General features: G+C 72.7%; 59 protein-coding genes, 4 pseudogenes and 1 other annotated feature (1 of these 64 running past the window's edge). Of the genes and pseudogenes, 33 read left to right on the forward strand and 30 right to left on the reverse strand.

Translation table 11 applies throughout. From position 1 onward, the window contains the following. Positions 1-55: 55 nt before the first annotated feature. Positions 56-1314 (forward strand): annotated as a pseudogene (locus ACYVOF_RS00120) (IS3 family transposase). Next, positions 343-456 (forward strand) — a sequence feature (AL1L pseudoknot). Its footprint overlaps the pseudogene before it by 114 nt. A gap of 583 nt (positions 1315-1897) precedes the next feature. Here ACYVOF_RS00120 and ACYVOF_RS00125 read toward each other — a convergent pair. Then, positions 1898-3010: an ArdC-like ssDNA-binding domain-containing protein gene (locus tag ACYVOF_RS00125; protein WP_460863149.1), complete on the reverse strand. Its 1113-nt coding sequence runs from the start codon at positions 3008-3010 to the stop codon at positions 1898-1900. A 570-nt stretch (positions 3011-3580) separates the two neighbouring features. Between ACYVOF_RS00125 and ACYVOF_RS00130 the strand changes: the two genes are divergently transcribed. From ACYVOF_RS00130 to ACYVOF_RS00145, 4 genes are all read left to right on the forward strand, one after another. Further along, positions 3581-4537 carry a cytochrome c oxidase assembly protein gene (locus tag ACYVOF_RS00130; RefSeq protein WP_460863151.1) on the forward strand — a complete coding sequence of 319 codons (957 nt, stop codon included), beginning with the start codon at positions 3581-3583 and terminating at the stop codon, positions 4535-4537. Between the two features lie 532 nt (positions 4538-5069). Beyond that, the gene (locus ACYVOF_RS00135; protein ID WP_460863473.1) at positions 5070-5840 is read left to right on the forward strand and encodes a ZIP family metal transporter; all 771 of its coding nucleotides are present in this window, start codon (positions 5070-5072) and stop codon (positions 5838-5840) included. A gap of 514 nt (positions 5841-6354) precedes the next feature. Then, positions 6355-6972, forward strand: coding sequence for an aa3-type cytochrome oxidase subunit III (gene ctaE / locus ACYVOF_RS00140; RefSeq protein ID WP_460863152.1), 618 nt, complete (start codon positions 6355-6357; stop codon positions 6970-6972). Between the two features lie 133 nt (positions 6973-7105). Beyond that, positions 7106-7477, forward strand: coding sequence for an integrase core domain-containing protein (locus ACYVOF_RS00145; RefSeq protein ID WP_460863154.1), 372 nt, complete (start codon positions 7106-7108; stop codon positions 7475-7477). A 147-nt stretch (positions 7478-7624) separates the two neighbouring features. Here ACYVOF_RS00145 and ACYVOF_RS00150 read toward each other — a convergent pair whose 3' ends face one another. After that, positions 7625-8617, reverse strand: a complete 993-nt coding sequence (locus ACYVOF_RS00150) for a M23 family metallopeptidase (protein WP_460863155.1) — start codon at positions 8615-8617, stop codon at positions 7625-7627. A 268-nt stretch (positions 8618-8885) separates the two neighbouring features. Here ACYVOF_RS00150 and ACYVOF_RS00155 point away from each other — a divergent pair, with 268 nt between their 5' ends. The 12 genes from ACYVOF_RS00155 to ACYVOF_RS00210 all read left to right on the forward strand — a co-directional run bounded on the left by ACYVOF_RS00155 (position 8886) and on the right by ACYVOF_RS00210 (position 21215). Then, entirely contained in the window at positions 8886-10982 is a 2097-nt protein-coding gene (locus ACYVOF_RS00155; protein WP_460863157.1) for a cytochrome c oxidase assembly protein, read from the forward strand. Continuing rightward, positions 10979-11341, forward strand: coding sequence for a BlaI/MecI/CopY family transcriptional regulator (locus tag ACYVOF_RS00160; RefSeq protein WP_460863159.1), 363 nt, complete (start codon positions 10979-10981; stop codon positions 11339-11341). The genes ACYVOF_RS00155 and ACYVOF_RS00160 overlap by 4 nt, the downstream gene beginning before the upstream one ends. Beyond that, the gene (locus ACYVOF_RS00165; protein ID WP_460863161.1) at positions 11338-12309 is read left to right on the forward strand and encodes a M56 family metallopeptidase; all 972 of its coding nucleotides are present in this window, start codon (positions 11338-11340) and stop codon (positions 12307-12309) included. Before ACYVOF_RS00160 ends, ACYVOF_RS00165 begins: the two co-directional genes overlap by 4 nt. Before the next feature lie 74 nt (positions 12310-12383). After that, positions 12384-14150, forward strand: a complete 1767-nt coding sequence (gene ctaD / locus ACYVOF_RS00170; RefSeq protein ID WP_460863163.1) for an aa3-type cytochrome oxidase subunit I — start codon at positions 12384-12386, stop codon at positions 14148-14150. Continuing rightward, positions 14140-14586, forward strand: a complete 447-nt coding sequence (locus ACYVOF_RS00175; RefSeq protein WP_460863165.1) for a DUF4307 domain-containing protein — start codon at positions 14140-14142, stop codon at positions 14584-14586. The genes ctaD and ACYVOF_RS00175 overlap by 11 nt, the downstream gene beginning before the upstream one ends. A gap of 203 nt (positions 14587-14789) precedes the next feature. Further along, positions 14790-15593, forward strand: a complete 804-nt coding sequence (locus ACYVOF_RS00180; RefSeq protein WP_460863167.1) for a YncE family protein — start codon at positions 14790-14792, stop codon at positions 15591-15593. Positions 15594-15652: 59 nt separating this feature from the next. Continuing rightward, on the forward strand, positions 15653-16204 hold the full coding sequence (locus ACYVOF_RS00185; protein ID WP_460863169.1) for a copper resistance CopC family protein: 552 nt from the start codon (positions 15653-15655) through the stop codon (positions 16202-16204). Between the two features lie 2 nt (positions 16205-16206). Continuing rightward, complete coding sequence (locus ACYVOF_RS00190) at positions 16207-16818, forward strand: TlpA disulfide reductase family protein (RefSeq protein ID WP_460863476.1); 612 nt, start codon at positions 16207-16209, stop codon at positions 16816-16818. Then, positions 16815-17621, forward strand: coding sequence for a cytochrome c biogenesis CcdA family protein (locus ACYVOF_RS00195; RefSeq protein WP_460863172.1), 807 nt, complete (start codon positions 16815-16817; stop codon positions 17619-17621). Before ACYVOF_RS00190 ends, ACYVOF_RS00195 begins: the two co-directional genes overlap by 4 nt. Then, positions 17618-19231 (forward strand): apolipoprotein N-acyltransferase, encoded by a 1614-nt coding sequence (lnt, locus tag ACYVOF_RS00200; protein ID WP_460863175.1) that lies wholly within the window; start codon positions 17618-17620, stop codon positions 19229-19231. The genes ACYVOF_RS00195 and lnt overlap by 4 nt, the downstream gene beginning before the upstream one ends. Positions 19232-19251: 20 nt before the next feature. Beyond that, on the forward strand, positions 19252-20235 hold the full coding sequence (gene ccsB, locus ACYVOF_RS00205; protein ID WP_460863177.1) for a c-type cytochrome biogenesis protein CcsB: 984 nt from the start codon (positions 19252-19254) through the stop codon (positions 20233-20235). 29 nt (positions 20236-20264) lie between these two features. Next, positions 20265-21215 carry a cation diffusion facilitator family transporter gene (locus tag ACYVOF_RS00210; RefSeq protein WP_460863478.1) on the forward strand — a complete coding sequence of 317 codons (951 nt, stop codon included), beginning with the start codon at positions 20265-20267 and terminating at the stop codon, positions 21213-21215. Positions 21216-21233: 18 nt separating this feature from the next. On the opposite strand, the gene ACYVOF_RS00215 is transcribed toward ACYVOF_RS00210, so the two are convergent. From ACYVOF_RS00215 to ACYVOF_RS00230, 4 genes are read right to left on the reverse strand one after another with little or no spacing between them, the layout of a single operon-like run. Further along, complete coding sequence (locus tag ACYVOF_RS00215; RefSeq protein ID WP_460863179.1) at positions 21234-21860, reverse strand: vitamin K epoxide reductase family protein; 627 nt, start codon at positions 21858-21860, stop codon at positions 21234-21236. After that, the gene (locus ACYVOF_RS00220; protein ID WP_460863181.1) at positions 21857-22525 is read right to left on the reverse strand and encodes a DsbA family protein; all 669 of its coding nucleotides are present in this window, start codon (positions 22523-22525) and stop codon (positions 21857-21859) included. Before ACYVOF_RS00220 ends, ACYVOF_RS00215 begins: the two co-directional genes overlap by 4 nt. Continuing rightward, positions 22522-23043 carry a signal peptidase II gene (locus ACYVOF_RS00225; protein ID WP_460863183.1) on the reverse strand — a complete coding sequence of 174 codons (522 nt, stop codon included), beginning with the start codon at positions 23041-23043 and terminating at the stop codon, positions 22522-22524. Before ACYVOF_RS00225 ends, ACYVOF_RS00220 begins: the two co-directional genes overlap by 4 nt. Continuing rightward, entirely contained in the window at positions 23040-23234 is a 195-nt protein-coding gene (locus tag ACYVOF_RS00230) for a hypothetical protein (protein ID WP_460863185.1), read from the reverse strand. The genes ACYVOF_RS00225 and ACYVOF_RS00230 overlap by 4 nt, the downstream gene beginning before the upstream one ends. A 229-nt stretch (positions 23235-23463) precedes the next feature. On the opposite strand from ACYVOF_RS00230, the gene ACYVOF_RS00235 reads away from it, so the two are divergent. The 4 genes from ACYVOF_RS00235 (at position 23464) to ACYVOF_RS00250 (ending at position 27571) form a co-directional block, all read left to right on the forward strand. Beyond that, positions 23464-23988 carry a TlpA family protein disulfide reductase gene (locus ACYVOF_RS00235; RefSeq protein WP_460863187.1) on the forward strand — a complete coding sequence of 175 codons (525 nt, stop codon included), beginning with the start codon at positions 23464-23466 and terminating at the stop codon, positions 23986-23988. A gap of 368 nt (positions 23989-24356) precedes the next feature. Beyond that, a complete protein-coding gene (locus ACYVOF_RS00240) occupies positions 24357-24863 on the forward strand; it encodes a hypothetical protein (protein WP_460863189.1) in 507 nt (168 codons plus the stop codon). A 139-nt stretch (positions 24864-25002) separates the two neighbouring features. Beyond that, complete coding sequence (locus ACYVOF_RS00245) at positions 25003-25380, forward strand: ArsR/SmtB family transcription factor (RefSeq protein ID WP_460863191.1); 378 nt, start codon at positions 25003-25005, stop codon at positions 25378-25380. Beyond that, positions 25373-27571: a heavy metal translocating P-type ATPase gene (locus tag ACYVOF_RS00250; protein WP_460863192.1), complete on the forward strand. Its 2199-nt coding sequence runs from the start codon at positions 25373-25375 to the stop codon at positions 27569-27571. Before ACYVOF_RS00245 ends, ACYVOF_RS00250 begins: the two co-directional genes overlap by 8 nt. 55 nt (positions 27572-27626) lie before the next feature. Here ACYVOF_RS00250 and ACYVOF_RS00255 read toward each other — a convergent pair whose 3' ends face one another. The 3 genes from ACYVOF_RS00255 to ACYVOF_RS00265 are packed head-to-tail and all read right to left on the reverse strand — an operon-like array spanning position 27627 to position 29159. Beyond that, positions 27627-28205: a histidine phosphatase family protein gene (locus ACYVOF_RS00255; RefSeq protein ID WP_460863194.1), complete on the reverse strand. Its 579-nt coding sequence runs from the start codon at positions 28203-28205 to the stop codon at positions 27627-27629. Beyond that, positions 28202-28933, reverse strand: a complete 732-nt coding sequence (locus ACYVOF_RS00260; protein WP_460863195.1) for a CbtA family protein — start codon at positions 28931-28933, stop codon at positions 28202-28204. Before ACYVOF_RS00260 ends, ACYVOF_RS00255 begins: the two co-directional genes overlap by 4 nt. Before the next feature lie 16 nt (positions 28934-28949). Further along, positions 28950-29159 (reverse strand): CbtB domain-containing protein, encoded by a 210-nt coding sequence (locus ACYVOF_RS00265; protein WP_460863197.1) that lies wholly within the window; start codon positions 29157-29159, stop codon positions 28950-28952. A 1122-nt stretch (positions 29160-30281) separates the two neighbouring features. Between ACYVOF_RS00265 and ACYVOF_RS00270 the strand changes: the two genes are divergently transcribed. Continuing rightward, complete coding sequence (locus ACYVOF_RS00270) at positions 30282-30944, forward strand: DUF4396 domain-containing protein (RefSeq protein ID WP_460863199.1); 663 nt, start codon at positions 30282-30284, stop codon at positions 30942-30944. A gap of 52 nt (positions 30945-30996) precedes the next feature. Here the strand turns inward: ACYVOF_RS00270 and ACYVOF_RS00275 are convergent, their stop codons facing one another. Together ACYVOF_RS00275 and ACYVOF_RS00280 are read right to left on the reverse strand one after the other, a co-directional pair. Next, a complete protein-coding gene (locus tag ACYVOF_RS00275) occupies positions 30997-31455 on the reverse strand; it encodes a hypothetical protein (protein ID WP_460863201.1) in 459 nt (152 codons plus the stop codon). A gap of 353 nt (positions 31456-31808) precedes the next feature. Continuing rightward, positions 31809-33053: pseudogene (locus ACYVOF_RS00280) on the reverse strand (IS3 family transposase). Between the two features lie 70 nt (positions 33054-33123). Here ACYVOF_RS00280 and ACYVOF_RS00285 point away from each other — a divergent pair. Continuing rightward, positions 33124-33351, forward strand: coding sequence for a hypothetical protein (locus tag ACYVOF_RS00285; RefSeq protein ID WP_460863203.1), 228 nt, complete (start codon positions 33124-33126; stop codon positions 33349-33351). Positions 33352-33614: 263 nt separating this feature from the next. Continuing rightward, a protein-coding gene (locus tag ACYVOF_RS00290) for an IS3 family transposase (protein WP_460863204.1) occupies positions 33615-34894 on the forward strand; the annotation gives its coding sequence in 2 pieces (ribosomal slippage) (positions 33615-33903 and positions 33903-34894; 1281 coding nt in all). A gap of 120 nt (positions 34895-35014) precedes the next feature. On the opposite strand, the gene ACYVOF_RS00295 is transcribed toward ACYVOF_RS00290, so the two are convergent. Further along, a complete protein-coding gene (locus tag ACYVOF_RS00295; RefSeq protein ID WP_460863207.1) occupies positions 35015-36127 on the reverse strand; it encodes a tyrosine-type recombinase/integrase in 1113 nt (370 codons plus the stop codon). 422 nt (positions 36128-36549) lie between these two features. Between ACYVOF_RS00295 and ACYVOF_RS00300 the strand changes: the two are divergent. Both ACYVOF_RS00300 and ACYVOF_RS00305 read left to right on the forward strand, forming a co-directional pair. After that, positions 36550-36912: pseudogene (locus ACYVOF_RS00300) on the forward strand (hypothetical protein); the annotation flags it as partial. Between the two features lie 31 nt (positions 36913-36943). After that, positions 36944-37078 (forward strand): hypothetical protein, encoded by a 135-nt coding sequence (locus ACYVOF_RS00305; RefSeq protein WP_460863208.1) that lies wholly within the window; start codon positions 36944-36946, stop codon positions 37076-37078. A 7-nt stretch (positions 37079-37085) separates the two neighbouring features. Here ACYVOF_RS00305 and ACYVOF_RS00310 read toward each other — a convergent pair whose 3' ends face one another. The 5 genes and pseudogenes from ACYVOF_RS00310 to ACYVOF_RS00330 all read right to left on the reverse strand — a co-directional run bounded on the left by ACYVOF_RS00310 (position 37086) and on the right by ACYVOF_RS00330 (position 40056). After that, complete coding sequence (locus ACYVOF_RS00310; RefSeq protein WP_460863209.1) at positions 37086-37694, reverse strand: hypothetical protein; 609 nt, start codon at positions 37692-37694, stop codon at positions 37086-37088. Between the two features lie 3 nt (positions 37695-37697). After that, positions 37698-38228 carry a hypothetical protein gene (locus ACYVOF_RS00315; RefSeq protein WP_460863211.1) on the reverse strand — a complete coding sequence of 177 codons (531 nt, stop codon included), beginning with the start codon at positions 38226-38228 and terminating at the stop codon, positions 37698-37700. Positions 38229-38434: 206 nt separating this feature from the next. Next, on the reverse strand, positions 38435-38749 hold the full coding sequence (locus ACYVOF_RS00320; RefSeq protein ID WP_460863212.1) for a phage major capsid family protein: 315 nt from the start codon (positions 38747-38749) through the stop codon (positions 38435-38437). Positions 38750-38819: 70 nt separating this feature from the next. Continuing rightward, positions 38820-39596 (reverse strand): annotated as a pseudogene (locus ACYVOF_RS00325) (phage major capsid protein); the annotation flags it as partial. Positions 39597-39858: 262 nt separating this feature from the next. Next, on the reverse strand, positions 39859-40056 hold the full coding sequence (locus ACYVOF_RS00330) for a hypothetical protein (RefSeq protein ID WP_460863214.1): 198 nt from the start codon (positions 40054-40056) through the stop codon (positions 39859-39861). Between the two features lie 275 nt (positions 40057-40331). On the opposite strand from ACYVOF_RS00330, the gene ACYVOF_RS00335 reads away from it, so the two are divergent. Then, on the forward strand, positions 40332-40814 hold the full coding sequence (locus tag ACYVOF_RS00335; protein ID WP_460863215.1) for a hypothetical protein: 483 nt from the start codon (positions 40332-40334) through the stop codon (positions 40812-40814). A 525-nt stretch (positions 40815-41339) separates the two neighbouring features. On the opposite strand, the gene ACYVOF_RS00340 is transcribed toward ACYVOF_RS00335, so the two are convergent. Then, positions 41340-41786, reverse strand: coding sequence for an excalibur calcium-binding domain-containing protein (locus ACYVOF_RS00340; protein ID WP_460863217.1), 447 nt, complete (start codon positions 41784-41786; stop codon positions 41340-41342). Positions 41787-42345: 559 nt separating this feature from the next. Beyond that, on the reverse strand, positions 42346-43128 hold the full coding sequence (locus ACYVOF_RS00345) for an alpha/beta fold hydrolase (protein ID WP_460863218.1): 783 nt from the start codon (positions 43126-43128) through the stop codon (positions 42346-42348). 195 nt (positions 43129-43323) lie between these two features. Between ACYVOF_RS00345 and ACYVOF_RS00350 the strand changes: the two genes are divergently transcribed. Together ACYVOF_RS00350 and ACYVOF_RS00355 are read left to right on the forward strand one after the other, a co-directional pair. Further along, positions 43324-43875, forward strand: a complete 552-nt coding sequence (locus tag ACYVOF_RS00350) for a hypothetical protein (protein WP_460863221.1) — start codon at positions 43324-43326, stop codon at positions 43873-43875. Positions 43876-43944: 69 nt separating this feature from the next. Beyond that, entirely contained in the window at positions 43945-44376 is a 432-nt protein-coding gene (locus tag ACYVOF_RS00355) for a cytidine deaminase family protein (protein ID WP_460863223.1), read from the forward strand. A 25-nt stretch (positions 44377-44401) separates the two neighbouring features. Here ACYVOF_RS00355 and ACYVOF_RS00360 read toward each other — a convergent pair whose 3' ends face one another. From ACYVOF_RS00360 to ACYVOF_RS00380, 5 genes are all read right to left on the reverse strand, one after another. Beyond that, positions 44402-44755 (reverse strand): MGMT family protein, encoded by a 354-nt coding sequence (locus tag ACYVOF_RS00360; protein ID WP_460863225.1) that lies wholly within the window; start codon positions 44753-44755, stop codon positions 44402-44404. Positions 44756-44813: 58 nt separating this feature from the next. Beyond that, positions 44814-45473 (reverse strand): TetR/AcrR family transcriptional regulator, encoded by a 660-nt coding sequence (locus ACYVOF_RS00365; RefSeq protein ID WP_460863226.1) that lies wholly within the window; start codon positions 45471-45473, stop codon positions 44814-44816. Positions 45474-45483: 10 nt separating this feature from the next. After that, the gene (locus tag ACYVOF_RS00370; protein ID WP_460863229.1) at positions 45484-46272 is read right to left on the reverse strand and encodes a nitroreductase; all 789 of its coding nucleotides are present in this window, start codon (positions 46270-46272) and stop codon (positions 45484-45486) included. A gap of 2 nt (positions 46273-46274) precedes the next feature. Further along, positions 46275-46790, reverse strand: coding sequence for a 4-hydroxylaminobenzoate lyase (locus ACYVOF_RS00375; RefSeq protein ID WP_460863231.1), 516 nt, complete (start codon positions 46788-46790; stop codon positions 46275-46277). A gap of 164 nt (positions 46791-46954) precedes the next feature. After that, positions 46955-47713 (reverse strand): SDR family NAD(P)-dependent oxidoreductase, encoded by a 759-nt coding sequence (locus ACYVOF_RS00380; protein WP_460863233.1) that lies wholly within the window; start codon positions 47711-47713, stop codon positions 46955-46957. Positions 47714-47807: 94 nt separating this feature from the next. Between ACYVOF_RS00380 and ACYVOF_RS00385 the strand changes: the two genes are divergently transcribed. Next, positions 47808-48698: a helix-turn-helix transcriptional regulator gene (locus tag ACYVOF_RS00385; protein WP_460863235.1), complete on the forward strand. Its 891-nt coding sequence runs from the start codon at positions 47808-47810 to the stop codon at positions 48696-48698. Positions 48699-48720: 22 nt separating this feature from the next. Then, positions 48721-49365: a TetR/AcrR family transcriptional regulator gene (locus tag ACYVOF_RS00390; protein WP_460863236.1), complete on the forward strand. Its 645-nt coding sequence runs from the start codon at positions 48721-48723 to the stop codon at positions 49363-49365. A 15-nt stretch (positions 49366-49380) separates the two neighbouring features. On the opposite strand, the gene paaE is transcribed toward ACYVOF_RS00390, so the two are convergent. The 5 genes from paaE to paaA all read right to left on the reverse strand — a co-directional run bounded on the left by paaE (position 49381) and on the right by paaA (position 53257). Further along, a complete protein-coding gene (gene paaE / locus ACYVOF_RS00395; protein WP_460863238.1) occupies positions 49381-50439 on the reverse strand; it encodes a 1,2-phenylacetyl-CoA epoxidase subunit PaaE in 1059 nt (352 codons plus the stop codon). Between the two features lie 2 nt (positions 50440-50441). Further along, complete coding sequence (gene paaD, locus ACYVOF_RS00400; protein ID WP_460863241.1) at positions 50442-50945, reverse strand: 1,2-phenylacetyl-CoA epoxidase subunit PaaD; 504 nt, start codon at positions 50943-50945, stop codon at positions 50442-50444. A gap of 11 nt (positions 50946-50956) precedes the next feature. Continuing rightward, positions 50957-51898 (reverse strand): 1,2-phenylacetyl-CoA epoxidase subunit PaaC, encoded by a 942-nt coding sequence (paaC, locus tag ACYVOF_RS00405; RefSeq protein WP_460863242.1) that lies wholly within the window; start codon positions 51896-51898, stop codon positions 50957-50959. Positions 51899-51908: 10 nt separating this feature from the next. Beyond that, positions 51909-52205, reverse strand: coding sequence for a 1,2-phenylacetyl-CoA epoxidase subunit PaaB (gene paaB, locus ACYVOF_RS00410; protein ID WP_460863481.1), 297 nt, complete (start codon positions 52203-52205; stop codon positions 51909-51911). Between the two features lie 92 nt (positions 52206-52297). After that, positions 52298-53257, reverse strand: coding sequence for a 1,2-phenylacetyl-CoA epoxidase subunit PaaA (gene paaA / locus ACYVOF_RS00415; protein ID WP_460863245.1), 960 nt, complete (start codon positions 53255-53257; stop codon positions 52298-52300). Between the two features lie 167 nt (positions 53258-53424). Between paaA and ACYVOF_RS00420 the strand changes: the two genes are divergently transcribed. Next, the gene (locus ACYVOF_RS00420; protein ID WP_460863246.1) at positions 53425-54090 is read left to right on the forward strand and encodes a maleylpyruvate isomerase N-terminal domain-containing protein; all 666 of its coding nucleotides are present in this window, start codon (positions 53425-53427) and stop codon (positions 54088-54090) included. Positions 54091-54126: 36 nt separating this feature from the next. On the opposite strand, the gene ACYVOF_RS00425 is transcribed toward ACYVOF_RS00420, so the two are convergent. After that, positions 54127-55347: an MFS transporter gene (locus tag ACYVOF_RS00425; RefSeq protein WP_460863248.1), complete on the reverse strand. Its 1221-nt coding sequence runs from the start codon at positions 55345-55347 to the stop codon at positions 54127-54129. A 228-nt stretch (positions 55348-55575) separates the two neighbouring features. Here ACYVOF_RS00425 and ACYVOF_RS00430 point away from each other — a divergent pair, with 228 nt between their 5' ends. Then, on the forward strand, positions 55576-55899 hold the start of the coding sequence (locus ACYVOF_RS00430) for a diguanylate cyclase domain-containing protein (protein ID WP_460863251.1). Its footprint extends 675 nt past the window's final position; the window shows 324 of its 999 coding nt (coding positions 1-324); the start codon lies at positions 55576-55578; its stop codon lies beyond the right edge, outside the window.

A 55899-nucleotide genomic window follows, 5' to 3' on the forward strand; every position in this document is an offset into this window, starting at 1 on the left:
GGGGCGAGACAGGTGTCTCGCCCCGGGATTGATGGAGGCTCTCAATCCACGGAGGATGAGAGTTGTGGCAGCACCGAGGAAGTACCCGGACGAGCTGCGTGAGCGGTCGATCCGGTTGGTCCTGGAGGCGAAGTCGGACCCGGCGACGAGGACGGGGGCGGCGCAGCGGGTCGCGGCGCAGCTGGGGATCAACGTCGACACGTTGCGTGGCTGGGTCAAGCAGGCCGAGATCGACAGCGGAGGCAGTCCCGGGACGACGAGCAGCGACGCGGAGCGGGTGGCGGGTTTGGAGCGGGAGGTCCGGGAGCTGCGGCGGGCAAATGCGATCTTGCGGTCGGCGTCGGCTTTCTTCGCGGCGGAGCTCGACCGCCCACAGCGATGACCAGCGAGTTCATCGACGCCCACCGCGCCGAGTTCGGGGTCGAGCCGATCTGCGAGGTCCTGCAGATCGCCCCGAGCACCTACTACGCGGCCAAGGCCCGTCCGCCGTCGGCGCGGTCGGTCACCGACGCTGCCACGACCCAGGTGATCCGGGCGGTGCACGCGGAGAACTACGGGGTCTACGGGGCCCGCAAGGTCCACGCCGCGCTGCGCCGGGCCGGTCACCGGGTAGGTGACCGGCCGGTGGCGAGGTGCACCGTGGAGCGGCTGATGCGCGGCGCCGGGCTGCGCGGGGTCACCCGGGCGAAGGGGCCGCGGACCACCGTGGCGGGCAGCGGTCCGGACACCCGCCCGGACCTCGTGGACCGCCAGTTCACCGCGACCGCCCCCGGGCAGCTGTGGGTCGCTGACATCACCTACTGCCGCACCTTCGCCGGCTGGGTCTACGCGGCGTTCGTGATCGACGTGTTCTCCCGGCGGGTGGTGGGCTGGCAGCTTTCACGCAGCTTGCGCACCGACCTCGCCCTCGACGCCCTCGAGATGGGGTTGTGGACCCGCCGCCGGCAGGGCCACCACACCCGGAACTTGGTGCACCACAGCGACAAGGGAGTGCAGTACGTCGCGGTGCGGTACACCGAGCGGCTCGCCGAGGCCGGCGCCGTCGCCTCGGTCGGGTCGACCGGCGACTCCTACGACAACGCCCTCGCGGAGGCATTCAACTCGTTGTTCAAGGCCGAGCTGGTCCGCAACCAGGGACCCTGGAGGGGCATGGACGACCTCGAGATCGCCGTCGCCGAGTACGTCGACTGGTTCAACCACCGACGCCTGCACGGGGAGATCGGGCTCATCACACCCATCGAGCACGAGGCCGAGCACTACCGTCAGAACCCCACCCCGGCAGACGCCGAGGCGGCACTAGTAAGCCTCCACTGAACCCGGGGCGAGACAGGGAGTGGCAGGTGGGTCCTGCCAACCAATCCCCCGGGCCGCCCGAGCACGCAGTGCTCAAGGGGCCGCCCCAGGGGCGGCCGGAGCGCAGCGGAGGCCGAGGTGCGGGGGTTCCGGGTCACCCGATCCGGTGGGCTGCCGCAGGCACCGAGCGCAGCGAGGCACGGCCCGGCAGATCGGGTGGCCCGGGTTCATCGGGCCCTTGCCCTGGGGTGGCGCCCACCCTGGGCGAAGCCGGGCGGCCGGGGGATCAGAAGCCGGGGCCCGGGAGCGAGGCACGAGCGGGAGGGACCCGGTCCCCAGCACCGGGGCGGCCACGGGTCTCGGCCGCCCCGGTTCCGATCAGGGGTGCGCTCGCGCGCCCGTCCCGGGCACCTGCCCGGCCGGCGGCGGGCTGCGCGGTCTGCCACCCGGTGCAGCTGGTCCCCCCGTCAGGGGGTCGCAGCGAGGAACGAGCGGAGGGCCCCAGGTCACGAGCACCGGGGCGGCCACGGGGTTGGGCCCCCCGGTTCCGCGCCCTGCGGCGGTGACGCCGGCCCCCGGCCCGGGGTCCGGCGTCACTGGGCACTCACTCCTGCCCGGCCTCCTCGGTGTCGGTGTCCTCGTCGGTGGCGTCGAGGGCGTCCAGGATGGTGCGGGCCGCCCGAAGCACGGTCTCCGCGGCGCCCCGGACCTGCTCGGGGTGGCCGTGGGCCCACCCGGCGACGTAGCCGAACGACCCGCCCGAGGTGTCCAGGCCCCGGGCCCCGGTGACGACGTAGGCGACGGACTCGGCCTCGATCTCGCAGCGGCCCCGGCAGGTCGCGTAGGTGGGCAGGTCCTCCACGTGCCCGCACACGATGTGCCCCAGCTCGTGGGCCAGCACCGAGACGGCGGCGGCGTCGATGGTGTCGCCGCTGATCCGCACCACCCGGGTGCGCGGGTTGGTCCACCCCTGCGCGGTGCCGCAGTCCCCGCGCTCGAGGGTGTAGCCGTGGGCGGTCACCTGCGCGGTGAGCCCGTCCCACAGCCCGGCCGGGGCGTCCCCGGTCGGCATCGTGACCAGGTCGGCGGCGGTCACCACCTCGTCACCCTCGGTCTGGGAAATGTCGAACACGGTGGCGGCCTTCCACCGCATCCGGGGCTTCGGGGCCTCCCGCGGGGCCCAGGCCGCCGGGGCGGGGGTGCCGTCCTCGCGGGGGCGGATGGGGCAGGGGGCCAGGACTCCGATCCCGCGCTCGCCCTTGCGGACCTGGCGACCGAGGGCCTTCCAGGTGGTGAACCCGGCGACCTGGGTCGCGTCCGGGCGCTGCACCATGATCAGGAGCTGGTTACCGAGGCTGTAGCGCGGTGGAACCGCTTGGTGGCGTTGAGCATCGCCTGCCACGCCCCGCCCTCGACGAGGGCGGCGACCCCGGTCGCGACCTGCTCGTGGAGCTCGGTCAGGCGGGCGTCTCGGGCGGCGGCCCACTCGGCGCGCTGCTCCGGGGGACCGCGCGGGCTTGGCCTTGCGGCGGCGGGACGTGGTGGTGGTCATGGCGTTGACGTAGCCGAGCAGGCGTCGCACGTCGGTCTGCGCGAAGGCGGCGAGGTTGCCTAGCGTCATGCTGACGGCGGCGAAGACCGCGACCAGCAGCGCCCAGCTGGTCGTGGTGGCGCCAAGATAGACGGCGATCAGCCGGAACAGGGCCACCGCGGACACCAGGGTAAGGAACTAGAACTCCGTCTCCCGCGCCAGCCCCGAGATCGCGTCCCCGGCGAGCAGCAGGGTCAACGCGGTCGTGGTTAGCACCACCTGCCGCGTCCCCAGCGCGGGTGTCCACGGCGTAGGTGTCGCTGAACACCATCTGCCCCGGGCCGGTGAACCCGACGGCGGCGAGAACGAACGCCACGGCGCAGGTCACCGTCCTACTGGCCCGGACCAGGTGTTGGCGGGGGCGGGCAGCCTGGCCCCGACAAGCGGCCCGCCACTGCACCGATTGCCTGTACACCGAATGGTTCCCGACCTTGAACCAGGCCGACGTGTGGCTCACCGGTGGCGCCCGCGCTGCTCGTCGCGGCCAAGCTGCGATCGCCGAGGGAGACGGGACGGCAGTCGTTGTGGGCCGACGACGGCCGGATTTGTGGGCAGCGCCCGAGTGCACACCTTCGATCGGTGTCACCCCGTCCTGTCGGCGAACCCGCGTCGGCGGTCTTGGTGCAGGGCTGGGATAGTGGACGAGTGTCGGAGCTGAGCTGGTCGAGCCCCGTCACCGAGTGGGCGTGGCACCCGGTGCCGCTGCTGCTGGTGGCCGGGTTGGGCGCCTGGTACACCCACCGTGTCCGGAAGCTGCGCCGCGGGGGCGGGGCCTGGCCCAAGACCCGGATCTGGTGGTACGCGGCCGGTCTGACTAGCTGGTTGCTGGTGACCGTCGGAGTGATCGGGGTGTACGCCCCAGTGCTGTTCAGCGCCAGGGCGGTGCAGGTGGTCACCCTGCTGATGATCACCCCGCAGCTCCTGGCACACGCGATGCCGTTCTCGTTGGCCCGCGACACCGCGACCGTGGGCGGCCGGGCGTGGTGCTCGTCGGTCCTGCACTCTGCGCCGCTGCGCGCGATCACACATCCTCTGGTCGGTGTGCTGGTGCTGCTGGGGATGCCGATCGTGCTGTACGGCACCGATTGGTTCGAGGCGGGCCTGCGCAACCACGCGACAGGCGAGCTCACGCAGCTAGCCTTGTTCCTCGCGGGCGCGCACTACTTCTGGACCCGGCTGCAGCGCGACCCCGTCCCGAGGCTCTACCCGCAGTACGTGACCGTGGCGCTGACCTTCGCCGAGGTCGGCGCGGACATCGCCGTGCCGCTAGCCGTGCTGAACTCGCGCTCGCTCATCGCCGGGGACTACTACCTGGGCCTCGACGGGCTCGAGTGGGTGGACCGCACAACCGACCAGGCGGTGGGGGGCGGTGTGCTGTGGGTGCTCGGGGACCTCGCCCTCATACCGTTCCTGATCCTCTCGGTGCGCCAGGCACGCCGCCGCGACGGGGAGGACGCCGCGCGCATCGACGCCGAGCTCGACGCCGCGCAGCGCACCGCGACTACCGCCTCCGCCGGGCGGCGAGACCACGCAGCGAGAGCTGGCGAGGACGACGCGCCGCCGGCGACGATGCGCCCCTGGTGGGAGGACGACCCGGAGGTGACGACCCACTTCCGATGGTCTTCGCAGCAGCAGGACGAACACCGACCATGACCAGCCGAGCCGCGTCCTCACCGGTGTGATCGGCGCCCGTGCGGGCACTCCTACTGGTAGCCGGACCGATGCTAGGGCGGCCGAGGCGCCGTATTGGCCCCTCCTATGCGTCTGCGGGGTGGTCGTCGTCGTGGCGTCCGTGGGGGGGCGGTGGTCCCGTAGAGGGGCCACGGCGCCAGGTCGAGGCCCGACCAGGAGTGTTGATTGCCCTGCCACCCCGGGAAGGCGGCCTACTCACCCCGATGGGTGCCAATGTTGATCTCGGGTGGGGCAGACCGCGCGAGCATGCGCAGCGCCTGCCCAACCAGGCGCCCGGTTCGCGGCGGAATGAACTGTAGCGCCGATGACGGTGTCGGTCGCCGTGTGGGCACCGTCGGGGAGCAGATGCCAACGAACAAAGGACCAAGCCCGCCCACCATCTCGGTCGCCATCTCGGTCGCCACCAACCCGGAGGCGACGAGGAGTGGGGTGCAAGGCTCGCCCGCCGTCGGCGCCGCACGACCCCCCATCACAAAACTATAAAAGAACACGCATGTTAACGTGCTCGCGTGAGGTCGGGGTGAGTGGAGTCGTGGCCCAGGCGGCCGGGCTGGTCGCCTTCCCGGTCGGGGCGGCGGCGATCGGAGCCACCGCGGCGGCGTTCCGCAGACCCGGAGCCCGGGTCACCAGCGGCGTGCAGCACTTCGCCGCCGGCGTCGTGCTCGCTGCCGTCGCGGGTGAGCTGCTGCCCGAGCTGCGCCTCGAGGGCAGGCTCGGTGCCGTCGTGGTGGGGTTCGTCGCCGGCGTCGGGGTCCTGCTCGCGCTCGGCGCCCTGAGCCGCCGACAGGAGGCAGCCGCCCGGCGGCGGGCCGGAGGCGGTGCGGGTCGGCTCCCCCTCGGGTTGCTCGTCGCCGTTGGCATCGACCTGTTGATCGACGGGCTGCTCGTCGGCCTCGGTGTCACCCTCGGCTCAAACCAAGGACTCATTCTCACCGTCGCGCTGACCACCGAAATCCTGTTCCTCGCCGTTGCTGTGTGCATCCAACTGCAAGAGCTCGGGGTCCCCCGGGTCCGGTCCGCCACGGTCGCGGGGTCCCTGGGGCTTGCCACCGCTGTCGGCGCGGTCGGCGGTGCCGATCTGCTCGGGGGTGCGAGCAGGACCGTGCTGGCGGCCGTCCTGGCGTTCAGTGCCGCGGCGCTGCTCTACCTCGTCGTCGAGGAGCTCTTGGTCGAGGCCCACGAGCAGGCCCGGACCGCGCTGGTGGATTCGACGTTCTTCCTCGGCTTCCTCGCGCTCTACATCCTGGCCACCCTCGGCGGGTGAACGGAACGGAGGACACAGTGCCTCGTCCGGCGCCTCAGCATCTCCATACGCATCCGACGCAGCACCACCGCGGGGCCGGACCCCGGCCACCGTGGCGCCCGCCACGGCAGGTGATGTACGGCTCTGCGCGGGGCGTGGTGGCAACGACCCGCGCCACGAACCGCCACCTACCGCCAGTGCGAGCAAGCACCGCGTCGGGGTCCCAGGTCTGCTGCAGACGGCCGGCCAATCGGTCGTCGTCGGCCGGGGCGAGTAGCACCACGTGTCCTGCCCGACCCGGCCGCCCGGTAGGTGACCAGCACCGCCACCGGGGTGGCGGCGGTGACCATGATCAGCCGCTGCTGGGGTCCCAGCCGCTCGGCTACGGCCGGGACCCGCCGCGCGAGCTCGCGGTAGGACAGCTGCTCCCCGCTCGGTGATACCACCGCGAGCCGGTCACCGAACCGGTCGAGGTCTCCGACGAGCAGGTCGCCTGTCGGCGCCCTCAGGCCCCTCACAGGTCATACTCGACACCGTGACGACCGCAGCAGCGAACTCGGGTACGGCGATCACCCAGCGGGTCCACTCGCTGAACAGGCCGAACATGGTGTCCGTGGGCACCATCGTGTGGCTGTCCAGCGAGCTGATGTTCTTCGCCGGGCTGTTCGCCATGTACTTCGTGGCCCGGGCCCAGATCGCCCCCGTCGAGGGGTGGCCGACCGAGCCCACCGAGCTCGACCTGCCCTACTCGCTCGTCTTCACCGTGATCCTCGTCGCATCGTCCTTCACCTGCCAGCTCGGGGTGTTCGCCGCCGAGCGGGGCGACGTGTTCGGGCTGCGCCGCTGGTACCTCATCACCCTGGGCATGGGCCTGGTGTTCGTGCTGGGGCAGGCGAACGAGTATCGCAACCTTGTCACCCACGGGACCACCATCTCCTCGAGCGCCTACGGCACCGTCTACTACATGACGACCGGGTTCCACGGGCTGCACGTCGTCGGCGGACTCGTCGCCTTCGTCTTCCTCATCACGCGCACGCGGCTGAGCAAGTTCACCCCGGCCCAGGCGACCGCCGCGATCGTCGTGTCCTACTACTGGCACTTCGTCGACATCGTCTGGATCGCCCTGTTCGCCACCATCTACTTCGTCCGCTGACCGGCACCACCCCCTTCACCGGCTGGGTCTACGCAGCGTTCGTGATCGACGTGTCCGCCCGAAAGGTGGTGGGCTGACAGCTCTCACGCAGTCTCCGCCCCGACCTCGCCCTCGACGCCCTCGAGATGGGGTTGTGGACACCCCGCCGGCATGGCCACCACGCACCGAACTTTGTTCACCACAGAGACAAGGGCGTTCAGTACGTCGCCGTGCGGTACGTCGAGCGGCTCGCCGAGGCCGGCGCCGTCGCTCTGTCGGGTCCACCGGCGACTCCTACGACAACGCCCTCGCGGAGGCATTCAACTCGTTGCTCAAGGCCGAGCTGGTCCGCAACCAGGGGCCCTGGAGGGGCACTGACGACCTCGAGATCGCCGTCACCGAGTACGTCGACTGGTTCAACCACCGACGCCCGCACGGCGAGATCGGGTTCTTCCCACCCATCGTGCACTTACCGTCAGAACCCGACCCGGCAGATGCCGAGATGGCACTAGCCAGCCTCCACTGAACCCGGGGCGACAATCCCGCGGTCACTACGACCCTCCGCACCGGGTCGGCGATGAAGTCCGCCACGCAGCCCACCACGAGCACGGCCACGACCACGACCACCGTTGGGCCGCGCAACGGTTGCGTCGTCAGGTACGACGGGTCTGGGTTACATCGAGATGCCGCGCTCGGCCAACCAGCTCCTTGGGTCGGCCTTGCCGCCGCCCGGGGTGAGGACCTCGATGTGGAGGTGCGGTCCGGTGGACTGCCCGCGGTTACCCATGCGGGCGATCTGCTCGCCCGCGGCGACACGCTGTCCCACGGACACCGAGTACGAGTCGATGTGCCCGTAGACGGTGATCGTGCCGTCGTCGTGCCTGACGCGGACCCACAACCCGAAACCGTCGGCGGGTCCAGCGTCGATGACGACGCCATCCGCGACGGAGTAGACCGGCGTGCCGATGGCATTGGCGATGTCGAGCCCACCGTGGGAGCCCCCACCGCGGGCGCCGTAGGACGAGGTGACCTGCCCCGTGGTGGGTTGGGCGTAGAGAGCGTTGCGGACAGCGGTGGCCCGCGACGCCCGCGAAACGTCTGCTCGGGTGCTGGCCTCGACCGCTGCGACGATGCCCGGGGCGGGCTGCGGGTCTGAGCGCAGCGTGGTCAGCAGCGCCTGCGCGGCGGCCGTCTGGCTCTCGAGCGTCCTGCGTTGAGCGACCAGGCCTTCCTGCTCCCGCAGAGCGGTCGCCTCAGCGGCGCCCGCGGCGTCCGCCGCGGCCCGGGCACTGGCATCTGCCCGGTCGGCGGCAACCTGGGCGGCGGTCGACTGCGCGAGGCGGGCCGCGCTGTCGCGGCCGAGGACGTCGAGGACGGTCATCTGGTCGAGCAGCTCCTGCGGGCTCCGCGCGGTCAGCACGGCACTGAGCCGGCTGGTGCGGGACCCGGCCAGCGCGGCGGCGACGAGGTCGTCGACCTGGTTGCGCAGCACGGCGGCACGCATTTCCTCGACTCCCGCGGCGCGCTCCGCGGCGCCCGCGGCGGCGCGGGCGGTGGCGAGCTCGCCGCGGCGGGTGGTCAACGTGGTCTGCGCCTCCTCGACCGCGCGTCCCAGGGCGTCGGTGCTCGCGTCGAGCTCCGCCAGCCGCGCCGCAGCGGTCGCCACGTCGTCCGGTGGCGAGGTCTGGGCAGCGGCGAGCGGCGCTGCTGTAACGACCGCGCCACAGGTGAGCAGGACCGTGAGCCCGTGACGCAACGAGCGGGTGACGCTGGGAGTCATGACAACCTTTGCGAGGCAGGAGGCGCGGCGCCCAATTGCGGTGGCGGGGCCCGCGCGCGGGAATGCGGAGCGATCCGACGTAAGATAACAAACCGGTCACGGGACCGGTCGACCGCCTACTACAAAACATAGTAGAAGCGGCTAGGCTGGCCCGGTGGCACGCCTGCTCGAGCTCCCTGACCGTCCCCCGGCTACGACCCCGGTCATCGGTGCGGCGCTGGCCGTGTCGGGAACGGTGGCGGCCGCGGTCGCCGCGCTGTCGACGACCTCAGCCCTGTCCCTGCTGGGTCTTCCCGACCCTGGTGCTCTCACCACCGTCGGCCTGCCCCTCATCCGAGGCGTGGGTGAGGTCGCCGCAGTGCTGGCCATCGGCTTCGTTCTGCTCGCCGCCTTCCTCGTCCCTCCGCAGCGCAGCGGGGTGGTCGGGGTCGATGGCTACCGGGCGCTGCGGTGGACGTCCACCGCTGCCGTGGTGTGGGCGGGGTGCGCTGCGGCCCTGGTCCCGTTGACCGTGTCCGACGCGACGGGCCGCAGGGTGGCGGCGACCCTGGACCCGACGGTGCTCCTCTCGGGGGTCGCCCAGCTGGACACGGCCCAGGCGTGGGCGTGGACGGCGGGCCTGGCACTCGTGCTGGCGGTCGGCTGCCGGATGACGTTGCGGTGGGCGTGGACGCCGCCCCTGCTGGTCCTCGGGCTGCTGGGGCTGGTCCCCCTAGGGGTGACGGGCCATTCCTCGGCCGGTGGGGCGCACGACATCGCCACCAACAGCTTGATGATCCACCTCGTCGCAGCCTCGCTGTGGGCGGGCGGCCTGGGCGCGGTGCTGCTGCACGCCCGGGCCGGCGGTGGGTCGCTTCCCCTGGCGGCACGTCGGTTCTCGGCACTGGCCACCGTGGCCTTCGCCGCGGTCGGGGTCACCGGGGTGGTGAACGCGCTGGTGCGAGTCAGTCCTGCGGATCTGCTGAGCTCCACCTACGGCCTGCTCGTGGTGAGCAAGGCTGCGGCCCTGGTGGTCCTCGGGGCACTGGGCTACCTGCAGCGTCGCCGTACTGTCACCGCCCTAGACCGCGACCCGCAGGACCGCCAGCCGTTCGTGCGACTGGCCCTGGTCGAGCTGCTGGTGCTGGCGGCGACGGTGGGTCTGGCGGTCGGGCTGGGTCGCACTCCCCCGCCCCGCGGTGAGGTGGAGCTGCCGAGCCGGGTGGCCGAGGAACTGGGTTACGAGCTGGCCGGCCCGCCGACGTTCGCGCGGCTCGCACTCGACTGGCGGTTCGACCTGATCTTCGGAACAGCGGCGATCGTCCTCGCGGTCCTCTACCTCCTCGGAGTGCGTCGGCTGCACCGCCGTGGTGACACCTGGGCCCGAGGCCGCACCGTCAGCTGGGTCGCGGGGTGCGTGGTGCTGCTGGTGACGACGTCGTCCGGGGTGGGCCGCTACTCCACCGCCGTGTTCAGCGTCCACATGGGGAGCCACATGGCGCTGGCCATGCTGACTCCGGTCCTGCTCGTCCTCGGCGGGCCGGCCACCCTCGCGCTGCGGGCACTCCCAGCCGCAGGCCGTGAGTCACCGCCCGGTCCGCGGGAGTGGCTCCTCGCCGCCCTGCACTCGAGGGTCTCCAGCGCGTTGACCCACCCGGCGGTGGCCCTGGCGCTCTTTGTGGGGAGCTTCTACGCCCTCTACCTCGGGGGCATCTTCGACGAGGTGCTCGGCTCCCACGTCGCGCACGTCGTGATGAACGGCCACTTCCTGCTCACCGGGTACCTCTTCTACTGGGTCGTCATCGGGGTGGACCCCACGCCGAGGCGGATCCCGGCGCTGGGCAAGCTGGCCCTGGTGTTCGTCGCCCTGCCGTTCCACGCCTTTTTCCTCGTCGCGCTGATCGGGTCCAAGGCGATCCTCGGGGAGACCTTCTACCGAGGTCTGGGCCTGGCATGGAACACCGACCTCGCGGCCGACCAGCGACTCGGCGGCAGCCTCGCCTGGGCGGCCGGTGAGCTCCCGCTCATCATCGTGATCACCGCGGTCGCCGCACAGTGGTCCCGCGACGACGAGCGGACCGCGCGGCGCCGCGACCGGGCCGCCGACCGGGATGGTGACGCCGAGCTCATGGCCTACAACCGGTACCTCGGCTCGATGTCGGGTGGCCACGGCCACGGCCACGGCTGGCACGATGACACGGTGCCGGCGACACCGGAGGGCCCGCAGGAACGGGGGTCCGACGCAAAACAGGGAGAGGTGAGGTCCGGGTGACCGGTCTGGGCGAGCTCGAAGCGAGCGTGATGGACGTCCTGTGGTCCTCCCGCGACCCGCAGACCGTGCGGGCCGTGCTGGACAGCCTGAACCAGCAGCGGTCCCTGGCCTACACGACGATCCTCACGGTGCTGGACAACCTGCACCGCAAGGGTTTCGTGCAGCGGGAGAAGGTCGGGCGCGCGTTCGCCTACCAGGCCTCCGAGTCCCGGGAGGCGGCCACGGCCCGCGCGGTCCGTGACCTGCTCGACGCCACGGGCGACCCCGCGGCGGTACTGCTGCACTTCGCCAGGACGGTGTCGGCGAGCGAGTCCCAGGCCCTGCGGGCCGCGCTCGACGCGGACGGGGACCGGTCGTGACGGTGGCCATCACCCTCGCGGTGAGCGCAGCCCTGGTCGGCGTCCTCAGCCCGCGGGCACTGCGGTCCCGCTGGGTCCGCTCGTGGTCACCGACCGCCCAGCTGACGAGCTGGTTCTCCAGCATGGCGTCGATGGTGTTCTTCGCGCTGTCCGCCGTCGTCGTGCTGGCATGGCCCCGCCACGCGCCAGCAGAAGGCGTCGTGGAGAGGTTGTTGCGCTGCCTCGCCACCGCGACCCACCTCGTGACTCCGTGGGTCGACGAGAGCGTCTCCGTGATCGCCGGTACCGCCCTGACGGTCGTGCTCGCCCGGACCGTGCTGCTCGTCACGCGCCAGCTGCGTTCCCACGCCCGCACCAGCCGCACCGTCACCGAGACGATGCGCCTGCTCGGCCGACACGACGCGACCTCCACCGACACGGTGTGGCTGGCCCACCCCGGCGCTCTCGCCTACAGCATCAGCGGCCCGGACCCGCTGGTCGTGGTCAGCGACGGGCTCGCCCAGCGGTTGGAGGGCGCCGACCTCGAGGCCGTCCTGGCCCACGAGCACGCCCACCTCACCGGGCACCACCACCGGCTCGTCGGGCTCGCCCGCAGCCTGTCCCGCGCCCTGCCCCGCGTCCCGCTGCTGGTGCAGGCTCCGGCGGCCGTCACCACCCTCGTCGAGCTGGCGGCCGACCGGCAGGCCAGCCGGGCCACCACGACGGCAACAGTGCGCAGGGCCCTCCTCACGATGCGCGACCTGCCCGCCGCCGCGGCCCCGGGTCAGCTCGAGGTGCTGCTGTGCGCCGCGACGCACGCGGTGGACCTGCGCCTGGCCCGGCTCGCGCAGCAGGGCGAGCCCAAATCGGCGCGGGCGGAGCGCCGCGACGCGGCCACCGCGGCCGGGTTGCTCGCGCTCGTGGCGCCGGCGGCGCTGGCCTGCGCCGTCGTGCTGGCCACCACGGCCGGCGGGTGCCTCGTGGTCTGATCGACCCCCAACTATCGTCGATAGTAGGAAGGGCTTACGCTGGGGCGGACCGCTTCCCGTGAACGGAGCCCCGCATGACGGCCCTCGCGCCCACCCCCGTCACCACCCGGCCGTACCCCGCCCGGGAGGAGGTCCGTGGGTCCTTCGTCCGGAAGATGATCCACACGACCGACCCCAAGACGATCGGCCTGATGTATCTGGTCACGTCGTTCGCGTTCTTCCTCGTGGGCGGCATCATGGCGCTGCTGATGCGCGGCGAGCTGGCCCGGCCGGGGCTGCAGTTCCTCTCGAACGAGCAGTACAACCAGCTGTTCACGATGCACGGCACGATCATGCTGCTGCTGTACGCGACGCCCATCGTCTTCGGGTTCGCGAACTACATCCTGCCGCTGCAGATCGGTGCCCCCGACGTCGCGTTCCCGCGGCTCAACGCCTTCTCGTACTGGCTGTACCTGTTCGGTGGCCTGATCACCGTGTCAGGCTTCGTCACCCCCGGTGGTGCCGCGGACTTCGGGTGGTTCGCATACACCCCGCTCTCCAGCGCCGTCTACTCCGCGGGTGCGGGTGCGGACCTGTGGATCATGGGCCTGATCGTGTCCGGGCTGGGCACCATCCTGGGTGCGGTCAACATGATCACCACCGTCGTCTGCCTGCGCGCCCCCGGCATGACGATGTTCCGGATGCCGATCTTCACCTGGAACATCCTCGTCACCAGCATCCTCATCCTCATCGCCTTCCCTATCCTCACCGCGGCCCTGCTGGGCCTGGCGGCGGACCGGCACCTCGGCGCCCACGTCTTCGACCCCGCCAACGGCGGCGTCATCCTGTGGCAGCACATGTTCTGGTTCTTCGGCCACCCCGAGGTCTACATCGTCGCGCTGCCGTTCTTCGGTATCGTCTCGGAGATCTTCCCGGTCTTCAGCCGCAAGCCGCTCTTCGGCTACAAGGGCCTGATCTACGCGACGCTGGCCATCGCGGCGCTCTCCATCGCCGTGTGGGCGCACCACATGTACGCCACGGGCGCCGTCCTGCTGCCGTTCTTCTCCTTCATGACGTTCCTCATCGCCGTCCCGACCGGCGTGAAGTTCTTCAACTGGATCGGCACGATGTGGAAGGGGCAGATCACCTTCGAGTCGCCGATGCTGTTCTCGGTCGGCTTCCTTGTGACGTTCCTCTTCGGCGGCCTGTCCGGCGTGCTGCTCGCCAGCCCGCCGATCGACTTCCACGTCTCGGACACCTACTTCGTGGTGGCGCACTTCCACTACGTCCTCTTCGGCACGATCGTGTTCGCCACCTACGCGGGCATCTACTTCTGGTTCCCCAAGATGACGGGCCGGATGATGGACGAGCGCCTGGGGAAGTTCCACTTCTGGACCACGTTCATCGGCTTCCACATGACGTTCCTCGTGCAGCACTGGCTGGGGGCGGAGGGCATGCCGCGCCGCTACGCCGACTACCTGCCCTCGGACGGGTTCACCACGCTGAACACCATCTCCACGGTGGGCGCGTTCATCCTCGGGGCGTCGACGCTGCCGTTCGTCTGGAACGTGTTCAAGAGCTACCGCTACGGCGAGGTCGTCACGGTCGACGACCCGTGGGGCTACGGCAACTCCCTGGAGTGGGCCACGTCCTGCCCGCCGCCGCGGCACAACTTCACCGAACTGCCCCGGATCCGCTCCGAGCGGCCCGCGTTCGAGCTGCACTACCCGCACATGACCGAACGACTCCGCCTCGAGGCCCACATCGGTGGCAGGAACCACGACGACGCGGCCCCGTCGGAGAAGCTGGCCAACGTCATGGAGCCCGACGAGACCGGCGGATCGGACCCCCGTGAGCGCTGACCCCACCGTCACGACCGCGCACTCCCCGACCGCTGACCGCTACCGGGGTCGCGGAGCTCCCCGATCCGTTTGGCGTCGGGTGCTCTCAGCCGGCCTGGTCGTCGTGGTGTCCGGCACTCTCGCGTACTTGGTGTACCTGCGTTTCGGTACCCCCGACGACGTCTCCGGCGAGGAGACCGGGTTCGTCCTCGTCGACGACTCCACGCTGTCGCTGCAGCTGCAGGTGACCCGGGCGGACCCGTCGCTCCCCGCCTACTGCATCGTGCGGGCCCGGTCCATCGACGGGTCCGAGACCGGTAGGCGCGAGCTGTACGTCCCGCCGTCGACCGACGACCTCGTCGCGATCGAGGCCACCGTGCGAACCTCCCGGCCGCCCGTCGCGGGCGACGTCTACGGGTGCGGTCTCGACGTGCCCAGCTATCTCGTGCCGCGATGACGGGCACCCGCCTCGCCGCTATCGGACTCCTCGCGACCCTGGGGGTGCTCGCCGGCTGCGCCGGCCCCAGCACCCCCTCGGGACAGGGACAGGTCATCGCACCGGCGGGACCGTCGGTCGCCCCGGCGACCACCCCACCGGCCGGGCAGGTTCTCCCGGTCCCTGGTCGGGTCGTCGACAGTGCAGTGCTCGCCGGTGCTCGGGTGCTGGGCCTGCTCACCACCGACCCAGCGGCCGTGGTCCTCGTCGACCTCGACAGACCTGCCGCCACCACGCGCACCGTGCCGCTTCCCGGACCGGGAGCGCGGATCGTGGCCAACGGCGCCGAGCTGCTGATCCCGGTGGACGGGGCCGTCATCCGCATCGACGCGTCCGCCGGGACATCACGCGCGCTGCCCGTGGTCGGTGACCTCCGCTCCGTGGTTGTGCTGGCGGACGGGCGGCTCGGCGTCGGGTCCGCGACCGGTGAGGTCAGGATCCTCGATGCCGCCGGCGGCACCGAGAAGTCCGTCACCGGGCTCGCCGGCGCCGACGACCTCGCCGTCGTCGGTAACGACCTGCTCGCCCTGGACCGCGCGCAGAGTGCGCTGGTCGGCATCGACCTCGGCGCCGCCGCCCTGGGTGCCGCGTTGCGCGCCGGGGAGGGAGCCGCCCGCGCGACCACCAACGGCGCCGACCGGGTCGTCGTCACCGACCCTGCCCGGGGTGAGCTGCTGGTCTTCTCGACCGGACCGGTGTTGTTGCGCCAGCGCTACCCCGTGCCCGGGGCCCCCTGGGCTGTGGCAGTAGACCCCGCGAACGACCGGGCGTGGGTCACGCTGACCGCGACGAACGAGCTGGTGTCCTACGACCTCGCCGGACCGGAACCGGTCGAACAGCGCAGGGTGCCGACAGTGGCCCAGCCCGACTCGGTGGCGGTCGACCCGACCACCGGCACCGTCTACGTGGGGTCCGGCACCGGACAGCTGCAGGTCGTCACTCCATCGACCACCGCACCGCCCCCCTGACCGGCCGAGCCCCGTCTTCACCAAGGAAGCGAGCCCTCATGTACAGCACCATCCGACCCTTGCTGGTCCTGCTACTGGCTGGGCTGGCCGCCGCGGCCGGCGCAGGCGTGGCGTCCGCGCACGCCGGGCTGGTGTCGGTGGACCCCGCCGACGGCAGCACCGGGGCTCCCACCCGCGCGGTGCTGGTGTTCACCGACCCGCTGCAGCCCGAGTTCGTGACCGTGACCCTCACCGACGCCGACGGAACACAGATCAGCCTGGCTGCCCCCGAGGTGCTCGACACCACGGTCACCCAGCCGCTCCCCGCGTTGCCGGCGGGTCCCGTCACCCTCGCCTACCGGGTCCTGTCCGAGGACGGGCACCGCGTCGAGGGCAGCACCGGCTACACCGTCACATCCGGCGCTTCGAGCGCCCCCGCACCGCAACTGACCGGGGCCGCCACCGTCACACCCCCGCCACCCACCACGACGTCGGCGCTCGTGCAGCCGGCAGCCGCGGATGACACGGCCGGGTCACCACCGCCCTGGTTGGTCGCGGTGCCCGTCGCCATCCTGGTCGTCGGCGCCGCGGCCGCCGCGACGGTCGTGATGCGGGGGCGGCGCACCCGGTGACCCTGCTCCGCGGTCTGCGGGCAGCTGTGCTCGCGGTGCTGTTCACCGCGCTCGTCGCGGGGTGCTCGACACCGGCCCCGGGCGGCTCCTTCGGGTTCGTCTCCCCCGGCGGGAAGACGGACCTGACCTACGACCCGCCCGCTGACCGGGGCCGGATCGGCACCCTCGCCGGGCCGGACCTGCTCACCGGGCAACCGCTCTCGGTGGCCGACCTCGAGGGCCGGGTCGTGGTCCTCAACCTCTGGGGGCAGTGGTGCGGACCGTGCCGCGCCGAAGCCGCCGACCTGACCCAGGTCGCCGAGGCCACCCGCGACCTGGGGGTGGCGTTCGTCGGCATCAACGTCCGCGACCCGCAGCAGGACAAGGCCCAGGACTTCGTCCGTGACCGCGGCGTCACCTACCCCTCCATCTACGACCCCACGATGCGGACACTGGTCGCCCTCGGGGCCAGCTACCCCACCAGCGTCATCCCCTCGACCATCGTGCTCGACCGGGAGCAGCGGGTGGCAGCGATCTTCCTGCGCGGGCTGCTGGCCGAGGACCTGCAACCGGTGGTGGAACGGGTCGCCGCCGAACCACGCGCCGCGACACCGACCAGCGAGCCGGCCCCGTGACCCTCGCCGGGGTCGCGGAGACCTTCCAGTCCACCGCCGCCACCGGCCCGGTGCTCCTCGCGCTGCTGGTCGCCGCCCTCGCCGGTGTGGTGTCGTTCGCCTCCCCGTGCGTGGTGCCCCTCGTGCCCGGGTACCTGTCCTACCTGGCCGGGGTGGTCGGTGCCGAGGCCCCCGCGGTCACACCGGCCGGGGGCGGCACCGCGACGCGGACCCGCGGCAGGTGGCGGGTGGCCGGTGCGGCGGGGTTGTTCATCGGCGGGTTCACGGTGGTGTTCACCCTCGGCACGGTGTCGCTGTTCGGGGTCATCGCACTGCTGCGGGTCAACACCGAGGTGCTGCAACGCGTCGGTGGCGTCGTCACCATCGTCATGGGGCTGGCGTTCCTGGGCCTGGTGCCCGCGCTGCAACGCGACACGCGGCGAGAGCCGCGCCGCCTGCCCACCCTGTGGGGCGCACCGGCGCTGGGCGCGGTGTTCGGGCTCGGGTGGACCCCGTGCCTGGGCCCCACCCTGGCCGGGGTGCTGTCGGTTGCCGCGGGCACCGAGGGCGCGACGGCGTGGCGCGGTGTGGCCCTCGTCGTGGCGTACTGCCTGGGCCTCGGGGTGCCGTTCGTGCTGCTGGCGCTGGGGTCGCAACGGGCGCTGACCGGGGTCGGGTGGCTGCGCCGCCACACCCGCACCATCCAGCTCGTCGGTGGGGTGCTGCTGGTCCTGGTCGGTGTCGCGCTGGTGACCGGGCTGTGGGGCGACTTCGTGGGCTGGCTGCGGTCCGGGCCGATCGCCGCCGTCACGACACCGATATGAGCGCCGTCAGCGTGACTGCCCCGCCCCCGCCCCCGGGCGCGCGGGGTGCCCGGAGCCGCCTGAGCCTCCTGGGCCCGGTGGTGCTCCGCGCGGGCGCTGCCGCCGGTGCCGGCGGGCTGCTGTTCGTGAGCTTCCCGCCCCGCCCGTTGTGGTTCCTCGCTCCCGTGGGGATCGCCGTGCTGGTCGGGGTGCTGCGGGGTCGAGGTCTGCGCGCGGGGTTCGGCTACGGCTACCTGGCCGGTCTGGGCTTCCTGCTGCCGCTGCTGCCGTGGGTGGGGGTGTACGTCGGGGCGGTGCCGTGGCTGGCGCTCGCCGGGTTCGAGGCACTCGCGGTGGGGCTGTTCGGCGCCGCGACGGCGCTGCTGCTCCGACTGCCGGCCGCGCCGGTGTGGGTGGCCTGCGCCTGGGTGGGCACCGAGGCGCTGCGCTCGAGGGTGCCGCTCAACGGGTTCCCCTGGGGGCGGCTGGCGTTCGGGCAGGCCGACGGGGTGCTGCTGCCGCTCGCCCGCCTGGGCGGTGCGCCGCTGCTCAGCTTCGCCGTCGTCCTGGTGGGCGCGTGCCTGCCCGGGTTGCGCCGCGGCACCCGTCAGCGCTGGGCCGGGCACCTCGTCGGCGTGCTGGCCCCGGTGCTGGTGGCCCTGGCGCTCGCCCCCCAGGTCGCGGCCACCACCGCCGACGGTTCCACCCGGCGGTTGGCCGTGGTGCAGGGCAACGTGCCCCGTCTCGGGCTGGACTTCAACGCCCAGCGGGCCGCCGTGCTCGGCAACCACGTCGCTGCGACCGAGCGGCTCGCCGCCGACGTCGCCGCCGGGCGGGTGCTGCCCCCCGACCTCGTGGTGTGGCCGGAGAACGCCAGCGACATCGACCCGCTGCGCAACCCCGACGCGGCGGCCGCACTCGACCGGGCCGCCCGCGCGGTGGGGGTCCCGATCCTGGTCGGGACGGTGCTGCGCAACGACGACGGGACCACCCGCAACACCGTGCTGGTGTGGGACCCGGTGACCGGCCCCGGCGACTCGCACGACAAGCGGGTCCTCGTCCCGTTCGGGGAGTACCTGCCCGCGGCAGACCTGGTCACCACGTTCTTCCCCGTCGCCGCCCGCGCCGGCAACTTCGTCCCCGGCGATGGCAACGGCACCGTCGTGCTCAACGGTGTCCCGGTCGCCGTCGGCATCTGCTACGAGATCGCGTTCGACCACCTCGTCACCGACTCGGTGCGCGCCGGGGCGCAGCTGCTCACCGTGCCCAGCAACAACGCCACCTTCGGCCGCACCGAGATGACCTACCAGCAGCTCGCCATGTCCCAAGTCCGGGCGGTCGAGCACGGCCGCACCGCCGCCGTCGCCGCAACCTCCGGGGTGAGCGCGATCATCGACCCCGCCGGACGGGTCGTCGACGCCACCGCCGTCTTCACCGCGGACGTCCTGGTCCAGGACGTGGTGCTGCGCACCGAGCTGACCCCGGCCACCCGGCTGGGCGGTGCCCCCGAGATCGTCCTCGTCGTCCTCGCAGCAGCAGCGCTCGCGGCCGCCGCACTGCGGTCCCGCCCGGCCCGACCCCGCAGCCGGCCCCGCAGCCGCCCCCCGGCTACTATCACGCCTAGTTTTTGACGCCAGCCCCTGGAGGCACCGTGCCCGGACCCGTCGAGGTCGCCGCACTCAGCGACCTGAGCTACCGATCGGCGGTGGGGATCTACGTCCTCGCCACCGTGCTGCTGGCCGCCGAGCTCGCCGGCACCACCGTGCGCGCGACCGCCGCCCGTGACGCAGCACGCCAGCTGGTCGGCGCCGGTGCGCCCGCCGGGCCGCCCGCCGGCGTCCCGGGCCGGGTCGCACCCACCCCACGCCGGGCGGTCGCGGACCGGCTCGGGCGGGGAGGTGTCGCGCTGACCGTCCTCGCGCTGGGCCTGCACGTGGCGTCGTTGGTGCTGCGCGGAGTGGCGGCGGGACGCGCTCCGTGGGGCAACATGTACGAGTTCACCTCCCTGGCCACCGCAGCCACCGTGCTGGGCATGCTGCTGTTCCTGCGCTCGCACCGGACCCGCCCGGTGCTGCTGTTCGTGCTGCTGCCCGTCGTGGTCCTGCTGTTCGTCGGGGGCACGGTGCTCTACTCGGTGTCCGCTCCGGTGGTGCCTGCGCTGCAGTCGTACTGGCTCGTCATCCACGTCTCCGTCATCGCCACCGCCAGCGGGGTCATGCTGTTCTCCGGGGTGGCGAGCGCGCTGTTCATCCTGCGGCTGCGCCACCCCGACGGCGAGGAACGGCCCAGCCCGGTCGGGCAGCTGGCCCGCCGGCTGCCCTCTGCCGCCGTGCTGGACCGGGTGGCCTACCGCGCCACCGTGTTCTCCTTCCCGTTCTTCACCATCGGGGTGATCCTGGGAGCGGTCTGGGCCGAGGCCGCGTGGGGTCGCTTCTGGGGCTGGGACCCCAAGGAGGTCGCCGCGTTCGTCACCTGGGTGGTGTTCGCCGCGTACCTGCACGCCCGTGCCACCGCTGGGTGGCGAACGGGTCGCGCCGCGTGGGTCAACGTCCTCGGCGCCGCCACCGTGGTGTTCAACCTGTTCTTCATCAACCTCGTCGTGTCCGGCCTGCACTCCTACGCCGGCCTGACCTGAACTGCAGGTGCGCGCATGCGCATGCCATGATGTGTCCGACGCCGAGGAGGGCATGCACCATGGGTCAGGGACACGGACACGGACACGGACACGGACCCGGCACCGCAGCGAGCGCGGCCGGGCGGCACCGCCGCCCGATGGTCGTCGCCTTCGGGCTCACCGCGGTCTTCATGGTCGTGGAGATCGCCGCCGGGCTGATCTTCGACTCGCTCGCCCTGCTCTCCGACGGTGCACACATGGCCACCGACGTGCTCGGCCTCGGCATGGCGCTCGCCGCCATCACCCTGGCCCAGCGGCCCGCGAGCAGCCAGCGCAGCTTCGGGTCCTACCGCCTGGAGGTGCTGGCCGCCCTGGCCAACGCGGTGCTGCTGTTCGGCGTGGCCGGATACGTGCTGGTCGAGGCCGTGCGCCGGATCGGCGACCCGCCCGAGGTCCCCGGCACACCGCTGCTCGTCGTCGCCGTCCTCGGGCTCGTCGTCAACATCATCAGCTTCCGGCTGCTGACCGCGGGGGCCAAGGAGTCGCTCAACGTCCGCGGCGCCTACCTCGAGGTGCTCGCCGACATGATCGGCTCCGTCGGGGTCATCATCGCCGCCGCCATCATCTTCCTCACCGGTTGGCCGTACGCCGACACCGTCATCGGCGCCGCCATCGGGCTGTTCATCCTGCCGCGCACCTGGCGCCTGGGCGGGCAGGCGCTGCGCATCCTGATGCAGTCCGCCCCTCCCGGGGTCGACGTGGCCGCGCTCGAGGCCAGGATCGCCGAGCTGCCCGGGGTGGCTGAGGTGCACGACCTGCACGTGTGGACGCTGACCTCCGGCATCGAGAGCGCCACCGGGCACGTCGTCATCGCTCCCGACGCGGACTACCACCAGGTTCTCGACTCCGTCGCGGACCTGCTGCGCACCGAGCACGGTGTCACCCACACCACCATCCAGTGCGAGCCCGCGGGGCACCTGGAGCCCGAGAACCCCGTCTGACGACGTCGATCTCGCGGTTCAGACGAGGGTTGTCCAGTAGGACCAGAACTGCTCCAGGACCAGACCACCAACGACCAGGACGCTCGCCGTCACGAGGGTCGCGTGCCACCTCACCGCCCCCGCAGCCCTGCGGGTGACCGGGGGCGGGAAGCGGCCCTCCGCCAGGTTGTGCAGGGTGACGTACCAGAACGTGGTGATGACCACGGCCCACACCACCATGCAGTACGGGCACAGCGCGCCGATGCGGTAGAGGCTCTGCCCGATCAGCCACGCCACGAGCAGCAGCCCCGCGGTGACCCCCGCCTGCAGCCCCCACCAGTACCACCGGGGCAGCGTCGCACCGGCGAGCAGCGCGACCCCGGTGGTCACCAGCACGGGAAACCCCGCCAGGCCGAGCAGGGGGTTGGGGAAGCCGAGGAGCTCAGCCTGCGGGGAGGCGAGCACTGACCCGCAGGACAACAGCGGGCTCAGCGAGCAGCTCGGGACGTAGGACGGGTCGGCGAGCAGGGCGAGCCGGTCCAGCACCAGTGCGAACGCAGCAGCGGTGCCCACCGCGCCGCCGACGACCAGCACCCAGGGGGTCACCCGCGCCAGGAACAGCGCCACCGGCTCCTCCACCACCCGCGGTGTCGCGCGGGTCGTCACCGGCGGGCGGCCAGCGCGCCCTCGACCGCGCTGCGGAGGTCCTCTACCGAGGTGAGCTCGACCGGCTCCCCGTCGAGGAAGAAGGTCGGGGTCCCCGCCACCCCCAGCGCGACCCCGTCATCCCGGTCGGCGCGCACCCGGCGCAGTGTCGCGGGATCGGCGACCGCCCGGTCGAAGGCCTCGACGTCGAGACCGAGGTCGGCGGCGAACCCCCGGAATACCCCCGCCAGCGGCGAATCGGACTCCCCCCACTGCGGCTGGGTCTCATACATCCGCCCGTACATCGCCTCGAACGCACCCTGCTGCGCGGCCGCCTCCACCGCGACCGCGGCGTTCTCAGAATTGGTGTGGCTGGGCAGGGGGAAGTACCGCGCCACGAAGCTGACCTGGTCGCCGTACTCGGCGCGCAGCTCCTCCACCGTCGGGTAGACAGCGCGGCACGACTCGCACTCCAGGTCGAGGAACTCGACCAGGGTCACCGAGCCCGCCGGTGCCGGGGACAACCGGTGGCTGTCCGCGCGGACCAGGTACTCACTCGCCGCCGACGGGTCGGGGGCGACCGGGCGGCCCGCCTCGTCGCGGCCGCTGCCCGCCCACAGCACCCCGGCCAGCACCAGCGCTGCCGCGAGCAGCAGCCCGAGGGTCGTCCTGCGGGTGGTCGTCATCGGGACTCCTCGGCGTCGGGTTCTGGGTCGGGATTCGTGGGGTCAGGTTCGGTGGGCTCAGCCGGCGGCGTGCGCAGCGAGTCGAGCAGGAGCAGCACCACCCCGGTGGTGATGAGGACGTCGGCGCCGTTGAAGGTGGGGAACCAGCCGGTGAAGAAGTAGTCGGTGACCACCCCGTCGATGCCGCGGTCGACCACGTTGCCGGCGGCCCCGGCCAGGACCAGCCCCCACCCGACCTGACCGGGCGCGGCAGCGGTCCGGGTGACCCGCCACGCCGCAGCCGCGAGCAGTCCCACCACGACCGCGGTGCCGACGGTGATGACCCACGACGGCAGATCGGCCCCGAGGCTGAACGAGATGCCCGGGTTGAACCCCAGCCGCAGCGACAACACGCCGAGGTCGACCGGACCGCGGCGGCGCAGCCACGGCTCGGCCGCCGCGGTCAGGACGGCCACGACACCGAACGCGAGCACCGCGACCACCAGGAACACCCGGCGGGCACGCACGGCCGGGCTCACCGCCGCGACGGACGTCGCCGCCACAACAGCACCGCCCCGACGACGGCCACCACGATCGCCGCCGCACCCACCCACAGCAGCGGCCAGTAGCCCTCGCCCGTGACACCGAGGACCACCAGCACCACCCCCACCAGGAACGCCCGCAGCGGCGCCAGCCGAACCAGCCACGACGACGACACGTCAACGGGCACGCCCCGAACACCGTCCCGTCGCGGCCCGCGCCGGAGTCTCACGCCGCGGCGTGACGACATGGTTCGGGGACCGGGGATCGGGGACACCCCCGAATACTAACCGTCGTAGTATTCGGGGGTGCCTCGCCGCGAGCTTGTCGCCACGATCGTCGCGGTCATCGTCCTTGCAGCCGTGGGCTACGGGCTGGCCACGCGGTCCACCGCGCCGACCGGACCACGGGCCGCACCGGTGAGCACCTCGACCGCCGAGGCCCGCAGCGGGGGGAGCCTCGACACCCAGCGTTCCCCCGCTGGGCTGGTCCCGTGTCCTGCGCCCACGGCGGGATCCGGCCCGGGTGTCCTCGTCGGGGTCCCGGTGACCTGCCTCGGCGACGGAGTCAAGACCGACCTGGGAACGACGGTCGGTGGGCGGACCGTGCTGCTCAACGTGTGGGCGTCCTGGTGCGGCCCCTGCCGGGCGGAGATGCCCGCACTGCAGTCCTACGCCGACAGCCCGGGAGCCATCGAGGTGCTCGGTGTCGACGTGGAGGACGACGACGCCTCCGCCCTCGCCCTGCTGGCGGACCTCGGGATCCGCTACCCGTCCCTGACGGACCCCGACTCCGCCTCGCTGGCCGCCTTGGGTGCACCCCGCGTCCTGCCGCAGAGCTATCTGGTGCGCCCGGGCGGCCGCGTCGAGCGGCTGCGGGACCCCGCGGTGTTCCGGACCGCGGACGACGTCCGCACCGCTGTCGCCCGCGCCGGGCAGCTGTGATGACCTGAGACGTTGGTGCCAGTCACGCGGTGAGTCGGGTGACCGGCGGGGCGCTGCGGGCCCGGTGGGTGTCGTCGTTCTCGACCCAGGTGTCCAGGGCGGTGATGCGTTCGGTGTTGGCGGTCCACCGGCGGGCGCCGGCCGACGCGGTGAGCAGGGTCCGGGTCAGCCTGACGGCTGCGCCGCTGGTCCCTGGGCAGCGGGTGTGGTGAACGCCGCCGGATGCCCAGGGCGGTTCAGACTGCGCTCCAACAGCTGCCGACCCGGTCGACCGTGGCGTCGTCGGTGACGGACCCGGAGAACGACGACGCCGGGCGTGCGGAACCAGGCGAAGCCCTGGTGCAGGAACCCCCAACTAGGCTCGCAGAATGGACCAGCCGATCTTTTGGGGCGCGCTGCTGTCCGTCGCAGTGCTCGCCGTGGTGGCGCGCCGGTTCGCGGACCGCCCACTGCTCGGCCGCCTCGCGACGCCGATCGGTCGGCCCGCGCTGCTCGTGGCCGGCCTCAGCGTCCTGGCGCTGGTGTTCCACTGCACCGCGATGTTCTTCGGCCCCTGGGTCGATGCAATGCCGGGCGCCCAGGGACCGGCCGACGCGGTGCGCGACCTGGGGACCGCCAGTCAGGTCGCCTACTGGCTACCGGCCGCGACCCTGGTGCTGGCCGTGCGCCGGATCTGGTGGCCGGGCCTGCTGCTGCTGATCACCGCGGCGGCGGGCGTCGGGGTCACGATGTACTGGCCCGTCGCCCTGACCACCCACCTCGGCTGGCTGGCCACCTTCATCGTGGTCGGCTCGGCGATCTCCGCCACCCTGCTCGGCCCCGCGCCGCCGACCGGGTCCCGACACGACGACCGCCAGCCAGCACGAACCAGCTAAGTCCTGGCAGCACCGAGCCGACTGCACCCTCGGTGGTCAGACCCCGGCCACACGACGCACCACGGGACCGCCATCGACGTCCCAGAGTCACGACAGCCGGTCGTACCAACCTCTGTTGGATCGTTGTATCGTCACCTCCATGACAGACGACCGGTGCGAGCTGCTGTGCCTCGACCTCCCCCACGCCGAGCGGGTCCGGGCCCAGCTCCCTCCGATCGGGACGGCCCAGGCGGGTGCTGCCGCCTACAAGGCGCTGGGTGACCCGCAGCGGCTGCGGGTCGCCGCCGCGCTGCAGGCGGGCGGTGAGCTGTGCGGCTGCGACCTGGCCTGGGTGTGCGGGGTGAGTCAGAACCTGGCGTCACACCACGTCCGGGTGCTGCGCTCCGCCGAGCTCGCGGTGTCGCGGCGGGATGGCAAGCTGGTCATGCACCAGCTCACCGACCTGGGCCGGCAGCTCCTCGCCGTGACCGTCCCCGCACCCGCCGCGGTCCGGACCCTGGCCGGTTCTGATGTCTGAGCCGTGCTGCGGGCCGGACGACTCCTCCTCGACGTCGCGGCGGCGGACGCTGGCGCTGACGAGCTCTGGGCCCGGCCCTGCGGCCCCGTCGGTCGGCTTCGGCACCGGTCCGGCGGCGCCGTGCCAAGACGGTTCCAGCTGCTGCCCGCCCGCCGAGACCGGCGCGGCGAGCACCACCGCAGAGCGTGAGCTCCCCGGCGGCGACGGTTGCGGTGACCCGACCTGCAGCGCCCCTGCTGCGGCGCCCGACAGCCCGGCGCGTCCGCTGTGGCAGGCACGGTCGGTCCAGCTCGCCGCGCTCGCCGGTGCGCTGTGGCTGGCGTCCTCGGCCGTGCAGTGGGCGGCCGGGTCGACAGGACCCGTCGCGTCCGGGCTCGCGCTCGGGGCCATCGTCGCGGGCGGCGCCACGTTCGTGCCCGCGACGCTGCGGGCCCTCCTGCGGCGACGGATCGGCGTCGGCACCCTCATGACGGTGGCCATGGTGGGCGCGGTCGCACTCGGCCAGCTCAACGAGGCCGCGATGCTCGCCTTCCTCTTCTCGCTGGCCGAGGCGCTCGAGGATTACGCGGTCGACCGCACCCGCCGCGGACTGCGCGCCCTGCTCGACCTCGTCCCCGCCCGGGCGACGGTGCTCCGCGGCGGGCCCGACGGCCCCGTCGAGACCGAGGTCGACCCCGGGGAGCTCGCGCTCGACGACGTGCTCGTGGTCAAGCCCGGGGACCGGCTCGCCACCGACGGCGTCGTCGTCCTCGGGCGATCCACCATCGACACGTCCGCCGTCACCGGGGAGTCGATGCCCACCGAGGTCGAGCCCGGCCAGGAGGTGCTGGCCGCCTCCATCAACGGTGGCGGTGTCCTCCAGATCCGGGTGACCGCCACCACCGCCGAGAACTCGCTGGCCCGGGTGGTCCACATCGTCGAGGAGGCGCAGGACCGCAAGGGGGCCGCCCAGCGGCTCGCCGCGCGAGTGGCACGGCCCCTCGTGCCCACCGTCTTCCTCGCCGCCGCCGCCATCGCGCTGCTGGGGTCGATCGTCGGCGACCCCGCGACCTGGATCGAGCGCGCCCTGGTGGTGCTCGTCGCCGCCTCCCCGTGCGCGTTCGCGATCGCGGTCCCCGTCACGGTCGTCGCCGCCATCGGCTCGGCCACCCGGCAGGGCGTGCTGATCAAGGGCGGTGCCGCGCTGGAGACGCTCGGCTCGGTCCGGACGGTGGCCCTGGACAAGACCGGGACCCTGACCCGAAACCAGCCGGCGGTCGTCGCGATCGAGGCGGCCCCAGGTCAGGACCGCAGCACCGTGCTCGCCGTCGCGGCCGCCCTGGAGGCGCACAGCGAGCACCCGCTCGCCGGGGCGGTCCTGGCCGCCCAGGCCGACGCGCCCGCCGGCCCCGCCGGCGCGGCGCACGACGTGCAGGCCCTGGCCGGGCAAGGCGTCGCCGGCGTGGTCGACGGCGTCGGAGCCCGTCTCGGCAAGCCCGGGATGATCGACCCCGGTCCCCTCCTCGACACCGTGACCACCCACCAGCACGCCGGGGCCACCGTCGTCCTCGTGGAACGGGGCGGGGAGCTGCTGGGGGCGATCGCCATCCGCGACGAGCTGCGCCCCGAGGCCCACGATGTCCTCGGCCAGCTCTCCGCCGCGGGGATCCGGACGGCCATGCTCACCGGCGACAACCCGCGCACCGCCGAGTTCGTCGCACGACAGGCGGGGATCGACGAGGTCCACGCCGAGCTGCGACCCGAGGACAAGGCCACCCTGATCGGCGAGCTCAGGGGTCGTGGTGCGGTCGCGATGGTCGGCGACGGCATCAACGACGCCCCCGCCCTCGCCACCGCCGACGTGGGCATCGCGATGGGCGCGATGGGGACCGACGTCGCCATCGAGACCGCCGACGTCGCGCTCATGGGCGAGAGCCTCACCCAGCTCCCCCGCGTCCTCGCCCACGCCCGGCGGGCCCGCCGGATCATGCTGCAGAGCCTCGCCCTGTCGGCTGCCATCCTCGTCGTGCTGATCCCGCTCGCCGCCCTCGGAGTGCTCAGCCTCGGGACCGTCATCGTCACCCACGAGCTCGCCGAGGTGCTCGTCATTGCCAACGGCATCCGCGCAGGGCGGCGGGTGAACGACCAGCAGCTGCCCGAACCTGCCCAGCAGGTCGGCCTCCCTGTGCGCGCAGTCGTCCCGGCCCGCTGACCAAGAGGTGCTCGACCCGGTGCGCGCCGGGTGTGCGGGGTTGGTGGACGCGTAGTCAGGTCCGTCGTCGCGACGCACGGGTCAGCGGCTCGCAGGCCGTGCGCAGGGTCCACCGGCCGTCGCGTCCGTGCAGCGTGGTGGTGCTCAGCGGGGAGACATCGACCCGCCAGAACGAGAGCCGCTCCGCCCGGAGCACGCCCACCACCGCCGCCCGGACGACGGCGGGGTGGGTGACCGCCACCGTCGTGCCGGGCCCCAGGGTGTCGAGCCAGCCCGCGACCCGCTCGAGCAGGTGGTCGACGGACTCACCGCCGTGCGGCGCCGCGCTCGTGTCCGTCACCCAGCGGGCCAGTTCCGTCGGGTCGACCTCGCCGAGGCTCCGGCCGCGCCACCTCCCGACGTCGAGGTCGGCCAGTGCCGGCTCGGGCGTGGCGGCCAGACCCAGCGCCTCCGCGGTCTGCACGGTGCGCACGGACCCGTCGTGGTGTGCGTGCTGCGGTGTTCGCAGGAGGCCGACCGCGGACCGGGCGGCGGTGAGCGCGCGGTCCTCGAGCGGCTCGTCGTGCGGGAAGCGAGCCGCCCGCAGTGCGGCGGTCATCCCGTGGCTGACCAGGGCCAGCCGGGCGGTGCTCACGCTTGCGCGGCCGCCGGGTGCTCCCCGCTGCGGGCACGGATGGCCCGGTCGGTGACGAAACCAAAGACGAGGCCGATGGTTGCCCACAGGGTGAGCTGCACCGCGCTTGAGGCCATCCGGAAGTCCCAGAGTGCGCCGGCGGGGAAGCCTTCCGGGGTCTCGTTGACGGTGGGCAGCACGAGGTAGGCCGCGGCCAGCACGACGACCGCGCCAGCCACCGCCAGCAGACCGGCGTCCCAGCCACCGACAGCCGGGGCGAGCCGCCGCGCGGCCACCAGCGCGCCAACCACCACGACGATGCTGAGCAGCACCAGCACGAAGTACCAGCCGGTGCGGAAGCCGATGGTGTCCGAGTCCGTGGAGCCGGGAGGGTTGGCCGGGTACTTCAGCGCGGGCAGCACGTGCAGTGCGAGGAAACCGCACGCCGCGACGAGCAACGCCGTTCCCCGGGGCCCCAGCGTGCCGAGCCGGCCCTGGGCCACGGCGTAGCCGAGCGCGAACAACCCACCGAGCGCCACCCCCAGGACGACGGTGCCGGTCGCTAGCCCCAGGGTCGTCTGGACGGTCCGGCTCACCAGCTCCGGTCCGTCGTGGGTGTGCTCACCGGCCTCCTCGAACGCGATGCCTGCCGAGAGCGGGCCCTCGCCGACGAGGCGGGCGACGACGAACGCGAGAACGCCAGCGGCGAGACCGGCCAGCATCCCGCGCAGCAGCAGGGTCCGCACCACGGTGATCTCCCCCGCCCTAGTGGCAGGGGAAGCCGAGCAGGTGGCGGGCGTCGTGCACGAACTCGTGCAGCGTCTCCCCGGGGATGACCGCGGTGGCCCCCTGGTCGGCGGCGACGAAGTAGATGGCCAGCAGCAAGAACGCGGCGAAGGCCAGCCACGGCGCGACGGCGCGCAGCGGGATGACTGGCAACGCGATCGGGCGGGTGGTGGGGACGGCGTAGGACATGCTCTTCTCCAGGTGGAATACGGCGTTCCGGGCAGGACCCCAGCGCCAGGTCTGACTTGCGACGCGGAGCGTCGTCCACAGTGGCGCGACCGTTCCGGGTTCTCACCGGGATTCCGAACGCCGGGCAGGTGTACACGAGCACCATTGACGGTCCAAGTCAACGGCCTCCGCAGCGCACCCACCCCGGCGGCGCGGTCACACCACACCGGAGCCGTCGACGATGCGAACCACGAGCTCGCCGCCGGGTGCAGCCACCATCGCCGACAGCGGGGCCACCGACCTCGCCGGCGCCGAGGGGGCCGACGCCAAGCCCGCGCACGACTTGCCTGGCCACGCCACCTCGAGCCGGTTCCCGCGGTCACGCACCACGCACCGGTGGGGCCGTGTCAGCCGCGTGCCGGACACCGTCGCCAGGCGGCTCCGGGCCTGCCCGCACCCGCTCCGCTGATGGCAGAGAGTGCTGTCGCCCGCGGCTGTCCCGTCGCCGACCCACCGAGCCTGCCCCGCCGGCCCGGTCTCGCTACTGTCCTGCGGTGCCCCCGCCCGCGTCGACGCGCCGCCGAGGGGCTCGCCGTGTCGTGGTCCTGGCTCTGGCCGTCGCCGTGGTCCTGATGTGCCTGGTCCTGGCCGGACCCGATCGCCCAGCCGCATCGACCCCCGCTGCCATGTCTGGGATGCCCGGGATGACGACGAGCGAGACCGCCGGCCCACACGTCGGCACAGCAGCCACCATGTCGGCGAGGTGCGTCGGGGACTGCACGCCCGGCGCGATGACCACCTGCCTCGCCGTCCTCGTGCTCACCGCGGCGCTGCTGTTTGCCATCGGGATCCGCCGCACCGGCCGCGCGGACGGGGGCGGCGGCCTGCCACGGCTGACGGGCGCTCGACGGCCCGGCCGTTCCCCCCCGTCGTGGACACACCCGACGCTCCACCAGCTCTCGATCATCAGGGTCTGACAGGTCGCCCAGGTCACAGGACCAGGGCTCCTCTCGGTGGCTCCCTCCCCGGGACCACCCACCGTCCGGTGCGTCGCACCGGGCGCCTCAGACCTCGTCGAACGCCGCGGTGACCACCCGCGCGGCCTCGACACACCTGATCGAAGGACGTGCACCAACCATGACCATGACGATGGGCTCTGCCCTGCCCTCCTGGCTCACCCCGCTCGCGTGGGTGTTCCTCACCCTGGCGGTGGTGAGCGCCGCCGCCATCGGCGTCGACATCTACGGCCGCGACCACCGCCGGGGCACGGTCGCCACCGAGCTCGTGTGGATCGGGTCCGCGCTCTACCTGGGTCCGCTGGCCCTGGCCTTCTACAACCGCACCACCCGAGCCGCGGCGGACGCCGCCACGCCCAGCCCGGGCACGGAGCCGCGTGCGGCTGCCGGGCTCGCCGGCGGCACCGCCTCCGCCGCAGCCCACCTGGTCGGGGTGCCGTTGGTCGTCCTGTCGGGCCTCACCATCGCAGGCATCGACCTCTGGGTGATGATCATCGTCATCGCTGTCCTCGCGACGGTGCTCCTCGTCGGGTACGAGCGGGCCTCCCGCCGGCCAGGAGCGGTTCCAGTGGGGACTGCGGTGCTGGTCGCGGTGCTGACGGTGCTCGCGTTCGACGTCGGCATGGGTGGCTGGATGCTGGTGCTGCACTTCAACGGGCTCATGCCCCCGGCCACCGACGCCGCCTTCTGGTTCCTCATGCAGGTCGGGATCGTGCTCGGCCTGATCACCGGCTACCCCGCCGTCACCTGGCTGGCCCGGCGAACGAGCCGCACGACCTCAGCCGCGTAAACGGGCCCGGAGCCTGCCCGAACGCGGCAGGCTCCGGTATTCCCCCTGGCGGCTACGAGCCGGCCCGCTCGGCGGCCTCGAGGTCGACCGCCCGTCGCAGGGTCCCCCGCGCGCGGCTGCGGTCCCCGGCCGTGTCGTAGGCAACGGCCAGCCGGTAGGTGGTCCGCCAGTCCTCCGGCGCCGCCTCGTACTCGGCGAGACGCTCGGCGAAGTACTCGTCGGCCGCGTCGCGCACGATCCGCCCGGACGGCCGGCGCGGCAGCTCGCTGGTGTCGGGCAGGCCGCCCTCATCGTGCAGCCGCCGGGCCAGGTGCTGGTTGCGCGTGCCCTGGCGGTAGGTGGCCACCACCATCCACACCCCGAGCAGCGGCAGCACCAGCACCGCGAGGCCGAGCACGACACCCACGCCGGTGCCGGTGCCCACCAAAGCCACCCCGCGCTGACCGGTAAAGGCGAGGTAGGCCACCAGCAGCACGGTCATGACGATCGCCAGGACCTTCGTCCTCACCACGTCTTGCCTCCCACACCACGAGAATCGCCCGTTGAGAACGCCCGATCCTCGCACGAGCGACCCGAGGCTCACTGCCTCGGACTTGGCCCAGTCCTGTCCTGCCGTCCGGTCAGGGACGGGCGGGGTGACGAGAGAGCATGGGCCGAGCCGAGGTCGCAGCGCTGCTGCGCCCTGGTGCGCGGTTCTGGACTCACAGCCGACTGCGGCCACGAGGTGGATGTCGCGCGGTCACCCCGTGGGGTGGGAGCTCGACTGGGACGCGACGCGCGAGGGGCGCACTGACCGGGTAGCCCGCGGTCGTCCGCCCGGTTGCGCTGGTACCTCGGTGAACCGCCCCCGGGCAGTCCGGAGCCTCAGTGCTGCGTGTGCTCGGCATCCTGCTGGGCCCGGTCTCGACGGTAGTAGGCGTCCTCGAGGTCGGCCGGTGGGATGTCGCCGCAGAACTCTTAGAGGCGGCGGTGGTTGAACCAGTCGACCCACTCGGCGGTGGCGATTTCCACGAAATGGAGGGTGCGCCACGGGTCCCGTGGTTTGATCAACTCGGTCTTGTAGAGCCCGTCGCTGAACTCGGCCAACGCGTTGTCGTAGGAGTCGCCGGTGGACCCGACAGAGCGACGGCGCCGGCCTCGGCGAGCCGCTCGACGTACCGCACGGCGACGTACTGAACGCCCTTGTCTCTGTGGTGAACAAAGTTCGGTGCGTGGTGGCCATGCCGGCGGGGTGTCCACAACCCCATCTCGAGGGCGTCGAGGGCGAGGTCGGTGCGGAGACTGCGTGAGAGCTGTCAGCCCACCACCTTTCGGGCGGACACGTCGATCACGGACGCCGCGTAGACCCAGCCGGCGTAGGTGCAGCAGTAGGTGATGTCGGCGACCCACAGCTGCTCGGGGGCGGTCGCGGTGAACTGGCGGTCCACGCGGTCTGGGCGGATGTCCGGACCGTTGCCCGCCACGGTGGTCCGCGGCCCCTTGGCCCGGGTGATCCCGCACAGCCCGGCGTCGCGCATCAGCCGCTCCAGGTGCACCTGGCCATCGGCCGGTCACCGACCCGGTGACCGGCCCGGCGCAGCGCGGCGTGGACCTTGCGGGCCCCCAGACCCCGTAGTCGCCGCGTGCACCGACCGGATCACCGCGGTGGTGGTCGTGTCGGTGACCGACCGCGCCGACGGCGGACGGGCCTCGGCCGCGTAGTAGGTGCTCGGGGCGATCTGCAGGACCGGGTAGATCGACTCGACCCCGAACTCGGCGCGGTGGGCGTCGATATTCTTGACGGTCATCGCTGTCGGCGGTTCAGCAATGCTGCGGAGAAAGCCATGCCGACCGCAAGATCGCGTTCGCCCGACGCAGCTCCGGGGCCTCCCGCTCCATCCCCGCCAGCCGCTCGGCATCGCTGCTCGTCGTCCCCGGCCGACTCCCACCCGTCGATCTCGGCCTACATGACCCAGCCATGCAACGTGTCGACGTTGATGCCGAGCTGCGCCCCGATCCGCTGCGCCGCCCCGTCCGCGTCCCCGGGTCCGACTCCGCCTCCAAGACCAACCGGATCGACCGCTCACGCAGCTCCTCCGGGAACTTCCTCGGTGCTGCCACATCTCTCATCTCTGTGGACTCAGAGCCTCCATTAATCCCGGGGCGAGAGACACACCGGTGAGTGCTTCGAGGGGGGCGCGTGGGTGCGGCTGAACTCCGAGTACCCCGGTTTTCGCGCTACGTCCTCGAGGACTGCGTCGGCGACGGGGACCGTGGCGCGGGGCGGATCCACGTCACCAGCGGCACCGACGTCACCCTGCAGCACTTTCACGTCGCAACCTTCCTCACCCTGCGCAACGGCCTCGTGCACGAGATGGTCGAGGTATGGACCGGTGTCGCCGAGCCGGCGGGTCCGCGGCCGGCGTGACCCGGACCCGTCCCGATGGCTGGTCGGCTCGGCCGAGATCCTGGACGCACCGGCGCTCACCCCTCGCCGAGCTCGCCAGTCCGTAGCTGCCTATGGAGGTGTCCACGCCGCCGGCCCCAGTCACTTCTGAGGCGACGGACTTGGTTTCGATCTCGCACCGACTCCGGCAGGTGGTGTGGGTGGGCAGTCGCACAACAGCCCCGCACACGAGGTGAACCGCCCCGGCATGTCCGGAGACTCCGTCCCTTGGGAAGGATGGAGTCATGGCAGGAAGATCGACCACGAGGTACCCCGCGGAGCTGCGTGAGCGGGCGGTGCGGATGGTCGCCGACGTCCGAGCGGACCACGACTCTGAGTGGGCAGCAATGGGCCGGGTCGCCGAGCTGCTGGGCATCGGCACGGCGGAGACGGTGCGCAAGTGGTGCCGCCAAGCCCAGGTCGACGACGGCGAGCGGCCCGGGGTGACCAGCGAGGAGACTGCGGAGGTCAAGCGGCTGCGGCGAGAGAACGCCGAGCTCAAGCGGGCGAATGGGATCTTGAAGGCGGCGTCGGCTTTCTTCGCGGCCGAGCTCGACCGGCCATCCCGCTGATCGTGGAGTTCATCGACAGCCATGTCGGTGAGCAACCAGATGGGCTGCGTTGGGGGGTCGAGACGATCTGCGCCCAGCTCACCGAGCTGGGCGCCAAGATCGCCCCCACGACCTACTACGAACACCGCACCGGCACCGTGTCCAAGCGGGCGGTGCGAGACGCCCAGCTGGCCACCGAGATCGCCCGGGTGCACGCCGCCAACTACGGCGTCTACGGCGCCCGCAAGGTCTGGCTGACCTTGAACCGGGAACGCCCCGCCGGCGCGCCACCGATCGCTCGGTGCACCGTGGAGCGCCTGATGGGCCACCTCGAGCTCACCGGCGCCCGCCGAGGCAAGGTCAAGCGCACCACCATCGCTGATCCCGCCGCAGATCGGGCAGCTGACCTGGTCCAGCGCCGGTTCGCCCCGACCGCACCGGACCGTTTGTGGGTCGCGGACTTCACCTACGTCTCGACCTGGGCCGGCTGGGTCTACGTCGCCTTCGTCATCGACGCCTACGCCCGCCGCATCATCGGCTGGCGATCAGCGACCACGATGACCGCCCAGCTCGTGCTCGACGCCCTCGACCACGCGGTGTGGACCCGCGCCCGCGAAGGCCGCCACGTCAACGGCGTGGTCGCACACCACGATCACGGGAGTCAGTACACCTCGCTGGCCTACAGCCAGCGGCTGGCCGCCGATGGCATCCGACCCTCCACCGGGGCGGTCGGCTCCTCCTACGACAACGCACTGGCCGAGACCATCAACGGCCTCTACAAGACCGAGTTGATCAAGCCTCGAGGGCCGTGGCGGACCGTCGACCAGGTTGAAGTCGCCACGGCCGAGTGGGTCGACTGGTTCAACCATCGACGCCTCTACCAGCACTGCGGCGACATTCCACCGGCCCAGGCAGAGGCAGCTCACTACGCTCAACGACAGGCCCTGGCGACCGCCGGAGTCTCAGACGGCTGAGTCTCCGGACATGCCGGGGCGGTTCACTCTTTTCCCAACCAGCGTGAACGGCAGCGGCGTCTTAGGTGCCGCAGTAGTTCGCGAGCCAGCAGGCCACGTCACCAACGACGCGTTGACTCGCTACTCCTGCGAGTTCGCCAGCGCGGACAGAGCCGCGGCGATCTGGCGGTCACGCCCGGCGGCGGCGTGCTGATAGCGCAGCGCAGCTTGCGGGGTGGAGTGCCCCAGGCGAGCCATCAGTTCAGCCAGGGTGGCACCTGTGCTAGCCGCAAGGACGGCCCCGGTGTGCCGCAGGTCGTGCCAACGCAAGTCTGGCCGTCCCGCCGCGTCGCGAGCCACGTAGAACGGGCGGTAGAGGGTCGCGGGTGCAAGGTGCTTGGTCGGGTCACCCACGGCGGGGAAGAGCAGGCGCTCACGGCCCCCAGCGATGCTGCTACCCAAGTGCTCGCGCAGCATCGGCACAAGGTGTGGGGGGATCGCTACGTCCCGACGGCCGGCGTCGGACTTTGGCATCCCCACGATTACCTCGCCATCAGCGCGGGCGACACCGCGGCGGACGTGCAGCACGTCGTTGGCGAGGTCGACGTCTTTGCGGCGCAGCTCGGTCAGTTCACCGAAGCGCAGCGCGCACCAGGCGGCGAGCAGGGTCAGCAGCCGGTACTGCTCGGGCATCGCTCTTACAACCGCAGCAAGTTCGTCCAAGGTCGCGGGGCGCACCTGGCGGGCCCGCTTGGTGGTGCTTGCGCCACGTACCCGGCATGGGTTGGTGGCGCACTCGTTCTCGGCGACGGCGGTCGTGTAGATCGCCTTGAGCAGCCCGTATGCGTGCGCGCGCAGCGTCGGCTGGCCGGTGCCGAGCATGTGGTGCCAGTCGGCCACCTGGCGCGGGGTGACCGCGTCGAGCACGGCGTCGGCGAACGTGGGAAGTATCAGGCGGTCTAGTAACGCACGGTAGTGCGACTGGGTGCGCGGCTTCAGGTCCCGCCGCGCGAGCCAGCTGTCCGCGTACTCCCCCACCGTGGTCGGTGCCGTCATCGCGTGACGGAGCTGCGGCGGGGCCCAGTTTCCGGCGCTGATGGCGCGACGTTCGTCGGTCAGCCACGCCTCGGCGTCGACCCGGGTGTCGAACGTCGATGGCCCGTTGTGCAGTCGGCCGTCCGGGCCGGTGTAGCGGGCACGCCATCGCTTACTGGGCAGGCGAGTGATCTGCCCAAAGCTGCGCTTCTGTGCCATCCGCCGCGTCCCGTCGTGTCGGCTACGTGTCGGATGAGGGTACCAATGCGTCTACTCGCGTCCACGTCAGTCAAGCGATACTGATGACCGAATGTGCAGGTCAGAGTGCCAAATTCCTGGTAGCGTCCAGTATCCGCAGCCTGCGCCTGAACTGGTTCAATCCCAGTATCGCGCACCAGTCGTTTTAGGCCCCTGACCAGCGAGTATGCGGTCGGGGGCCTTCTTCGTTTTGGCCCTCGTGTCGCGCCCGTTCGAACCATTCGACCGGGGCCTAGAGCACACCGACAACGGAGGCACCCGTGACGATGAACCCTGCGCAGAACGTACTGAGCAGCACCGACGAGACGAAGAGCTACGCCGAGATCTGGTAGGCCAGGTCGACAGCGTCGACGGCCGCGACCAGCGCCGCGACCGGCGAGGCCAACCCGTTCGCCACCCCCTGTCCCGCCTGGTGCGCCGACGTTGGCCAGCACCTCGCCTCGGCGCTGGGAAGCGACCAGCAGCACCGCAGCACACCCGTGCGGGTCGTCGCACGTGAGGGCCGCCAGGGCCGTTTGCCCGGCCACGACGCCGAGGATGGAATGACGCTGCCCTACGTCGAGGCCGAGCTGGTGCAGCGGTTTCGAACCGACCCCGAGCCTGTCGTGCGCCTCACTCGATGGTCGCAGGGGCCCGGAGGCCTGGTGTACCCGGTGGCCGGCTCAGCAGTGTTGCTGCGACTTGGCGAAGCCGCCGAGCTGGCGCATGTGATGCTCGCCGCCGTCGACGTGGCGGTCGACCAGTGACCACCACGGCGACGGGGCGGCCGATGCAGTCGTGGCGGGCCTGGCGGCTCGCCGAGCACGACCACCTGTCGCCTACGGGGTGCCGCTCGACGAGATCGCCCGCCGGGTAGGGATGCGGCCGGAGTCGCTGCGCACCTCGCTGCGCCGGCGCACCCGCGGGCAGTAGACCCGTCTCAGAACCCGGGAGATCCGCGGCCCAACCCGAATCGCTGAAGACCGCGGCGGATCGGGTTGGGCCGGTCCTGACTGCCGTCCGCGAAGAACTCTGGGCCCTCCACGACGGGCTGCTGTGAGCCGGTTCGGCGCCAGTACAGACCGGCCGCGTCGGTGAAGTGGACCGTCGTCTCGTGGGCGAAAAAGTCTCTCGCGTCGGCCGCGTCGGTGAGCCCCTCCACCGGGTCGATGCAGGTGAACTCGGTCGTGACTACACCGCCCGGGGGGATCGTTCGCCACTGGTCGCCGAACTGGAACCACCCCTCGTCACGGCTGATGAGTCGCCATTCGGTTCGGCGACTGTTCGGTGGCGGGTCAACAACTACGTCGAGGATGACGCCTGGACTGTGGTTGGTCACTCGAGCCTGCCAGGACAGTCGCATCTCGCCTTGGTGTCCCACCTCGACGATCACGCCTCGGGCCTGCACTGCGTCCCGCTCTGCGCGTTCGGTCCGATACCGGCGACGGTCGCGCAGGAGCACGAGCAGCGCAACCAGCGCACCAGACCCGCCCAACACGGCACCCGCCGATTGCGCAATCTGTAGCCATTCAGGGACCGCGCTGAGCACCTTCTACGGGGTCCAGGCCTTGTTGAGCTCGTCCCAGAACCGCTCTTCGCGCTCTTCGTCGAACCCCTGCTGGGTGGCTTGAGCGAGCGGCAGTCGCAGCTCGTACCCGTCGCGGAAGATGACCCGGGCGTCGAACCGCCACGGCCGATCGAACCCTTGGTCCCAGTGTTGGTCCCCGCTGAACGGAACCCCGTCCAACTCGACGTGATCGATGCTCACCAGCGGACGCCGCCAGCTGGTCATCGCCTTGCACGTCTCGCTGGCCGGACTGCTTGCCCACTCCATGCCGGGGCAGTGCTCGGACGCCTCGACGTAGACGAGGGCGTCCGGCATGAGCCAGGCCGCGCGCCATGTGGTGACCTCGTCGGCGCTCAGGTGCTCCGCGAGGGTTGAGGCCCGAATGTCGTCGACGTCCGGTGCCGCCAGGGTGAGCAGGGCGCGTACCACCACGGTCGGCGCGCGACCGCTACCGGACCCGGTCTTCGCCACTCGGTGTTCCTGGATCGACCGCCACCGCTCTTCGCTCATCAGCATGGTCGAGACGCTAAACCGGAGCACCGACTCGTTGCGGGTGTCCAAGCAGACGCGAACGCACCACGACCCCCGCACCACCGGGTGCGGGGGTCGTGTTCGGCGCTGGTGGGTCTAGGGCCCAGAGCAGGGTTACCGCCCAAGGAGGGGAGCCTCGCCACCATCGCTCCCCGCTCGTGGCGGGGTGACGTTGACGCCGGGTCGGTGGGTCAGGCCAGGGCGACCTTCACGAAGGCCTGCGGGCGGAGCACGCCGAGGCCGAAGCGGCCCTCGGAGCGCAGGACCACCTCGTTGCGGGTGAAGTTGGCCCCGGAGCGGTCGGCGTCGAGCTTGACGTCCTCGCGGACGAACAGGGACAGCTGCGTGAAGTCGCCGAGCAGCGCGGTGCCGGCGGGCACCGACCGGGAGACGATCTTGGGCAGGGTGCCGAGACGTTCTCGAGCGCGCCGTCCGCGGCCCGGTAGCGCCCGGAGCCTTCCTTGGCGAGGTCGATGACCTCGGCGTCGGCGGGGTGGAAGACCCACGCCTTGGGGGCCCCTCGGCGAGGGCCTGGGTGGTGCGGGCCTTGCGGACGGCGGTGAACAGGTCCGTCGCGAACGGCTGCACCACGAGCCCGGACGTGTTGAGGATCCCGGTCAGGTTCGCCCCTATGCCGTCGCCGGCCACCACCTGCGCCTCGAGCGCGTCGAGGACCCCGCGGTGCATCACGCCCTCAAGTACCTGGACCAGGCCGTCGAAGTCAGCGCGGTAGCGCTCGGGGATCGGCTCGGACAGGTGCGCCACGACCCGGGCCCAGTCCTCCACCTCGGTGAAGGTGTAGACGCTGGTCGGCTTGATGCCGTGGTCGGCGACCGGGGCGGCGTTGTTGGTCCGCACCGTCTGGCGCAGGTAGGAGCAGGACCCGGAGCCCAGCGGCACCCGGTTGGCGAGCAGGTCGATAATCCGCTGCGGGTTGTCCGGTAGCGGCACCACGCCGGGGGCGACCGGGTTCGGCACGTCGATGCTGCCCACCGTCAGGGCCTTGACCCCGGAGGCGGCGGCGGTGGCGAGGACCCGGGACGCGACGGCCACGGCCCACTCCTTGCGGGGCAGGTGGCGGCCGGCCTTGCGGGCAGTGCCCGCGGCGGGGTGGTCGGCAGGGCCGGACCCCACCTCGGCGGCGAGCGCCTTGGCCTGCGCGAGCACCTGCTCGTCGGCCTGGGCGGCGCAGCTGGTCGGCCAGGCCGTGGGTCTTGGCGAGGTTCGTCTCGTAGGTGCTGCGCCCGTCGTCGGTCGTGTGCGGTTGTCCGCGGCGGACTTTCCGACGGGGACGCGGGCGGCCTGCGCGGCGGCGGTGGCCTCGGAGCGGGGTCGGTCGATCTTGACGCTCATGGGTGGTCTTTCACGCGTGGGACCCGGGCCCGCGGGGGGCGCGACGGGTCGAGAGGTGGGGGGTGCGTCGCGGGCGCGGAACGGGCGCGGTGCACGCCGCCCCTGGCTGGCCCCCACCGGGGTCGGGACGGACCTGGGTGGTCCGGTGCTGCGCTGGCTCGACGAGCCTCGCGGCGAGGCATCGTCCACGGATGGGTTGCGGGCTGGCCCCCTGCTAGGGGGCGGGCCGCTACAGCTGGCGGTACGTGCCTCGCCACGAGGCCTAGGTCGGCGCGGTCGGTGGTGCGCCGGGCGACGCGGGGCCCGGCGTGTCCCCGGCGAGCTGCGCGTCGAGGATGACCCGGCCCAGCGTGGCCCGGGCAACAGCCTCGCCCGTGGTGGCGACCAGCAGCTCGACCAGGGCGCCCGCGAGTGAGGCGAGCAATGAGCTGACGACCTCGCTGATCGGCCACAGACCCACACCTCCCGGTCCTTTTCCCGCTAGTCCCTGCGGCGTCCAGAGGCCGGGAGCCCATCGGCGGCACCGACCGGTAACCCGATGCCACGGCGGTTGCGGACCGTTGCGAGCGGTGGGCCGGTTACGGCGGCGAGAACCCGACGCGCTGTCGGCGGAAGCGCGGGCGGTACTCGGTATCGGTGTTGGACCTACCGATCGCGGCTGAGCTCGTGCATGCTGCGCCCGACACGAGACGGTTGGGGGACCACGTGCGCAAGGCGGTGACGACGTTCGCGAGCATGCTGCTGCTGACGGGTTGCGGCGCGAGTAGCGAACCGTCTGCACCGCAGACCACGTCTACGACGGTCACAACGACGACGACCACGCCGGTGGTGACCACGACAGTCCCGACCACGACCATGACGGTCGCGCCGGTGGTCACGACCACTGAGGCCGAGGCCGAGCCGACCTCTGAGCTCACCGTTACCGACGAGCCGACCTACACGCCCGAGACGACGACGGAGCCGACGCAGGGGCCGGAGCCGTGCTCGGGTTACGACCGGTGCGGCCAGGGTCCCCTGCCTCAGTCCGAGGACAGCGGTCCCGGCTGCGGGGGACGTGCAGTGTCAGCGGGGATCTTCAATCCATCTTGCTCGGAGTACCAGGGCTACCTCGACCCCGGCGTCGCGGGCGGTCGTGCCCCGTCGTCCAGCGACATTCAGACGAAGAACGGGTGCGAAGCCGGATACATCACTGGACCTGTGTGCGACCCCTACAGCTGATGAACGGGTGCGAAAGCCAACCAGGGGCGTGGACGGTTGATGACCACCGAGCGCAAACCCAAAGTGAGTCGACCAGTCAGCCCGGACGCCGGCCAGCTCGGCAACCGACTGGGCGGGTCGTGAGACATCTGGGAGTCGAACTCGCCGGGGTTCTTTGACAGCTGGCCGGAGTCCAAGACGCTGACCTTCGCCTGCGACGTCAAGCGGCAGACGGAGATCCCCTCCGAAGTGCAACGATCCTGACGCCGTGTCGGAACGCGTTGGACAGAGAGAAATCGAAGTGCTGATTGAACGCGTCAGTTGCGCAACATGGAGGACAAGTAAGCAATGTAGACGAGTGGTGGGCGTCGGTTCCACGGGTCAACATCCAGTTTTACGATCGGTAGTCCTCAGAGACCAGGCGGTCCACGGGAGCCTCGCCCCATGGGCGTTCGCCACTGGTGCGGCTTGGGAGTAGCCGCCCCGTAGTCGTCACTCGACGGGCCCTCCGAGGTCCCGCTCGTCGGCCTTGAGCTGCCGCGACTGCTACTTGTCGCAGGCGATGCCGTCACCGTCGCGGTCGAGGCCGCTGCGATAACCGGGCTCACCCGCGTAGATCGGGGCAGCTCCTGCTGCCATCGCTTCAGCGCAGCTTGCGTAGCGGATCGCTCCGCCCCCGGCGGCCGGCGGTGAGTAGGTCGGCCGCGGAACGTATGGCGCCTCGGTGGTGGGCGGCGGTGTGTAATCGGGGGTGTTGACGAAGGGCGTCTCGACGGTTGTCGTCGGGGGCGGCGGCGCCAGAGTGGTGGTCGGTGGCGGAGCAGTCGTCGTAGTGGTCGGCAGCGCTGAGGGAGCGGTGGTGGGGACAGTCGTGGTCGGCGACGGCGTGTCCGCTGGGGTGGTCTCGGCCGTGTCGGCGGCGGGCGCAGGCTCGGGGGGCTTCGGCGCGAGGGCGCCGATCAGGATGAACCCGCCGAGCAGGGCGACGACCACCCATGGCCAACGACGGCGCCTCTTCTTGACCGGCGCGCCCGGGCCGGGGGGCGGTGGGACGGGTCCGGCACCAGGGGGCGGCCCGTCCACCCAGTGCCACGATCCGTCCGGACCCTGCTGCTGCGGCACTGCGGTCCCCTCGTTTGTCAGTGTTGACAATGTGATCGTCGCAGAGCAACGCACTGGGCGTGGCGGATTGACCGGTTCGCGCCTTCCAGTGCTCGCGACAGAGCGAGGCGGTCGCGCCAGGGGCCACTCGCTCCCGACCGACCGTCCCGGGGAAGGTCATGACCGGCCGGAGACCGCGACCGGCCGGATGTGGAGAACATCGACGTGTCGGTCTAGGTGGTGGTGCCCTCGCGGACACCGAGCGGGCATCTCCGGACGGCGGGCAACCGTGAGGTCGGTGGCCTGCAGCCGACGAGCACGGCCGCGAGGTCACCACCGGCCACGCACGGCCGCGAACCCAGCCAGCGATGCGCGGTCCCCGGCCGAACTCACCCCGACTTCCTCGGCCGGAGGCGACGGATGCGTCGCCTCTGGCGCCGAGCGGCCGGTCTCAGGCGGTGCTGTCCAGGATCAGCCGGGTGGCCTCCTGCGGCGCGTCCCACTGCGGGAAGTGACCGCACCGCTCGAACCAGTGCAGCACCGCGTCGGGGAACAGCTCGCACGCCCGCTGCGCCTGCTTCGGCACGGTCACCAGGTCACGGCGCCCCCACCCGATGGTGACGCGGCCAGGCGCGGTGCCTGCCGGCGCGCCCTCCTGCTTCGGCCCGGTGATCAACGCGTCCAGCGCAGGGCCCGTCGACGGGGCCTCCGCCAGCCCGAGCACGTCCGGCAGCACGGTCTCGCGCGAGAGCGCCCAGGGCCGTGCGGACAGCTGCGCCAGCAGCGCGGTCCTGCCCACGGCGTTGCCGAGCAGGAACGGCACCCTGCCCCGCAGCGCCCGGACCAGGGCGACCGACGGCTTCAGCGTCGCTCCGAACACGCGCCGCTCGCGGTCGCTCCAGAAGCCACCGGGGTCCAACGCGACCGTGTCGCCGCCGATCCCCCGCCGTGCCAGCTCCAGCACGATCCGACCGCCCATCGACTGGCCGACGGTGGAGACCCCGTCCAGACCCTGCTCGCGGATGAAGTCCACGACGGAGTCGGTCAGGGTCGCGATCGAGACCTCGCCGGAAAGCGGTGGCGTCTCGCCGAACCCCGGCAGGTCGACCGCGATCACCTCACGGTGCTGCGCCAGCTGGTCGATGAGCGGGGCCCACGACCGCCAACCCGCGCCTAGACCGTGCACGAGCAACAGCGGTGGGCCACTTCCGCGCCTGACCTGGTTCAACGTCATTTCAGCAACGCTAACCCTCTCGCGCCCGGCTCCCCCAAACGAACGACCGCGAGACGAGCCCACCGACCACGTGTCCCGAACCTCCCGGTGATGACACAGTGCTGTCGTCACCACCGACACCCGCCCAGGGACACCCGCTGGACTGTGCACCAGCTAGCACCTGGCGCGGCAGAGATCCGGGACAGGGGCGTGAGCATGGGCGCGAGGATCACGGTGGTCCGCTCGGCCGAGCTGCGGGGACGGCACGGCACCTACACCGTGAGCATCGACGGCAGCGCCGCCGGTCAGCTCGGGCGCGGACAGTCCCTATCCAGCCAGCTCGGCGCCGGGCAGCACACGGTGTCGGTCGTCCGCGACGCCCAGCACACGAGCCCCACCAGGAAGCTCGATCTCGCCGACGGTGACCACGTCACCCTCCACGTCTCGTTCATCTCCGAACGGGCCGCCTACGTGCGATCACCCACCCGGCCCAGCGACCACCTCGTCCTGAGCACCGAGCCGCCGGAGGAGAGCACGACGGCGATCCCTGGCCACGCCCGCACGCGGCTGCTGCTCCTCGCGGCCGGGTTTGCCGCGCTGGCGGTGGGCCTCGTCGCCCCGGCAGGTCCGGTGAAGCAGGTCGGCTACGCGGTGTGGGTCGTGGCCGTCGCCGTCGGGTTCGTCCTGGTCGTCCGGCACATGCGCCACCTCTACCGGTCGCCACGGGCGGACGACGCTCACCGGGGTCGCAGCGGGGACCGACCGTGACGGGTCGTGGCGCGCGCGTCGTCGACCGGTCTCGTGCGGTATCCCCACAGAGACCGCCACACTGGGACGGTGAGCACCGCGCTGCCCTCCGCCCGCGAGCTCGACGCCGCTGAGCACGAGCTGGTCGAGCTGGCCCGGGCCTGCATCGACGCCGCTACCGACGCCGGTCCGGACGAGGACGGCGTGCACACGATGGGTGCAGCCGTGCGGGCGGCTGACGGCCGGTGCTTCGTCGGCGTGAATCTCTACCACTTCACCGGCGGGCCGTGCGCCGAGCTCGTCGCCCTCGGGGCCGCCCGGGCACAGGGGGCTCGGGGCATCACGACCGTCGTCGCCGTCGGCAACCACGGGCGCGGACCCCAGTCCCCCTGCGGCCGTGACCGTCAGGTCCTGCTCGACCTGCACCCCGGCGCGCGGGTCCTGCTGCCCACACCGGACGGGGTCCGCAGCGTCGCCGTGGCCGACCTGCTCCCCCTGTCCTTCGTCGCCCCCTGCTCCTGAGCACCTCTTCACACCCTGGCTCCGTCTACTCCGGACGCGGGTGGACCCGTCGGTGCTCGTCGACGCCGTGCCCCTCGGCCCGGAGCAGCGGCGCCTGCACCGCAGCCAGGTCGCCGTAGAGCCGGCCACCGGCGGGCAGCACCCGCCACCACGGCAGGTCAGGCATCCCGCGCAGCACGTTGGCCACCGCCTGGCCGCCCATCTCCCGCCCCGCCAGCTCCCCCACCTCGCCGAAGGTGACCAGGTCGCCCGGGGGCAGGGCCGCCACCACGTCGATGACCGCCCGCTGGAACGGCGTCGGCACGTGTCCCGCCGGCCAGGGCCGGGCCTTGGGGTGCGGCACCGCGGCCGGTGCAGGGCGGTGCGGCTTCCTCGGCACGGCGCACAGCGTGCCACGGGGCCCGGCGGCGGGAGCGCCCGACGGACCTGCCGGGCCGTCAGTCCGCCGGGCCCGTGGCGATGGTCCGCCAGAGCGTGTCGGTCACCCGGTCGGCGAGGTCGCGGCCCCCGCTGCCCCCCTGCAGGAAGTCGCCGAAGAAGCTGCCGAAGCACAGGGTGGTGATGACGTCGAGGTCGACGTCGTCGCGCACGTGCCCCTGCTCCTGCAGGTGCTCGAGCACGTCGCGCAGCAGCGCCGTGCGGGGCACCACGGCGCGGTCACGCAGCAGCTCGAGCAGCTCGGGGTTGCGCGGCTGCTCCCCGATGAAGCCGCCCTGCAGGACGATCGCGTCCGGGTTGTGGAAGCACGGGTCGACCCGGCGCACCGCCTCGCCGAACGCCTCCCGCGGCGGCATCGCCGTCGGGTCGAGCTCGGTGGTGCTGGCCAGCTGCGCCCGGAAGCCCCAGTCGAGGGCGTCGACGACGAGCTCGAGCTTGCCGGCCCACCGTCGGTAGATGGTGGGACGCGACACCCCGGCGTCCGCGGCGACGTCGCCCAGGGTCATCCCGGAGAACCCGTCGACCACGAGGCGGCGACGGGCGGCGAGGATGATGGCCTCGTCGAGGCTGGCGTCGCGCGGGCGGCCACCCGCGCTGGTGCGCGGGGACCCGGGCCGCGCGTCGGCGGTCGTCTCCTGCTCCGCCTGCGGCTGCTCCACGGCCTGCACCCTACGAGCCGGATGGTCCCGCCGGACCCGGGCACGGGGCACCGGCACCCGGCTCACCGTGGACCGTGACGACGTCGGACAGGGGCTCCCGCGGGGTGGTCAGCGCGTTGAGGGGGTCGCGGGGGTCGGCGTGCCCGAGGGCGACCCCGCACACCACGATCTCGTCGTCGGCGATCCCCAGGTGTCGCCGCAGCACGGCGTGGAAGTCCACGAACGACGCCTGCGGGCAGGTGTCGAGGCCGTGCTCGCGGGCCGAGAGCATCAGTGCCTGCAGGAACATCCCGGCGTCGATGAGCGCGCTGTCGAGCGGGTGGGCGCTGACGGTGAGGACGAGACCCACCGGGGCGCCGAAGAACTCGTAGTTGCGACGGTGGTGGCGGGCCCGGCCGGCGCTGTCGGCGCGGTCGACCCCCAGGGTCTGCTGGTACAGCTGCTGACCGAACTCGGTGCGACGGGTGCGGAACGGCTCGGGCCACGCCTCGGGCTCGGGCTGGTACTCGTACCCCGGCTGGACCTCGCGCTCCTCGTGGTCGAGCGCTTCCCACAGTGCCTCGGCGAGCCGACGCTTGGCCTCACCGAGGACCACGTGCACCCGCCACGGCTGCACGTTCGAGTTGCTGGCCGACAGCGCCGCCGCACCCACCAGCTGCTCCACCACGCGCAGCGGTACCGGGGTCGGCCGGAACGCGCGCACGCTGCGCCGGGTGCGCAGCGCGTCGCTGACGGACGTGGCGGTCCGACCGCCCGACACGTCGGGGTCCCGCGCGGGCGCGGGGCTGACCTCGACCATCGTCAGGCCGCGTCCGGGGCGGTGATGTCGTAGAAGATGCGACCGGCGGGGAGGAAGAACAGCGCGATGACCGCGCCGCCGCGCACCTCCGGGTAGTGGTGGCTGGCGGGCTCGGGCGCCGTCCACCCGGCGCCCTGCCACCCGCGCGGGCCCCCGAGCTGTGCGTCGCGGTCCAGCGGCACGACCATGTTGATCTCGCCGTAGGGGTGCTGGTGGTACTCGCCCCGGAAGGCCGGGACGCTGCTCATGTACACCGCGGTGATGCTGAACCAGCTGAGGCGCTCCTGCGGCTGGGCGATGCGGCTGCGCCGGTAGGCCGGACCGCCCACCTCCTCGTGGGCCGCCCATCCCTGCTCGACGCCGTCGGTGATCATCGCGGCCAGGTCGTCCCACACCGGGGTCCCCGGGCCGTGGTGGGTGTTCAGCCACCCCTCCAGCTCCGCGCCGGCGGTCCGGTTCCGGATGGAGGTCAGGAACGGTTCGCTCCGCGTGATCAGGTCCTCGGCCGATGCGGTCACGGTGCCTCCTCGTCGTCGTCCGGGCGCCGGGTCGCGCCTGGTGCACCGACGCTAAGCCGCTGATCCGTTACGTGCAACACCTGTAACTTAACTGCTGCGCCCCAGCCCACGACTGCCGGACGTGGACCGGGGCGCGCCGTCCCTGCTCAGCCCGACCCGCCGGGTCAGAGCCGGGCGCCGCCGGAGGCCTCGATGCGCTGGCCGGTGATCCAGCCGCCCGTGGCCGTGGCCAGCCCGGCGACGGCACGCCCGACGTCCTCGGGGGTGGCCAGGCGCCGGAGTGCGGCCGCGTCGATCATCGCCTGCTGCAGGGCGGGGTCGGAGCGCAGGTGGCCCCCGCCGAAATCGGTGGGGACGGCCCCGGCGGCGACCACGTTGGCGGTGATGCCCCGGCCGCCGTACTCCAGCGCCTGGTAGCGGGTGAGCACCTCGAACGCCCCCTTCGCTGCGGCGTAGGGGCCCGACCGCGCGAACGTCATCCGCGTCAGCGCGCTCGAGATGTTGACGATGCGTCCGCCGTCGGACAGCACCGGCTCGAGGGCCTGGGTGAGGAAGAGCGGCCCCTTGAGGTGGACGGCGAGGACCTCGTCGAGCTCGGCCTCGGTCGTGTCCTGCAGCAGGCTGTACAGCCCGGTGCCGGCGTTGTTGACGAGGACGTCGAGGGTGCCGCCGGCCAGCTCGCCGCGCAGCCGGTCGGCGAACGGGCCGAACGACGCGACGTCGGCCACGTCGAGCCGCAGCGCCGCCCCGCGGCGGCCCCGGGACCCTATCTCGGCGACGACCTGCTCGGCGTCGGTCGCGCTGCTGTTGTAGGTGATGGTCACGTCGACCCCGGCGTCGGCGAGGGCCAGGGCGGTCGCGCGGCCGAGGCCGCGGCTGCCGCCGGTGACGAGGGCCGTCGGGGTGTGGTTGTCGTTGCTCATGTCCCCGACCGTGCGCCCCCGGACGACGCCCGTGAAGAGACCTGTCCACCCAGGGATCCGCGGTCCCTGGCTGACGGTGGCCGCGCGGCCGAGGATGGGACCCGTGGACCGTGAGCTGCTCGCCGACTTCCTGCGCCGCCGCCGTGCGGCGCTGCAGCCCGAGGACGTGGGTCTGGCCCGGACCGCACGGCGACGCACCAGCGGGCTGCGCCGCGAGGAGGTGGCGATGGTGACGGGCATGTCCAGCGACTACTACACCCGCCTGGAGCAGCAGCGGGGGCCGCAACCCTCCCCCGGGATGCTCGCCGCCCTGAGCCGCGCGCTGCGGCTGAGCCTGGTCGAGCGGGACCACCTCTACCGGCTCGCCGGCCACGCCCCGCCGCGCAGCGACGTCCGCTCCGACCACGTCGCGCCCGGGGTGCGGCGCGTGCTCGACCGGCTCGACACCCCGGCGATGGTCACCAACGACCTCGGGGAGGTGCTCGCGCAGAACGGGTCCGCGGTCGCGCTGCTCGGCGACGAGTCCCGCTTCGCCCCCGGTGACCCGGACCGGTCGCGGTTCCACCGCTGGTTCACCGACCCCCGCGAGCGGGACCTGCACCCGGTCGCGGAGCACGAGCGGTACTCCCGCTCCTACGTCGCGGTGCTCCGGCTCGCCACCGGCCGACACCCCCGTGACCCGCGGGGACGCGCCCTCGTCGACGCCCTGCTGGCCACCTCCGCGGAGTTCGCGTCGATGTGGTCCGAGCACGACGTGGCGTGGCGGCCCGGCCCGCACCGCAAGACGTTCCTGCACCCCGTCGTCGGCACGCTCGAGCTCGACTGCGAGGAGCTCTCGGCGCAGGAGGACTCGCAGATCCTGCTGGTCTACACCGCGACCCCGGGCACCGGGTCCGCCGAGCGGTTGCGGCTGCTCGACGTCCTGGGCGGCGGCACCGTCGTCGAGGACGCCACCCGGTCGCGCTCACCTCGGCCCGCCGGGTGAGGCCCCGTGCGACGATCCCCCGGTGTCCTCCCCCGCCCCGCCGCCGGCTGCGCCCCGCCGGGGCCGTCCCGGCTACGACCAGGAGACGGTGCTGCGCCGCGCGATCGAGCTGTTCATCGCGAAGGGCTACGAGGCCACCAGCATCGGGGCTCTCGCCGCGGAGCTGGGGCTGACGAAGTCCGCCATCTACCACCACGTCCCGAGCAAGGAGGCGCTGCTCTCGGCCGCGCTGGACGAGGCGCTCGACGGGCTGGCCGTGGCCGTCGACGCGGCCGCCCGGGCCGCCCCGGGCACCAGCGCGCACCAGCGGCTGCGCACCGCGATCGAGGAGTCGGTGCAGATCCTGCTCGACCACCTGCCGGCCGTGACGCTGCTGCTGCGGGTGCGGGGCAACAGCGAGGTCGAGCGCCGGGCGCTCGCGCGGCGGCGGCACGTCAGCGAGCAGCTGGCGACGCTCGTCCGCGCGGCCGTGGACGAGGGGTCGCTGCGCGCGGACGTGCCGCCGGAGGTCATCAGCCGCTTGGTGTTCGGCATGGTCAACTCGCTGGTCGAGTGGTACCGCCCCGGCGGGCCGGTCGACGGCACGATGCTCGCGCGGTGGGTGACGACCCTGGTGTTCGACGGCCTCGACCGCCCCGGTGCCACCGGATCGGCCCCGTCCAGCTAGGACGGTCCAGCGTGGTCAGGCGTCGAAGTCGACCGTGACGGCGTCGGAGACCGGGAACGTCTGGCACGTCAGGACGTAGCCGCGGGCGACCTCGTCGTCGTCGAGCGCGTAGTTGCGGCGCATGTCGGCCTCGCCGGAGACCAGCTGCGCCCGGCACGTCCCGCACACCCCGCCCTTGCAGGCGAAGGGCAGGTCGTTGCGGGTGCGGGCCGCGCCGTCGAGCACGGACTCGGCCTTCGGGGAGGCGGCGGTGGTGGTCCGGCCGTCCAGCACGAGGGTGACCTCGCTGGTGTCGCCCTTGACGACGTCGTCGCGGCGCGCCACCTCCGGGGGCGGCTCGTCGACGAAGAACAGCTCGGCGTGCACCTTCTCCGGGCTCACCCCGAGCTCGGTGAGCACCTCCCGGGCGTCGCCGACCATCCCGAACGGCCCGCACAGCCAGACGTGGTCGACGCTGCGCACCGGCACCAGCGTGGTCAGCAGCCGCCGCAGCCGGTCGGCGTCGAGGCGGCCGGAGAACAGCTCGACGTCGCGCGGCTCGCGGGAGAGCACGTGGACCAGGTCGAGCCGCGGGCCGTAGCGGTTCTTCAGGTCGGCGAGCTCCTCGGCGAACATGACCGACCGCGAGGTCCGGTTGCCGTAGAGCAGCGTGACGCGGGAGCCGGGGTTGGCCAGCACGGTGGTGGCGATGGACAGCATCGGGGTGATGCCTGAGCCGGCCGCGATGCACAGGTGCCGGCCCGCCTCGGCGGCGTCGGCCCGGAAGCTGCCCGTGGGCGGCGCCACCTCGACGACGTCACCGACGGCGAGACCGCGCACCAACCAGCTCGAGAACAGCCCGTCGGGGATCTCCCGCACCCCCACCCGGGGCGCGGAACCCGCCGGGGCGCAGATGGAGTAGGACCGGCGGTGGTCCTGGCCGTCGACCGTGCGGCGCAGCGTCAGCGACTGCCCGGCGTGGAAGGCGAAGGTGGACGCCAGCTCGGCGGGCACCTCGAAGGTCACGGCGGTCGCGTCGTCGGTCAGCGGCTCGACCGCGGCCACCCGCAGCTCGTGGAAGGCCGTGCGGGCCATGCTCAGATCTCCTTCACGTGCTCGAACGGCTCCAGGCACGCCGTGCAGCGGTAGGCGGCCTTGCAGGCGGTGGGGCCGAACTCCGAGACCACCCGCACCTCGTCGGACCCGCAGCGCGGGCAGCTCAGCGGCCGCCGGGTGGGGACGAGGGTCAGCGGCACCGGGCCGTCGTGCCGCGGGGCCGGGCCGGGGGCGGAGATCCCGTGCGCCACCAGCGCGGCCCGCCCCCGCTCGGTGATCCAGTCGCTGGACCACGCCGGGTGCAGGCTGACCGCGACGCGGACGTCGGGGAACCCGTGGTCGCGCAGGGTGTGCACCAGGTCGTCGCGCATCGTGGCCATGGCCGGGCACCCGGAGTAGGTGGGGGTGATGGTGACGGTGAGGGCGTCGCCGTCCTGCTCCACGGCCCGGAGCACCCCGAGGTCGGCCAGGGTCAGCATCGGCATCTCCGGGTCCCGCACTTGCTCGGCGAGCGCGCGGGCCTCGGCGAGGCGGGGGGCGGTCACCCCGTCGGCGGTCACCACCGGCCCTCCGGGTGCGCCCGGGCCACCACCTGCATCTCGGCGAGCAGCCGGCCCATGTCCTCGGTGTGGCGGCCGTGGCGACCGGTGCCGCCGCTGACCGCGCCGGTGCGGGGCACGGTGGGCCGGTCGACCCCGCTGACGGAGAACACCTGCTCCAGCAGCACGGCGACCTCGTCGGCGAGCACCGACGGGTCCACCCCGAACCCCTGCGCCGCGGCGGCCCGCTCGACGTCGCAGGCCTCGAACAGCTCGTCGTGCAGCGGCCACACCAGGTCGAGGCCGGCCAGCAGGCGCCGGCGGGACTCCGCGGTGCCGCGGGCCAGGGTGAGGAACCACCGGCCGGCGTAGTCGCGGTGGTAGCGCAGCTCCTTGACGCCCTTCGCGGCGATCGCGGCGAGCACCGGGTCGCGGCTGGTGGTGAGGCGCTGCAGCAGGGCGAGCCGGTGGGTCGAGAAGACCAGCAGCCGTGCGGTGCTCACGGCGAAGTCCTCGTTGGGGGGCTCGACGAGGCGGACGTTGCGGAACGCCTGCTCGTCGCGGAAGAACGCCAGGGCGTCCTCCGCGGGCACGGGCGAGCCGGCGGGCAGCACCGGCACCACGGCGGCGTCGGCGGCGGCCGCGCGGGCCAGCAGCAGGCGGGCCTGCCCGAGCAGGTCGAGCGCGACGTTGGCCAGCGCGATGTCCTCCTCGAGGTCGGGCGCGTTGCTCGCCCACCCGGAGAGCCGGTGGGCGTAGACGAGCGCGTCGTCACCGAGCATCAGGCAGTACTGGGCCAGCGTCGCCGCGTCGACCCCGTCGGGGATCGTGGTGTCGACGCCGGCCAGCGGGTCCTCGAAGTCGGTGCCGAACGCCCACTGCGCGTCCGAGGACCCCGCGTCGTCACCGGTGAGGCCGTCGTAGACCGAGCCGTGGTCCTTGGTTCCGTCGTGGCTCACGGGACCCTCCTCACATGTGGGGGACGTCGTCGGGGATCGAGTAGAAGGTGGGGTGGCGGTAGACCTTGTCCCCCGCCGGGGCGAAGAGCGGGTCCTTCTCGTCCGGGCTCGACGCCGCGACCGCGTCGGAGCGCACCGCCCAGATGCTGACGCCCTCGTTGCGGCGGGTGTAGACGTCCCGGGCGTGGCGCAGGGCCATCGCGTCGTCCGCCGCGTGCAGCGAGCCGACGTGGACGTGGTTCAGGCCCCGCTTGCCGCGCACGAAGATCTCGTAGAGCGGCCACTCCCCCGACGGCTCCTCCCCCAGGCCGGTGGGCACGCCGTCGAGCGGGACCGCACCGTGCCCACCGTCGGCGCTGAAGTCCTGGCCGGCGCCGTCGGCGGAGCCGTCCTTCCGCGTCACGACGCGTCCTGCTGCCGGCGGGCGAACGCCGTGGCGGCGTCGCGGACCCAGGCGCCGTCCTCGTGCGCGCGGCGGCGGTGCGCGAGCCGCTGCGCGTTGCACGGGCCCGAGCCCCGGACCACGGCCGCGAACTCGTCCCAGTCGGGCTGGCCGAAGTCGTGGTGACCGCGCTCGGCGTTCCAGCGCAGGTCCGGGTCGGGGAACGTCACGCCGAGGGCCTCCGCCTGCGGGACGGACATGTCCACGAACTTCTGGCGCAGCTCGTCGTTGGTGTCGCGCTTGATGCCCCAGGCCATCGACTGCGCGGTGTTGGGCGAGTCGCCGTCGGGCGGGCCGAACATCATCAGCGCGGGCCACCAGAACCGGTCCACCGACTCCTGCACCATGGCCCGCTGGGCGTCGGTGCCGCGCATCATCGTCGCAAGCAGCTCGTAACCCTGGCGCTGGTGGAAGGACTCCTCCTTGCACACCCGCACCATGGCCCGGCCGTAGGGCCCGTAGGAGGTGCGGCACAGCGGCACCTGGTTGGCGATGGCCGCGCCGTCGACGAGCCAGCCGATGGTGCCGACGTCGGCGTAGGACAGGGTGGGGTAGTTGAAGATCGACGAGTACTTCTGCTTGCCGGCGATCAGCTTCTCGGTCAGCTCCTGGCGGGAGACGCCGAGGGTCTCGCAGGCCGAGTACAGGTAGAGCCCGTGCCCGGCCTCGTCCTGCACCTTGGCCAGCAGGATCGCCTTGCGGCGCAGCGACGGCGCCCGGCTGATCCAGTTGCCCTCCGGCTGCATCCCGATGATCTCGGAATGGGCGTGCTGGGCGATCTGGCGGACCAGCGTGGAGCGGTACCCCTCCGGCATCCAGTCCCGCGGCTCGATGCGGTCGTGGCGCGCGATCGTGGCGTCGAACCCGGCCTGCAGGTCGGCCTCGGGCACGGCGGGGGCGTCGGGGGTCGTGGTCACGGTTCCTCCAGGGGGGTCCGGTCGTGCCCGCTCTCGCACCCGCGTCGTGCTGACGAATACAGAACGTTCGGTCAGGAATACTGTGGCACGCCGCGCCGCCCGACGCAACGGGCATGCGGCAGCGGGGTCGGCTCGCACCGCCGAGCGGCCCACGCCAGGATGGGCGCATGGACGCGACGACGGAGTGGGCAGAAGCACAGGCACGGGTCATCGAGCTGACCGGGGGCCTCTCGGAGCAGGCGCTCGCGGTGCGGGTCCCCGCGTGCCCGGACTGGACGGCGCAGGACCTGCTCGCCCACATGATCGGGGTCGACGCGGACATCCTGGCCGGCACGGGTGACGACGGGGACCTCGACGCCTGGACCCAGGCGCAGGTCGACGCCCGCCGCGGCCGGGACCGCGACGCGCTGCACGCCGAGTGGCGCACGATGACCGAGCCCGTCCAGGAGTGGATGCGGGAGAACAACACCCGCCCGCTCGGGGACGTCATCATCCACGAGCAGGACCTGCGCGGCGCCCTCGACGTGGCCGGCGCGCGCGACACCGCCGGGCTCGCCGCGCTGCGCGACCGCATGGCCGACGGCTTCGACCAGGCCGTGTCCGACGCCGGTCTCGCGCCGGTGCACCTGGTCAGCGAGACCTGGACCCACGAGACCCACGACGGCGAGCCCGGCCTGGTGCTCACCGCCTCCGAGTTCGACCTGACCCGGGCGCTGATGACGCGCCGCTCGGCGGCCCAGCTGCGCTCCTGGGTGACCTCGGGGGACGTCGAGCCGTACCTGGCCAGCTTCGGCGCCCTGGGCGACCTGCCCACCGAGGACCTCCAGCACTGACGCCGTGACCCACGGGGCGCTCCCCCGGCACGCGGGCTACGCCGGGTGCCGGGGAGGGCGGGCGAGGACGAGCACGGCCACGATGCCGACGGCGGCGAGAGCCACGTAGCCGGACGCGATCTGCACCAGGTCGAACGTCGTCGTGAGCCGTCCCGCGACCAGGCTGGGCACCGCGGCGCTGCTGTAGTTCAGCAGGAACACCGTCGACAGCAGCCCGGCGCGGTCGGCGGCCGAGGTCCGGGCGAGCAGGGTCCGCATCCCGCCCGTCTGGGCCGCGCCCGTGGCCACGCCGGCCGCGAGGCTGACGAGCAGGAACGGGACCACCGCACCCGCCCGCAGCGTCAGCAGGATCCCGCCCAGGCACACCGCGTAGGCGAGCACGGCGACGCGCATGGTCAGGTCGGGTCGCACCCGCGCGGTCAGCGGACCACCGAGGACGGCCAGCAGCGAGAACGAGGCGAACACCGCCCCCGCGGTCAACGACGCGTCGGACCCGAGCTGCTGCTGCGCGATCGCGGGGCCGAACGCCTGGAAGAAGCCGCCCAGCGACCAGACCGAGAGGATCAACCCGGCCATGGCCAGCAGCGGCCGGCCGGCCCCGGCCGGGACGAGGACGCGGGGCCGCAGCGAGGCCAGCGCCGGGCGCACGCTGCCGCGCCGGGTGCCCCTGCGCGGGACCGTCTCCGGCCCGAGGGCGACGAGCCCGGCCACGACGACCAGCAGCACGGCCACCACGGAGTAGGTGAGCTGACGGGGATCGGGTGCGTCGTCGACCAGGGCGCCGGAGAGCAGCGCCCCCAGCGGGATGCCGAGCAGCGGCGCGGCGGTGGTGACCACCGCGGGCAGCCAGGCCCGGCGCTCGGGGGCGCAGTCGACGACGTAGGCCCCCAGCGCGCTGGAGGCCATCCCGATGGCCAGGCCCTGCAGCAGCCGCCCGCCCAGCAGCGGCTCCAGGCCGTCCACCCCGAGCAGGACCACCAGGCCGAGCGCGGAGACGAGCAGCGCCACGACGCCGACGGGCCTGCGCCCCAGGTGGTCCGACAGCCGGCCCAGCACCAGCAGCGACACCGCCGCCGCCGACAGGTACGCGGCCGTGGCGACCGACAGGTCGGCGTTGGTCAGCCCGTCCCCGCCCCGGTAGGTGTTGTACAGCGGGATGGGCGTCCCGGCGGACACGAACACCAGCAGCAGCGCGGTCGACGCGACGGCGAACCAGGCCCCCCGGGGCAGCCGGGCCCGGACCTCGGCGGCGGGCACGGTCGCGGGACTCCTCGGGGTGGACGGTCCTGGCACGAGTGGTCAGGCGGCCACCCCAGGAGGACGCGTCACCCTCCCACAGCGACGGCGGGACCCGCCTCGCGCCGGGCCGTGGCGGCCCCTCCGGCGTCGGTGCTCCGCCAGCACCGCGCCGGTGCGACGGCTAGCGTCGTCGGTGCTGCCCCTGCCCCTGGTCGCGTCCCGACGCCCGCGCCCCAGGAGCACCCCATGTCGATCGACCCCGACGCACCCCGGCCGACGGCGAGCGGCGCGCCCCGGATCACCCGGGTGGTCCCGACCGTGCGGCGCACCGCGACCCGCCTGCTCGACCGGGTGCGGACGCACCGGGCGGGGACGCTGCCGACACCGGGGGCGAAGGACTACACGGCGGCCTTCGCCGACGCCCCCGTCGGCATGGCGCTCACCGACCTCGACGGCGTGCTCCTCGCCGTGAACCCCGCCCTGTCCCGGCTGCTGGGGGTGGCCCCGGCCGACCTCGCGGGCTCCACGCTCTTCGACGTCACCCACCCCGACGACTTGTGCGCCGCGTCC

Source organism: Rhodococcus aerolatus, assembly GCF_054783215.1.

What these genes read in the sequence shown, in the direction of transcription:
- ACYVOF_RS00220 (WP_460863181.1), bottom strand. Translation starts at nt 22,525, where the DNA reads ATGACGACCACCCGCAGGACGACCCTCGGGCTGCTGCTCGCGGCAGCG.
- ACYVOF_RS00295 (WP_460863207.1), bottom strand. Translation starts at nt 36,127, where the DNA reads ATGGCACAGAAGCGCAGCTTTGGGCAGATCACTCGCCTGCCCAGTAAG.
- ACYVOF_RS00335 (WP_460863215.1), top strand. Translation starts at nt 40,332, where the DNA reads ATGCTGCTGCTGACGGGTTGCGGCGCGAGTAGCGAACCGTCTGCACCG.
- ACYVOF_RS00135 (WP_460863473.1), top strand. Translation starts at nt 5,070, where the DNA reads ATGTTAACGTGCTCGCGTGAGGTCGGGGTGAGTGGAGTCGTGGCCCAG.
- ACYVOF_RS00420 (WP_460863246.1), top strand. Translation starts at nt 53,425, where the DNA reads ATGGACGCGACGACGGAGTGGGCAGAAGCACAGGCACGGGTCATCGAG.
- ACYVOF_RS00380 (WP_460863233.1), bottom strand. Translation starts at nt 47,713, where the DNA reads ATGAGCAACGACAACCACACCCCGACGGCCCTCGTCACCGGCGGCAGC.
- lnt (WP_460863175.1), top strand. Translation starts at nt 17,618, where the DNA reads ATGAGCGCCGTCAGCGTGACTGCCCCGCCCCCGCCCCCGGGCGCGCGG.
- ACYVOF_RS00210 (WP_460863478.1), top strand. Translation starts at nt 20,265, where the DNA reads ATGTGTCCGACGCCGAGGAGGGCATGCACCATGGGTCAGGGACACGGA.
- ACYVOF_RS00265 (WP_460863197.1), bottom strand. Translation starts at nt 29,159, where the DNA reads ATGTCCTACGCCGTCCCCACCACCCGCCCGATCGCGTTGCCAGTCATC.
- ACYVOF_RS00350 (WP_460863221.1), top strand. Translation starts at nt 43,324, where the DNA reads ATGGGCGCGAGGATCACGGTGGTCCGCTCGGCCGAGCTGCGGGGACGG.
- ACYVOF_RS00345 (WP_460863218.1), bottom strand. Translation starts at nt 43,128, where the DNA reads ATGACGTTGAACCAGGTCAGGCGCGGAAGTGGCCCACCGCTGTTGCTC.
- ACYVOF_RS00250 (WP_460863192.1), top strand. Translation starts at nt 25,373, where the DNA reads ATGTCTGAGCCGTGCTGCGGGCCGGACGACTCCTCCTCGACGTCGCGG.
- ACYVOF_RS00370 (WP_460863229.1), bottom strand. Translation starts at nt 46,272, where the DNA reads ATGGTCGAGGTCAGCCCCGCGCCCGCGCGGGACCCCGACGTGTCGGGC.
- ACYVOF_RS00385 (WP_460863235.1), top strand. Translation starts at nt 47,808, where the DNA reads ATGGGACCCGTGGACCGTGAGCTGCTCGCCGACTTCCTGCGCCGCCGC.
- paaE (WP_460863238.1), bottom strand. Translation starts at nt 50,439, where the DNA reads ATGGCCCGCACGGCCTTCCACGAGCTGCGGGTGGCCGCGGTCGAGCCG.
- ACYVOF_RS00240 (WP_460863189.1), top strand. Translation starts at nt 24,357, where the DNA reads ATGGACCAGCCGATCTTTTGGGGCGCGCTGCTGTCCGTCGCAGTGCTC.
- ctaD (WP_460863163.1), top strand. Translation starts at nt 12,384, where the DNA reads ATGACGGCCCTCGCGCCCACCCCCGTCACCACCCGGCCGTACCCCGCC.
- ACYVOF_RS00315 (WP_460863211.1), bottom strand. Translation starts at nt 38,228, where the DNA reads ATGCTGATGAGCGAAGAGCGGTGGCGGTCGATCCAGGAACACCGAGTG.
- ACYVOF_RS00245 (WP_460863191.1), top strand. Translation starts at nt 25,003, where the DNA reads ATGACAGACGACCGGTGCGAGCTGCTGTGCCTCGACCTCCCCCACGCC.
- ACYVOF_RS00270 (WP_460863199.1), top strand. Translation starts at nt 30,282, where the DNA reads ATGACGATGGGCTCTGCCCTGCCCTCCTGGCTCACCCCGCTCGCGTGG.